Source organism: Corynebacterium sp. HMSC05C01 (assembly GCF_001807155.1).
Taxonomy (GTDB): Bacteria; Actinomycetota; Actinomycetes; order Mycobacteriales; family Mycobacteriaceae; genus Corynebacterium; species Corynebacterium coyleae.
This window is the reverse complement of the sequence record NZ_KV787971.1, coordinates 171,186-218,354: the sequence shown is the minus strand read 5'-3', so window position 1 is coordinate 218,354 and position 47,169 is coordinate 171,186. Positions and strand designations below refer to the sequence as shown.

Here is a 47,169-nt window from a genome sequence, read left to right as displayed (position 1 = left end):
CGACCCAACAACTTCACACACAAACACCCAAAGTACAACACCCACGTTGCACTTTGGGTGTTTTCACGTATACCCACATGATTGTTGTCGCCGACAACAGCAACATTGGTGCACACCCACCAGACCGCAATACAGAGTCAGAAACATTGCGTGCCTGACTATGCCACTGCATAGTTGGCGTACACCCATTAGTCCGCAATGCGGAGCACGGAGTCGATGCCAGCGGCGGCGCTCTTGGAAAAGTAGCCCAGCCGATACAAGGAAATAGTTGGTGTCTACCCACTTGTCCGCAATGCGGAGCGAAGCGACTTCACGCCACCGAAGACTCGACTAAAGCCACCAGCACACAGTCGTAAATGCAAAATGAAGCTTCACGGCCGCAGCGTTTTACACTCTGCCCAAGTCAGCGAAAGATATGACGTCGGGTTTTGCATACAGCACAGCCAGGAGAGGGACGTAACCGCAATGCGGAGAACGAATCCTTGATAGCCCATTACGGAGTCGAATGCTCGCCAAGTCCGCTCGGCTGAGGGGGATCAGCATAACTGTGTTGAGCATCCCTATAATGGCTTGGATACGAATTGGAGGGATTCCATGGCAGAGGCCGGCAACGGAGATAACCAGGGACGTCAACGTTCTTATGGTGGTGGCGGAGACCGTCGCGGTAGGAATAACCGCGGGCAGTCTCGTGGTCGTCGTGAATTTGGGGACGGAGAGCGCGGACGTCGCGAGGATCGCTACGGTGGAGCACGCGGCGACAATAAACGCGGCGGTCACGGTGGTGGCCGCGGCCGTGGCAAGCCCCACGGTAAGGGCGGCCGCCCGGGCCACGGCGGGCAGGACAACCGTGTCCGCCACGATCGCTCGAACCCATATCGTGAGGGATACCGCGAGGAACGGATGGCGCAGAAGGAGCGCGAACCTGACTTGCCGTCGGGCCTGGATATTAACGACCTTGACCCGTCTGTGCTGCAGGACCTCAAGGTGCTTTCCAAGGACAATGCGGAACGCGTTGCACAGCACATGCTGATGGCTACTGATCTCCTGGAAGACGATCCGAAGCTCGCACTTGAGCACGCCCGCGCCGCGAAGAACCGTGCTGGTCGTGTCGGCGTTGTCCGTGAGACTGCTGGCGTAGTTGCGTATCGCGCAGGTGAGTGGAAGGAAGCGCTTTCTGAACTTCGTGCGGCGCGGCGGATGTCTGGTGGCCCGGGGCTGCTAGCTGTGATGGCTGATGCGGAGCGTGGTTTGGGCCGACCTCAGAAGGCGCTTGAACTCGGTCGTAGCCCTGAAGCTAATGAATTGGACGAAGCGGGGAAGATCGAATTGGCGATTGTGCTTGCCGGCGCACGCCATGATCTCGGTCAGCACGATTCTGCACTTGCGACGCTGCAGCGCATGAATCCTTCTTTGGATTCGCAGGGATTTGAGCAAGTGCGTCTTTCCTACGCATATGCTGATGCCCTTCTTGCGACTGGCCAGCGTGGTGAGGCCAAGACGTGGTTTGAACACGCTGCGAAGATTGATACGGATGGTTTCACGGATGCGGCGGAGCGCGCCGCAGAATTGGACTAGACAATGGCGCTGAAGGATAACTACGACGCTCTCCTGCTTGACCTCGACGGCACTGTGTGGAATGGCGGAGTGGCGATTCCAAACGCTGTAGAGGCCATTACGGCGTCGGGGATTCCGGCTATGTATGTGACGAACAATGCGTCGCGTAGCGCAGCGGATGTGGCTGCGATGCTGGGCAAGATTGGCCTCGATACGAAGACCGAAGACGTGATCACTTCAGCACAGGCTGCGTTGTCGATGGCTGAGGCGCACCTCGTCCCCGGAGATCCTGTTCTTGTGGTTGGCGCGCCGTCGTTTAAGCAGCTTGTCGACGATGCGGGTTACGTCGTCGTCGATAGTGCAGATGCGAATCCGAAGGCGGTGCTGCACGGCCACAACCCGGGGACCGGTTGGGTGCAGTTGTCGGAAGCTGCGTTGGCAATTCAGCGGGGCGCAATCTATCTTGCGTCAAACCTGGATACGTCTTTGCCAATGGAGCGTGGGTTGATGATCGGCAATGGTTCGATGGTTGCTGCGGTGACATCGGCGACAGGTGTGACTCCGGAAAGCGCGGGCAAGCCGGGGCCGGCGATGTTCATTCAGGCCGCTGAACGCATGAATGCGAAGCGTCCGCTTGCCGTGGGAGACAGGCTAGATACTGATATTGCAGGTGGCGTTGCGGCGGGGATTCCGTCGCTGCACGTGCTTACCGGTGTTTCTGGCCCGTTGGCGCTCATGGAGGCGCCCAAGGAGCAGCGACCGACGTTTATCGCGGAGGATATGCGCGGACTCAACGAGGACCCAGAGGTTTTGCGTCCGGGACCGCAGGGCGGTTTCGCTGCACGTATCGACGGCAACGACATCATTTTGAGCTACGGCAAGGATGGTGCGACACCGATTCAGGCCCTGCGCACGGTTTTGGAGGTCGCGTGGCATATGGAGACTCCACCGGAGTTTGTGCGGCCCAACTCAGAGGCTGCTGAAGCTGCTACAGCTCAGTGGTGGTGACATGAAGCCACCCATGCCCAGGGATCCGCGGGCGCCGCATACGACGCCTGAGGAGGTCACGTCACAGTTTGAAGCGATTCTCGCGGAAGATACTGAATCGCTTGCGGATGAGGTTGACGCACTGACGCGCGCGCATGCGGTACTGGGGCATGCGTTGCAAGAAAGGAACAGCTAATGCCGCCCAAACGGAGGCGTTTGGATGCAGAGCTTGTGCGCCGCAAGATTGCACGTTCGCGCGAGCAGGCTCAAACGTGGATCAAGGAGGGCCGTGTCGAGGTCGGTGGGTTTGTGGCGTCGAAGCCTGCGACGGTGGTAGAGCCAGAGGCGTCGATACGCGTCAATGTCGAGGACATTGATGACTGGGCGTCTCGTGGCGCGCACAAGTTACTTGGAGCGTTGGAAGCCTTCGGGCCACGTGGCCTGAGCGTCGAAGGGCGTAGGGCGCTGGATGCTGGCGCGTCGACAGGTGGGTTTACAGACGTGTTGCTCAGAAACGGCGCACGTGAGGTTGTTGCCGTGGACGTTGGCTACGGTCAGCTCGTGTGGCGCTTGCAGAACGATCCGCGGGTGCGGGTGCTCGATCGGACGAATATCCGAAACCTGACGCCGGACATGATGGGTGGACTCGCGGACCTGATGGTCGGCGACCTGTCTTTCATCTCGTTGAAGCTGGTGTTGCCGGCACTGGTGGAATGTCTTGAGGATGGCGCTGACTTGTTGCCGATGGTCAAGCCTCAATTTGAGGTTGGCAAGGACCGTTTAGGCTCTGGTGGCGTTGTCCGTTCACAGGAGTTGCGCGAAGAAGTCACTGTGGATGTCGCCCAGTTCGCACAGGGGCTGGGGCTCAGCGTGCGTGGGGTGGCTGCGTCGCCTCTGCCAGGGCCGAGCGGTAACGTGGAGTACTTCCTGTGGCTTGTAAAGGATGGAGGCGAGGCAATGCTTGACGACGATTCCCTCGCCGCCGCAGTCCAAAAGGCCGTGAAGGAGGGGCCGCAATGACGGCTGAGCGTGAGATCTTGTTGGTTCCGCACTTGTTCCGCGAGTCGAATATCGCGTCCGCAGCGAGGGCTGCGGAGATGCTCCAGGAAGCCGGCATTACGGTGCGGTTGCTTGAACAGGAACAGATGGATGCGATTGAGACGCATCCGGTGCTCAGTGGGCTGACACGTGTCGCTGCTGACGACAATGCGGCGCTTGACTGCGAGCTGGTGCTGGTGCTCGGCGGAGATGGAACATTTCTGCGCGCCGCAGAGCATGCCCGGGCGCAGGATATTCCGGTGTTGGGAGTCAACCTCGGACATGTCGGGTTCCTCGCAGAAGGTGACGCGGAGAGTCTTGAGGAGTCGGTGAGGCAGGTCGTCGATAAGACGTACCGCGTTGTCGACAGAATGACCATCGACGTGGCAGTCATCGACCAAGAAGGACAGGTCGTCGGGACGGATTGGGCGCTGAATGAATGCAGCGTGGAGAATCTGGATCGTACACGGGTGCTTGATGCCACGTTGGAGGTTGATTTTCGGCCTGTGTCGTCGTTTGGCTGCGATGGCGTACTGGTGGCCACGCCGACCGGATCCACAGCCTATGCGTTTTCTGCTGGCGGTCCGGTGATGTGGCCAGAACTCGATGCGTTGCTGGTGGTGCCGAATAACGCACATGCGTTGTTTGCAAAGCCACTTGTTGTCTCGCCGCGCTCGACGGTTGCTGTGGAGTCAGAACACACGACGTCGAGTGCCATGGCGGTAATGGATGGGTTCCGTCGCATCCCGGTGCCTCCTGGTTCGAGGGTTGAAGTAAGTAGGGGGTCGCGTCCGGTGCGGTGGGTACGCTTGGACGACAAACCGTTCACCGACAGGCTGGTGGATAAGTTCCGGCTGCCGGTGTCCGGCTGGCGCGGCCCGCGGACGGGTCGTGGTGTACGCGGCGTTGATGCGTAGGGAGGCAGAGTGCTCGCAGAGATCGCGATTTCGAACCTGGGCGTGATCCGTCATGCCTCGGCGGAGCTTGCTCCTGGGTTGACGGTGCTCACCGGTGAAACCGGTGCAGGTAAGACCATGGTTGTAACTGGCTTGCGGCTGCTGACAGGAGGCCGCGCTGATGCCTCCCGAGTTCGAACCGGGGCGCAGGAAGCTGTGGTGGAAGGCGCGCTCAGCATCGCAGATCTGCCGGAATCGACATTGTCCGCCGTGCATGCGATTGCAGAGGGCGCTGGTGCAGGGCCTGATGAAAACGGCGAATACGTCGTCTCACGTGCTGTGAAAGCGACGGGGCGATCGAGCGCTCACCTAGGAGGCCGAAAGGTTCCGGCCGCGACACTGGGTGATCTTGCTGGGCATCTGCTCACGATTCATGGCCAGAACGACCAGTTGAGGCTTCTCGCGCCGGAACAGCAGCTGGCGGCGTTGGACCGGTTCGACCCGGCGATCGCTGCGAAGCTTTCCGCCTATCGCGATGTTTATGTCCAGTGGCGGGAGGCATCGAAAGATCTGAAGGACCGCACCGAGAAACGCCTTGAGTTGGCACAGGAGATGGACCGGCTGCGGTTTGCAATTGAGGAAATCGACGCAGTTGCACCCGTAGACGGCGAAGATGCCGATCTCGTTGCAACCATTAACCGTCTTCAGGATGTTGATGCGCTGCGTGAGGCCGCCCAGACCGCGCTGGTGGCAATTGATGGTGCTGAAGCCGTCGGCGGCTACAGCACAGAGGCTGAAGAAGCTGCATCAGACCTTGTTGGCAGGGCGCAGGCGGCGTTGGTAGGAGCTAGTGACGAGGAGTTACGGGAGCTTGGTGTGCGCCTCAGGGAGGTCGCCGGTGTGCTTGCGGATGTGTCTGCGGAACTCGGTAGTTTCACCGCAGATCTTCCGACCGACCCGGATGAGCTAGAGCGCCTTCTGCAGCGCCAACAGGAACTCAAGGGGCTCACACGAAAATATGCTCCGGACATCGCGGGTGTGTTGGCGTGGCGAGAGAAGGCCGGGAAACGGCTGAGCAAGATTGATACGTCAGAAGAAGCTATCGACGAGCTGAAGCGCCGCGTTGCTGATCTTGAAGCCGAACTAAAAAAGCGAGCGGCAGCGTTGACCAAGGCACGCAACAAGGCTGCCAAAAACCTCGGGGAGGCGGTGACGGAAGAGCTTCACGGGCTTGCCATGCCGAAGGCGCAGCTGCGCGTCGAGCTGGCGGAGGCCAAGTTTGGCCGCGATGGTGCGGACGCTGTGGAGATCACGCTCGCACCGAACAGCGCGTTGGAGCCAAAGCCGTTGGCCACGAGCGCATCTGGTGGTGAGCTCTCACGAGTCATGCTGGCACTTGAGGTGATCCTTTCGGAGTCGTCGGCGGGCGGCACGCTGGTCTTTGATGAGGTGGACGCTGGTGTCGGTGGACGTGCTGCGGTGGAGATTGGGCGCCGTTTGGCGAGGTTGGCGTTGAGGCATCAGGTCATCGTCGTTACGCACTTGCCCCAGGTTGCGGCGTATGCGAACACGCACCTGCATGTGTCAAAGGACGTGGGCGACGAGGCGGTGACGTCGGGTGTGGGCAATCTGACTGACGAGCAGCGGATTGAGGAGCTCGCGCGCATGATGGCGGGCCTTGATGATTCGGATACAGGGCGTGCCCACGCGGCAGAATTGTTCAAGCGTGCGCAGCGCGAAGTGGAGGAAATGCGGGCGTAGCCCGCGCGCCTCCACAGTTCTGGCAGGTCAACGTTGCACAATGGTCGCTATGACTGTTGGAACTGGGGAAGCGCCTGCGCAGGAATTGCGCGGTACGCTGCGCGACTGCACACCGCGGGGCAAAGGCCTTGCTCGCCTGCATGAGGGCGATATTGCGATTGTGGATGCGCCGGACATGCAGCGTCGTTTAGCAGAGCAGCTCATTGCCCGCCGTCCTGCTGCGGTGATCAATCTTGCGCCGTACAGCACTGGATCCTTACCGACGTTCGGTCCGCATTTGCTTCTCGACGCCAACGTTCCGATCTTCGAAGTGGCCGACGCAGCAGTTCGCGAGAAGATCCGCGACGGCAAGAAGGTCACGGTCACGCCAGAGGGGACGATCACCGTCGGAAGGAAAGACGTCGGTGTTGCACAGCGTGTCACACGTGAGCAGGTGGACAACTCCTTCGCTGAGGCACAGCAAGGTCTCGTGGAGAACATGGAAGCCTATTTCGGCAACACCATCGAGTTCATCCACTCGGAAGCGCCGTTGCTTATCGACGGTGTCGGCGCACCCGAACTTGGCGACGCGATGGCGGACCGCAAGGTCGTTGTTGTCTCTCCAGGAGATGACACGCGGCGCCGTCTGACAGGCATCCGCAACTTTATGCGGGAGTACACCCCGGTCATCATTGGTGTGGGAAGCGCCGCGAACACGCTGGCAGAGATGGGTTATGCCGCTGATTTCATTGTCGGTGACCCCGCGGATGTCGCGTCGGAGAACTTGCGTTCTGAAGCACGGGTGATTCTGCCGGCTGACCCAGACGGTTATGCGCCTGGCTTGGAGCGTATCCAAGACTTGGGTGTGGGTGCGATGACGTTCCCAACAGCGACTGATTCGCCGACAGACCTCGCGATCTTGCTTGCTGCGTTCCATGATGCGGAGACGATTGTCACCGTAGGCGAGCCGGTGGAGTTGGACGGGATGCTCACGGACCCGGCGAATGCCGATCCGGCTGCGTTGCTTGCTCGCTTGAAGGCCGGCCGCAAGGTTGTTGATTCTACGGTTATTGAGAGTCTTTACGCAGTCGAATCCACCAGCGGTGTCGCATGGGCCTGGGCGTTACTCGGCCTGCTGGTCGCTGCTGCCGCCGTCATTCTCGTCGTTGGGCTTGGCGGAAATGGGACGTTCGCCGACAACCTGGTCAATACCTGGGACACAGTTGCCAACACGGTGCGCGGCTGGATTCCGGCAGGGGAAGGGGAGTAAACCGTGGGAAAGCAAAAAGGGACGGGTGGGCTTGTCACTGCTGGTCTGTGTTGGGGGTTAGCTCTCGGCGTGGTGTTGGGGGCCTCGGTACTCGCGCCGGCTATTCCTGGCGGCCCGGATCTGTTCAATGGTGCGTTTCTCAGCGACATCGACCGGAACGCGAATGGTGATGGAGCCGAGGAACCGACAAAGGAGAGCAGCGAAGCGCAGCAGCGGCTTGATGCTGCCGATGCTCTTCTGGGCAGTGAGTCGGTGTCCATCGTCTCTGGAGCGCTCAAAGAGGTGCCGGTCGCTATCGTGCGTACGCATACGGCCGCCGATATCGATGTTGATTCCGTGCGGTGGCTGCTCAACGCGGCGGGCGCTTCCGATGCTGGTGAGTTGAAACTGACAGAGAAGTTTACGTCGCAAAACTCTGCCGACGAGTTGTCCACGGTGATTGCGTCGACGTTGCCGTCCGGTGCGCAGTTGAGCGTGGAGAACCGTTCACCGGGCACCCATGCGGGTGAGTCGTTGGCGTCGATTATGTTGATCGACCCTGAGACGAAGGAAGCGCCAGCACAGGCTTCGGATCGCAAAATCGTAATTGACACGCTGCAACAATCCGGTTTCGTCGAGACGAAAGGTGAGATCGTGCCCGCGGAGGCTGTCGTGATTGTGGATGGCGCCTCCGGTGACGCCGGCGGAGACTTTGGTGCGAAGCTGGTGCAGGACCTTGCGGAAGCACTTGGCCATGCAGGCAAAACCGTGCTGACTAGTCAAGACATCGCGCCAAAGGAACTGCGCGGCGTGACAACGGTAGGCAACGTGAGCTACGAGTCCGGCAGGATTTCTTCAGTGCTGGCGGTGGCAGAGTGAGCCACGAATTTACCGTCGAGTCCTCCGAGGTACTGATCGACGCCCCAATCATCGCTGTGCGCCGCGACAGTGTGGTCATGCCGGGTGGCAAGCCAGCTAACCGTGAGATCGTCGAGCATTTCGGCGCAGTGGCAGTAGTTGCACTTGACGACGACGGGCGCGTCGCGCTCGTCGAGCAGTACCGGCACAGCGTAGGCAAGCGGCTGCTTGAACTGCCTGCGGGGCTTCTGGACATGTACGAAGAAGACGAGTTGGTATGTGCGAAGCGCGAACTGGTTGAGGAAGCCGGTCTCGAGGCTGAGCAGTGGGGCGTGCTGGTGGATTTGGTGACGTCTCCGGGATTTGCGGAAGAGGCGGTGCGGGTATTCGTCGCAAAGCAACTGCGCGAGGTGGAACGCCCGGACGCCGAGGACGAAGAAGCCGACATGGACTTTCGGTGGGTGCCACTGAGCGAGGCCGCACAAATGGTGCTTCGAGGCGAGATTGTGAACTCAATCGCCGTGGGCGGCATTTTGGCTGCTTGCCGCGTCGCAGAGGGTAAAGCGCAGTCACGTGATGTGTCGGAGCCATTCGAGTTGCGCCCGCAATCGCTGCCGAAGCGGCGAGCCGAGCGTGGCATCGTGCCGGATATGAAGCGCATCTAGATGGCGGTAAAAGCCGACGAACTAGCTGCGCGCTGGTTGCAGCATCTCGCTGTTGAGCGGGGAGTCTCCCCTCACACGTTGAGTAACTACACCCGCGACGTCAACCGGTACACACGATGGTTGGCAGCCGCTGGGAAAAGCGACTTGGCAACAGTCAGTGCCACCGATGTAGAGGCGTACGTTGCTGACTTGCGCCGCGGGGTGGACGGCGCTCGCCCCCTCGCGGCATCTTCGGCTGCGCGTGCGCTGACTGTCGCCCGAGGCTTGCACCGCTTTGGCGTAGAAGAAGGCGTATTGCCGGCAGATACCGCTGCCGAAGTTTCCCCACCGTCAGCTGGCGAGAAGCTACCCGACACTTTGAGCATTGGGGAGGTGGCGACGCTTCTCGATGCCTGCCCGACCGAACAGCCCCTCGGCCTACGCGACAAGGCGCTGTTGGAAACGCTATACGCCACAGGTGCGCGAGTTTCTGAGGTGCTTGATCTGAGCGTCGATGATGCGACAGCCGCAATAGATACTGAAGGCATTCTGACCGTGACTGGCAAGGGAAGTAAGCAGCGCCTCGTCCCGCTCGGCCGGCATGCACAAGATGCGATCGAGGCGTACCTCGTGCGAGGCAGACCCGTATTCGCCACCGGGAAGTCACACGCGTTGTTCTTGAATAGGCGCGGTGGAGCCTTAACTCGCCAGAGCGCCTGGACTGTAATCAAGCAGGCTGCGGAGCGTGCGGGGATAGACAAAGAGATCTCCCCGCACACGCTCCGGCACTCGTTTGCCACGCATCTGCTGGAAGGTGGCGCAGATGTGCGCTCCGTGCAGGAATTGTTGGGGCACGCTTCAGTGACGACTACGCAGATTTACACACATGTCACAGCAGATAGCCTGCGCGAGGTTTGGCGTAGTTCGCATCCACGTGCGTAAGCTTTTGCGCTTATGAGTGAGTACACATTTGCACGAGCACGTCGCGCAACACTTGCGGTGCCGGCAGCCCTGCTGCTTGCCGTGGGGCTTGGCGGAGGTGTGGGAGCACACCCTGCCTCGGCGCAGATCCCGGGCGGGTTAAGCCCGGATGCAGTGGCGAACATGATTCCCTCGGAGATCACCGTGCCTGCGGGGCAGACGACGACGGTTGATGTGGGCGTGCCGGTGGATGTGAATTACTCCGCAGGCGGCTGGGTGGTCACATCCAATGGCACGTCGGTGTCGGTGACCGCTCCAGCGGAAGAGGGCGCGACCGCAGCAGTGCCTGCGAGCGCCGGCGGTTACACGGCGACAGTTAACCTCGTCGCTGTGGGCGGCGGACAGGCAACTGATGCAGACGAAATTGCGGGCGGTGGCGCTGGAGAAAACACCGAGCACCACGGTGGTGGAGGCCACGCCGAAGACAACGGTGGTGGCGCAAACGGCGGTGGCGACGCAAACGGTGAAGCCTCGAACGGCGGATCCGGTGCGGGTGCAGGCAGTGGCAGCGGCGCCGTCAATCGCCCTGAGCGTAAGCCAGCGGAAAAGGCGGACACCGCGGATGCGAAGCGGCTCGATTTCGAGGGAGAGATCCACGGCAACGAGATCGTGGTCAAGGTGCCGTTGAGTAAGGCGCGCGATTTGATGAAGTATGCCAACTACGACTCGTCGAATGCGAAGCTGCGTTACCTCGATGTCAACGGCAACATCATCGAAGGGGTCAAGCGTGACGTGAACGTCGCAGGGCGCACGTTGACGCTGACGTACCCGGAAGGCGAGACGCCTGACAACCCGTTCATTATGGAGGTCGTGGAGAACGGCGCGGCGACGTTTGTCGCGGTGATTACGTCGACGAATGCTCCGGTTGAGCAGGCTGCCGAAACGGATGAAGAAAACCCGTATGCGGGAGCAGACAACAAAGGTCAAGGCGATAGCGTTGACTCGGGTTCGTCGGTAGGTGATCTTGTCCCGCTCATCATTGGTGGTGGTGCGCTTATCGCGGCACTTGCGCTGCTGATTATCTTCCTTCGGAAGCGAAGCCGTGGGCAGGTCTAATCACAGCGTTGTAAGATGACTGCAGTCAAGGGTTTAGACGTGATCGAGGGAAGGATCGGCCATGGCGGACGAGGCGCTGTTTGACGCGGCTGACCAGAAGACGTTTTTGACGGGTCGGCCGTGGCGTGAGTTTGCCAAGCCGAAGGAGCTTGAGCGGCACGGTCCCGCAACCATCATCTCGATGGTGAACCAAAAGGGCGGCGTGGGTAAGACCACGTCCACTATCAATCTCGGTGCATGCTTGGCAGAGCAAGGGCGCAAGGTGCTACTGGTAGACCTCGACCCGCAGGGTGCACTCTCCGCTGGCCTTGGTGTGTCCTATGAGGAGGATCAGGTCACGGTCTACGACTTGCTGTTTGACAACACTGCCAGCATTCACGCGGCGATCAAGCGCTCAAACGTGTCCGGGCTTGATCTGGTACCCGCGAATATTGACCTGTCTGCGGCTGAAATCCAACTGGTCAACGAAGTCGGCCGCGAGCACACGCTAGCTCGTGCGCTGCGCCCGGTGCGCGGGGAGTACGACTTCATCATCCTGGACTGTGGCCCGTCGCTCGGTTTGCTCACTGTGAATGCGTTGGCGTGCTCGCAGGGCGTGATCATCCCCATGGAGTGTGAGTACTTCTCGCTCCGAGGTCTCGCGCTGCTCACCGATACCGTGGAAAAGGTGCGCGACCGCATCAACTTCGACCTGGACATCGTGGGCATCCTTGTCACTATGTTTGATCGTCGCACGACCCACGCCCGTGAGGTCATGGATCGTGTAGTTGAGGTGTTCGGCGACCGCGTCTTCGACACCGTGATTACCCGTACCGTGCGTTTCCCGGAGACATCGGTCGCGGGTGAGCCGATTATTACGTGGGCTCCCAACTCGCAAGGTGCGGAACAGTACCGCAATCTGGCCCTTGAGGTGTTGGAGCGCACTAGCTAGTGGCCCAGGCACCTGAGCAGTACCCCCAGCCGGAGATCACGGGCTTTACCCTCGCGCTGAATAACTTCGAGGGGCCGTTTGATCTGCTGCTCAGCTTGATTCAGGCGAAGAAACTCGACGTGACCGAGGTTGCGCTCGCCGAGGTGACCGACGAGTTCATTGCGTATACTCGTGCGTTGGGGCAGACGGAGTCGCTTGACGAGGTCACTGAGTTCCTCGTGGTCGCGGCCACCTTGTTGGACATGAAGACTGCGCGGCTGTTGCCACGTGGTGATCATGACCTGGAGGAAGACTACGACCTTCTGGAGGCCCGGGACCTCCTGTTCGCACGTCTTCTGCAGTACCGTGCATATCAGCAGGTTGCTGACCAGTTTGCTACGTGGCAAGCATCTGCTAATCGACGACACCCGCGTGCCGTATCCATGGAGCCCCGGTTCGTGGACCTTTTGCCTCCGGTGGAACTCGGCCATACAGCGGCGAGTTTCGCGGAACTGGCAGCCAGCGTATTTCGCCCGAAACCACCGGAGGAAGTACGCACCGACCACCTGCACGCCGTTGCTGTGTCCGTGCCTGAGCAGGCGGGCAAGATCCTGGACACACTCAAGCTCGCCGGCTCAGGTACCTGGATGACGTTCGCCGCACTGACACGCGATTGCACGAGGTCCATGGAGGTGGTCGGCCGGTTCCTCGCCCTGCTGGAGTTGTACAAGGCCCGAGCGGTGGAAACAGAGCAGCCCGAAGCGCTTGGCCAACTTGACGTGTCCTGGACCGGGCTTGAGGTCGATCCGGCGGTCGTTGCGGCGTCGAACTGGAACTAGGCGCCGATTCAGTACCGGCAGCTACACTTCGGCGGTATGGAAGACATGCCGATGGTTGCGCAGTTGCGTTCGCGGATTGAGTCGGTGCTGTTGGTCGTCGATACGCCGGTGTCTGTGGAGGACCTCGCGGGTGCGCTCGGAGCAACGACTGCGGAAGTGTCGGATCACCTTCGCGCGTGGTCGCGAGAACTCGACACCCGTGGCAGTGGCATTGATTTGCGTGAGACCGCAGAAGGCTGGCGGCTGTATACCCGGCCCGAAAATGCCGATGCGGTCGAGGCGTTCTTGCTCGACGGCACGCAGAAGAAACTCTCGCGCGCGGCAATGGAGACGCTCGCAGTGGTTGCTTACCGCCAGCCGGTGACGCGCTCGCAGGTTGCCGGAGTGCGCGGGGTCAATGTTGATGGCGTCATGCGCACCCTTGCGCTGCGCGGCTTGATTGCGGAGGTTGATCCTGAGCAAGAATCTGGCGCACACCGCTATGTGACGACGGAGCTGTTCCTCGAACTTCTGGGCATTGACTCGCTTGAGCGCCTTCCTGACCTTGCGCCACTGCTTCCGGACATCGATGCAATCGAAGATGCCTGGTAGGATCGGCCCAAAAACCGCATACGACTGAAAAGGAATTGAGGAAACATGACTCCTCCCGCTCGCCGAGACGGCACACCGGACAAGCCCGAGAAGGACGAAACGTTCTACATCTCGTACGCGAAGCCGGCAAAGAAGCAGAATGTCCGTTTGGACAAGCGACGCGCAAATGCCGCGAAGAATGAGCCCCACCCGCTGGATGACAACTGGTGGGACGACAACCCGCAGGATAAGACCCGCAAAACTGAGGGGATCCGCCTGCAGAAGGTGTTGGCGCAGGCAGGTGTGGCGTCTCGTCGTCACGCAGAGGCCATGATCGACCAGGGCCGCATTGAGGTCAACGGCAAGATCGTCAACGTGCAAGGCATGCGTGTTAACCCGAACGTGGACATCATCCGCGTGGACGGGGAGCGCATCAACGTCAACGAGGAGCACGAATACTTCGTGTTTAACAAGCCGCGTGGCGTGCACTCGACGATGAAGGATGAGCTTGACCGCACCTCGGTCGGCTCCTACCTTTCGGAGCGCACCGCCGCGGGTCAGCGTCTGTTCCACGTGGGACGCCTCGACGCCAACACGGAGGGTCTGTTGCTGTTGACCAACGACGGTGAACTGGCGAATCGTCTGATGCACCCGAAGTACGAGGTGTCGAAGACCTACATGGCCACTGTCCTGGGTGAGGCGAACAATGCGCTGGTCAAGCAGCTCAAGGAGGGCATTGAGCTTGACGACGGCCCCGCGAAGGCCGACTACGCTCAGATCGTGGATGTCCACAATGGGCAGTCGATCATCCGAGTGGAGCTCCACGAAGGCCGTAAGCACATTGTGCGCCGCATGCTGAAGGAAGCTGGCTTCCCGGTGCAACGACTGGTTCGCACCAAGTTCCACACGGTCCAGCTCGGCGAGATGAAGCCAGGCATGATGCGTGCGCTCAATTCCTCCGAGCTTGCGTCGCTGTACAAGGCGGTGGGGATGTAATGGCAGACCAGAAGATTTCCAACATGGCTGACGGCGGGCTGATTCTCGCAGTGGACGGCCCGTCCGGCACCGGTAAATCCACGATGTGCCGCGCGTTAGCGAAGAAGCTCGACGCGAAGTATGTGGATACGGGTGCGATGTACCGCGTTGCCACCCTGGCCGTCTTGCGCGCTGGTGTCGACCCGGCTGATACGGATGCGGTGATCGAAGCGACCGCTGATCTGCCGCTTGAGGTATCCGACGATCCGGATTCCACCGCAGTGTTGTTTGCAGGTGAGGATGTTGCCCGCGAGATCCGAGGACCGGAAGTCACCCAGCACGTTTCTGCGGTCTCTGCGATCCCGCAGGTCCGCGTGAACCTTGTGGAACTGCAGCGCAAGTTGGCCCGCGAGGCCGGCCGCGCGATCGTGGAGGGCCGCGATATCGGCACTGTCGTGTTGCCGGATGCTCCGGCAAAGGTCTACATGACGGCAAGCGCTGAAGTACGTGCGAAGCGTCGCTTCGATCAGGATGTAGCCGCTGGCCGTGACGTGGACTTTGATGCAGTGTTGGCGGATGTGAAGCGGCGCGACGAGGCGGACTCGTCACGCAAGACCAGCCCGCTGCGTCCCGCTGACGACGCCGAGATCGTGGATACGTCTGAAATGACCCCGGATGAGGTGCTCGCTGCGCTGACTGCCGTGGTGGAAAGGAGCGCACGATGAGCGACAAGAAGAACATTGAAGACGGTCTCGAGCCGGAGACTCAATTCATCCAACCCGGCATCGATGCCTCTGGCTACGACGACCTTGAAGCCTATGAGGTCGATGCGGACGACGCTGAGTACTACGACGACCTCGAGGACTTCGATGAGTCGGAGTTCAGCGAGGCCGACTTCGGCGACGATACCGATGCTGGCGACGAGACCGACGACTACACCGACGAAGAATGGGCCGAAATCGAAGCCGAATACGGCATCATCCGCCCGGACGTGGTAAAGGAAGCGTTGCCGACGGTGTCTATCGTGGGCCGCCCGAATGTGGGTAAGTCTTCGCTGGTAAACCGGTTCTTGGGTCGTCGTGAAGCAGTTGTGGAGGACCATCCCGGCGTGACCCGCGACCGTGTGAGCTACATGGCGGAGTGGAACGGACGTCGTTTCTGGGTGCAGGACACCGGTGGCTGGGACCCGGACGCAAAGGGCATCCACGCCTCGATCGCGCGCCAGTCCGAGGCAGCCATGGAGACCTCGGACGTCATCGTCATGGTTGTCGACGCAAAGACCACCGTGACCGAGACAGACATGGTGATGGCCCGCAACCTGCAGCGCGCTGAGGTGCCTGTCATCCTCGTTGCAAACAAGTTTGAGTCCAACAGTCAGTGGGGCGAGGTCGCCGAGTTCTATTCGCTGGGTCTTGGCGACCCGTGGCCGGTATCCGCACTGCACGGACGCGGTGGGGCCGACGTGCTCGATGAGATCCTGCGCAACTTCCCCGAGGTTCCGCGTGCTGCCGCGTCGGTCACTCAGGGCCCGCGACGTGTTGCACTTGTGGGCCGCCCGAACGTGGGCAAGTCCAGCCTGCTGAACAAGCTGACCAAGTCCAATCGCTCTGTCGTGGACAACGTCGCCGGCACCACCGTCGATCCGGTCGACGAGTTGGTGCAGTTGGACGAGGACCTTTGGACGTTCATCGATACCGCCGGCCTGCGGAAGAAAGTTAAGAACGCCCAGGGCCACGAGTACTACGCATCACTGCGCACTCGCGGCACGATTGAGGCCGCCGAGGTCTGTGTCGTGCTCATCGACGCTTCCCAGGAGATTTCCGAGCAGGACCAGCGCGTGATCTCGATGGTGCTCGAAGCCGGTAAGGCCATGGTGATCTGCTTTAACAAGTGGGACCTCATGGACGAGGACCGCCGCTACGACTTCGACCGCGAATTCGACCAGACCATGGGCCAATTGAAGTGGGTGACCAAGCTCAATATCTCCGCCGACACCGGCCGCGGTCTGCACCGTCTCGAGCCCGCGATGAAGCAGGCGCTGGAGAACTGGGACAGGCGCATCTCTACCGGCCAGCTCAACAACTGGCTGCGTGAGGCGATTGCCGCGAACCCGCCTCCGATGAAGAACAACCGTCTGCCCAAGCTGCTCTTTGCCACCATGGCGACGACGCGCCCGCCGACAATCATTCTGTTCACCACGGGCTTCCTCGATGGCGGTTACCGCCGCTACCTTGAGCGCAAGTTCCGCGAGCAGTTCGGCTACCACGGCACTCCGGTGCGCATCGCGGTGCGTGTGCGTGAGCGTCGCGGAAAGAAGTAGGCAGGACTATGGACTCGACGGTCTACTCCGCGCCCTCCGATTCGAAAGGGCCGTTGCCCCTGATTGTTGCGCTGCACGGCCGTGGCGATAATGGGCGGAACTTCCTCGGCGGTACCGGCCTCGTGCAGGCCAACGCAGTGGTCGTTGCGCCGACGGGTGCCGGTCTGGCGTGGGCTCCTGCGCCGTATGCGCTGAACACGATTGAGCAGGACAAGGCGCGTATCGACGACATCATCGCCCAAACCAGCGAACACTTCGACATCGACCCCGAACGCATTTATGCTGTCGGTTTCTCCAATGGTGGCGGTCTCGCGGTCTACTTGTCTACGCTCAGCGATACCTTCGCGGGTGTTGCCTCTGTGTCTGCGGCTGTGCGCTGCACCGAGGCGCAGATCGAGGCAGCCGAGCCGGTGGACTACCTCAACATCCACGGCACCCACGACGACGTAGTGCCATATAACGGCGAGGTCCGGCCGGGATACGGCAGCCCCGCTGAGGACGGCATTCTCGGCGCTCCCGAAGTGGTTGCCGCGTTTGAGCGTCGCAACAGCGACAAGGCTCGTACCCTGCACCACCGAGTGGAGGGCATGGGCCACGAGTGGCCTACCGGACCGTGGGCTGCGCATCGTGGCATCGACGTGACCGAGGAGATCTTCGACTTCTTCGGGATTAAGAAGCGGACCGATTTGTTTTAGCAGCCCGCCCTATCGCCGGTACACAAACGCGTCCGTGCGGTAGGGCAGCGGGATGATTTGTCCCTCATCGAACCCGAGGCGCTCGTAGAGGTACCACGTCAGATTCGCCTCCATCTTTGCCCGGGTGCGCTCGGAGGCTTTCAGCCAGTACGAGCGTGTGGCCATGAGCTCGAAGCAGTGTTCGACTGGGATCTGATCGACCCACTCCGTGCGGACCTCCCGTTCGAGGTGCCACGGGGCGTGCACGGTGGGGTAGAAGCCTTCGCGCTGCACATCACCCGAGTGCATGATGCGGCTGAGCCGCAGCACCCAAGGGTGATGTACCGCGAGCGTATTCCAACACAAAACGAGAGATCCGCCATCGCGAATGACGCGGTCTGCCTCAGCACTGGCCTCTGCCGGGTCTACCCAGTGCCAGGTCTGTGCGCACGCGAACGCATCGACGGCATTGTCCGCGAGCCCCGTCGCTTCCGCCGTCGCCCGCCACACAGGCACCTCCGGCAACTGGTGATGGAGTACCCGCGTCATGTCGGGGGAGGGGTCGCATGCATAGACGGTGCGGTGGTCGTCGATAAGCAACTGCGTTAATTTCCCAGTGCCGGCGCCGACGTCGCACACGACATCGGCGCCGTCGAACAACTCGGCAACCTCAGGTGGATACGACGGACGCGCGTCGTGGTAGCGATCCGCATCGCGCACAAACGCACTCGCCGCGGTGTGTTGGTGAGCGCGGTCACGAAAGGTCGGCTGCGACTTCTTGCTCGGACCTGGCTGTGTTCCGCTTATTGGCATGATGCACTAATCTACCTGTCGTGTTTTATCCGGAGCAGCAGACGTAATGGGCAAAGTTTCAACCGTCACCGCGGCGGCGTTGTCCACAGTCCTGCTCGTACTCACCGGCTGCTCCGGAGGGGACGGAGGGGTCAAGGAACCCGGGGTAACAACCAAAGCACTGCCCGCTGCGGACGACGTGCGCGAGGTCGAACCATGGGGGCCGCCAGGCAGCGAACATCGCAACATCACCGCAGGTGGGATGAAACGCGACTACATCGTCTCTACCCCTGCGGGAGCGCGTCAGCGTGACCGTCTGCCAGTGATCTTCGTGTTCCACGGCTATAAGGAAGACGCCGAAAAGATCCGAAAAAACTCCGGGCTCGATGCCGCAGACGCCATTGTGGCGTACCTCGACGGCAAAGATTCTGCCTGGGCGCCTGCACCGTACGCCTCGACTTCTGGGGAGCAAGGCCTGGCGTTCGTCGACGCCGTCCTGGCTGAGATTGAAGGTGAGTTTTCAGTTGACCGCTCTCGTGTTTTTGCCGCAGGTTTCTCTAACGGCGGAGGTTTCGCCGCATTTGTGGGTTGCCAACGGCCGCAGGCATTCACTGGTATCGCGACAGTTGCGGGCGCCTATTATCAACGCGTTTCTGCAGGCTGTTCCCAGATCCCGATGATGCACGTCGATTTCCACGGCACGGGCGACAATGTCATCGCCTACAACGGCGGGCAACGCCACGCCACGGCATACAACTCGGTGGAGGAAATGCTTCACGAGTCCGCATCACGCAACCACTGTGCAGCACGCGACGAAGATATTGAGGTGGCCCCGGGCGTCATCCGAGAGCGTTGGTCGAGGTGCGACGCCGAACTTGCCCACTACCGCATCGAAAATGGCCCCCACGTGTGGCCAGGCGGCGCCGGCGACTCATCTGGGACGGTGCCGAAAGGCTTCGCCACCGACGCCATGCTGAAGTTCTTCCGGCTCGGCCGGGCGACGCAGCAGTAGCGCACTGCTTGACGACGACCACCCGTACAGACGCGGTTACGCACGTTTCAGCGCCACGCGTTGGGCAATTCCGGCACACTGGAACGCATGATTTATAGCTTCGAGGGCAAAACCCCCAAGATTCACCCATCGGCGTACATCTCTGACGAGGCGACGATTATCGGCGATGTAGAGATCGGCGAGGACGCCAACATCTGGCCCGGCGTGGTCATCCGTGGCGATGTGGGCGCAATCCGTATCGGTGCGCGTGTGAACGTGCAGGACGGCTCAGTCCTGCACGTGGACACGGATGGGGAGACAGTGCTCGAGGAGGACGTGACGATTGGCCACCTTGCAATGATCCACGGTTGTTATATCGAGCCAGGCTGTCTGATCGGGATGAATGCGACGGTGCTGTCGCGGTCGCGCATCGGCAAGGGCAGCATCATTGCCGGCGGGGCAGTGGTACTGGAGGGGCAGCAGTTGCCGGAGTTCTCTCTTGCAGCAGGTGTGCCGGCAAAGGTCAAGCGCGCACTCGAGTCGGACACCTTTGAGGCGCGGTTGAGGCACGCGGCGTATTACGTGGAGCTGGGCCGGCGGGCAGCGACAGGTCTCATGGCGGTGGACCGGGCGTCGCTTGCGTAAAACTTCACACTAGAACTGCTGTGAAAGTCACATAAACAGGAGTAACGTGACGGGCATGACATTCAATAACGTAACAGTACTTGGTGCAGGTGTCCTGGGCGCGCAGATCGCTTTTTGCTCTGCGTTCGCGGGAAAGAAGGTACTGTCCTACGACATTAACGACGAAGCCCTTGCGGCCGGCAAACAGCGTTTCGATGCCATCGGTGAACAGATGAAGGCGGAGCTCGAGTCCGCGAACGACGAAACCATCGCGGCGGCGCACGAAAACCTCACCCAGACCTCGGACCTTAAGGAAGCGCTAGCGAACGCGGACCTGGTCATCGAGGCGATCCCAGAGAACCTCGAGCTCAAGCGCAAGGTCTGGGCCGAAGTGGGGCAGTACGCCCCGGAGACCACCGTTTTTGCCACCAACACGTCGACGCTCATGCCGAGCAAGTTCGCGGACGCGACGGGTGCGCCGGAGCGCTTCTTGGCACTGCACTTTGCCAACCACATCTGGATTCAGAACACCGCCGAGATCATGCCTCACGAGGGCACTGACCCGAAGTATGTGGACCAACTCGTGGAGTTTGCGGAGCAGATCAACATGGTACCGGTCCCGCTCAAGCGCGAGCAGCCCGGCTACGTGCTGAACACCCTGCTGGTGCCGCTGCTCAGTGCCGGCATGTACCTGCTGCACCACGACATCGCTGACCCCGTCGACATCGACCGCGACTGGTGCAACTCCACCGGCTCCCCGCGCGGGCCGATTGAGATCATGGACCTCGTCGGCGTGCGCACCTTGGTCGCCGTGATCGAGTCCAACGAGAATGCCCCGCAGTGGCAGAAGGATTTCGTTGAGACGACACTGAAGCCGATGGTCGCAGAAGGTAGGACCGGCCTGGAGGCTGGGCAGGGCTTCTACACCTACGACGCGAACGGCAAGATCGTGTCTTAACCTACAGTCGCAAATACCCCTGGGGCCTAGCGTTTATCGCCGCAGCCCCAGGGGTGTTTTGTCGGACTGACAGGATTTGAACCTGCGACCCCCACACCCCCAGTGTGGTGCGCTACCAAACTGCGCCACAGCCCGATCCGTTACTGCTCAGCGCGAGGCTGAAACCGTAACTCGCCCGATATTACAACACTGTCATACGCGCCCAAAACTGGCTGGTCACCGAACTACGCCGTCGACGTAAACCCAGGCGCCGTCGCGCCGTTCGAAGGTGGAGCGCTCGCGGAGGGAACCGCCGGGGTAGTGGGCTTCGAAGGTCACGACACCCTCGGCGTCGAAGGGGCCGCCGCCTTCAGTTTCCAGGACGATCAGGCGGGTAAACGGCTCGCCTTCAGGATTCACGTCGAGGCCGGCGGGCAACTTTTCCGGTGCCCAGGTGCGGGCGATGTAGTCACCGTCGCCGATGACAAAGGCGGTGTAGCGCGACCGCATGAGGGTCTCAGCGGTCGGGGCTTTCGCAGTACCGGAAATGTAGCGGCCGCAGCAGGCTTCATATGGCATGCCAAGCCCACATCGGCAAAGCCCGCGTACTTCGCTCCACAAGTCACCGGTGCCAGCAGCGCCCCCAGAGCCCTTAACGTCAGCCATTACTTGCCCAACCGTTCTGCGCGGTGCAGTTGGTTCTGGCGACGACGGCGCTCAAGCGAGGCGGTCTCCGCAGTTGTTTCGATCTCGCTCTTGGCCACGTAGCCGTCGACAGTGGACGCGGCACCGGCGGCGCGCAGGGTTTCTACCTGGTCATCGGTCAGGTCGCCGTAGAGGGTGATCAGGCGGGTGAAGGTGCCGTCGCCGTTGTGGTTGACTTCCACGCGGACGTCGTCAAGCGACATGCCCTTGGCTGCCTCGCGCACTGCCTGGGAGCAGGACACGGCGAGTGCGGACATGTACAGGCCTGTGGAGGTGACACCCTGGCCCTTGCCTCCGGTGTTCTTCGAGCGGTCCGTGGTGATGGCGCGGTTAGAGGTGCGCACCACGTCGCCGTACTTCGTGCCGCGGGCAGAGTAGGACACCGCGTTGTCGTCGGTGGTCTTCGCTGGCACAAACAGTGGCTGGAGGTATTGCACGGCCCAGGACCCGATGATGTCTGCAGCGCGTTGTGCAGTGCCTTCGCGGGTGAGTAGGTGGTCTGCCTTGTCCAGCGTCATAAGTGACTTGGGGTAGCGGGCCTTGGTGAAAATATTCTGCGCGTTGTCGATACCGACGGTGACGTCGATAGGCGAGTGCACGATGAGCAACGGCTTGCGCAACTTCGGCAGGTATTCCTCTGGGTTGGTCTCTGCGAGGTCTTCGAGGAATTCGCGCGAGATGATCAGTTCGCGCCCGCCGAGGGTGACAGGGACGGAGCCGTGCATGTCGGCGTCGCCGATGGAATGTGCGTAGTGCAGCACCGAGTGGGCGGGGTCGAACGGCGCGCCCACAGTGGCCACCGCCTTGAGCATCTTCTTCAGCTCAGGGCGGGTTGCTGCCTTCAGCGCAGCCGCGCCGCCGAGGGAGTGGCCCATCAGCAGCTGCGGGGCCTTGTAGTTCTCCTCCAGCCACTGCGCTGCGGCGACGATGTCGTCGACGTTCTGCGAAAACGACGTGTCTTTGAATTCGCCTTCAGACTGGCCGAGGCCCGGAAAGTCGAACCGAAGCGTGGCAATGCCGTGCTCGGTCAGGCGCTTGGAAATGCGCGATGCGCCCGGCGTGTGGCGGGACCCGGCGAAGCAGTGCGCGAAGATCGCGTATGCCTGGGCCGGCCCGTCCGGTCGGTCGATGGTGCCTGCCATCATTTTCCCCGTTGACGAGGGGACTTTCACGTTCATAGACAGCATGGTTTGGCTTCCCTCCTTAATTTTGACCATCAGCGTAATCGTGTCACCATCAATTTCGCACGTTGGCGCACCCCTTCAGCGGAACGTTGCGTCAAACCGCATTATCCTTGAGCCTTATGGGCAAATTCGACTGGTTCTGGAAAGCCATGGGCTCCACGGCGGAGCGCAACAACAAGAAGTCCAAGGCTGTCGTCGCTGACGCACATGGGCTCATTGAGGAGCTTTCGCTTCTCGACGACACCGCGCTCGCCGAAACCGTCCGCGCCGCCGTCACAGATGGGGAGGTCAAGGACAAGTCTCGTTTCCTCGCCGGGTTGTCCGTTGCGTCGCAACGCACGCTCGGCATGACCCCGTTTAACGTGCAGAACCAGGCGGTGCTTCGCCTGCTGGAGGGCGACGTGATCCAGATGGCTACCGGCGAGGGCAAGACCCTGGTCGGTGCGATGGCTGCCACGGGTTTCGCACTGCAGGGCAAGCGCGTCCACCTGATTACCGTGAACAACTACCTTGCCGCCCGTGACGCGGAGTGGATGCGCCCGCTCGTGGAGTTTTTCGGGTTGTCGGTGGCTGCGGTGACGGAGTCGTCGACACGCGAAGAGCGCATCGCTGCCTACCGTTGCGACGTCATCTATGCCCCGGTGACGGAGATTGGCTTCGACCACCTGCGCGACAACCAGATCACCTCCCGCGACCAGACGGTGCAGGCGCCGGCAGATGTTGCCCTCGTCGATGAGGCGGACAGTGTGCTTGTCGACGAAGCCCTGGTCCCACTCGTCCTCGCCGGCTCCGAAGGCGCCCAACAGGCCACCGGGCAGATCACTGAGGCCGTCTCGCACCTGGTGGAGGACAAGGACTACACCATCGATTCGGATGGGCGCAACGCGTTTCTTACCGACGAAGGTGCACAGAAGATCGAGCAGTTGCTGGGCATCGACTCGCTGTACTCCGACGAAAACATCGGCACCACACTAGTTCGCGTGAACCTGGCGCTGCATGCGAAGGCGCTGCTGATCCGCGATGTCCACTACATCGTCGAAGACGGCAAGGTCGCACTTGTCGACGCCTCACGTGGCCGCGTCGCTGAGCTCCAGCGCTGGCCAGATGGTTTGCAGGCTGCGGTCGAGGCGAAGGAAGGCCTCGACGTGTCCGAGGGCGGGCGCATCCTAGACTCGATCACCCTGCAGGCGCTCATGCGCCGCTACCCGCTCGTGTGCGGCATGACCGGCACCGCCGTCGAGGCGACCGACCAGCTGCGCAGTTTCTACGGCCTGCACGTCTCCGTTATCGACCGAGCGAACGAGCTCAAGCGTTTCGACGAGGCAGACCGGATCTACGCCACCATGGCAGATAAGAACGCGGCGATTGTCGACGAGATTGAGCACATCCACCACACTGGCCAGCCGGTGCTCGTGGGTACGCATGATGTGGCCGAATCTGAAGCGCTCGCGGAGGCGCTTCAGGCGCGTGGCATCGACGTCAACGTGCTCAACGCGAAAAACGATGCAGAAGAGGCACGCATCATCGCAGAAGCCGGCGACATCGGACGTGTCACCGTCTCGACCCAGATGGCCGGTCGCGGCACCGACATCCGTCTCGGCGGCGCGAACGAGAACGATCATGCCGAAGTCGCCGCCCTCGGCGGTCTTGCGGTCATTGGCACCGCGCGGCACCGCACCGCGCGTTTGGACAACCAGCTTCGCGGCCGTGCAGGGCGCCAGGGCGATCCAGGCTTGAGCTTGTTCTTCGTCTCCCTTGACGACGACATCATCACCACCGGAGGGGCCGACGAATCCTTCTCCGCGCAGCCTGAACCGGATGGGCGCCTCACCGGCAATCGAGCCCAGCAGTTCGTTGAGCACTGCCAGCGCGTCACCGAAGGCCAACTGTTGGAGATCCACTCCCAGACGTGGAAGTACAACAAGCTTCTCGCAGACCACCGCGACATTCTCGACGAGCGTCGCGCCACCATTTTGGATACTGACACAGCGTGGCGAGAACTCTCTGAGCGCTCCCCGCAGCGCGCCGCCGAACTATCGCACCTACCGCAGCCGGCTCTCGACCAAGCAGCGCGCGAAATCATGCTGTTCCATCTCGACGCAGAGTGGTCCGAACACCTCGCGCTGATGGACGATGTCCGTGAATCTATTCACCTTCGCGCTATCGCACGCGAGACCCCGATCGATGAGTACCACCGCATTGCTGTGCGCGAGTTCAAAGACCTCGCCAACCGTGCGGTTGACCAAGCGGTAGAAACCTTTAACACCGTGGATATCGATGAATCCGGGGCGCATCTTGCTGATGCAGGATGGAAGCGACCAAGCGCCACATGGACCTACATGGTTTCGGATAATCCGCTTGCCGGGTCAGGCAATTCGGTCATTAGTGGCATCGGCAATATTTTCCGTTAAGTCACTAAACACCACCCAATCCCGACTTGGGCGGTACTATTGCAGAAGTTCTCAATCTCGACTCGATAGTCAAGGAGTTAGTCATGAGCGACAACACGCCGCAGAACCAGGTCGAAACCACCTCGGTATTCCGAGCAGACCTGCTCAAGGAGATGGAATCTGGTGCCGCGGCATCTGTGGATTCCGCAGCAGGAACCGAAAACCTCCCCGAAGGTGCGGCGCTGCTCGTCGTCAAGCGTGGCCCGAACGCTGGTGCACGCTTCCTGCTCGACCAGGAGTCGACCACGGCAGGCCGCCACCCAGAGGCGGATATCTTCCTCGATGACGTGACCGTGTCTCGTCGTCACGCCGAGTTCCGCGCCAACGAGGATGGCTACGAGGTTGTCGACGTCGGATCGCTCAACGGCACCTACGTCAACCGCGAGCCGCGAAACACGCAGCAGCTGACCAATGGCGATGAAATCCAGATCGGCAAGTTCCGACTCGTATTCATCACCGCGGAAGCCTAAACTTCCGTTCATCCTTAGACCGACGTCCCACGAGAAGAAGAGCACGATCACGTGAGCGCAATCCGCAAAACCGCACCGCAGCAGACGGCCGCGAAGCAAGCCAAGCCCAACAAACCGGCAAAGACCATGTCGATTGGTGTTGTGCTTGAGCGTTTGCGGACTGAGTTTCCGGACGTGACCGTCTCCAAGATCCGTTTCCTCGAATCCGAGGGACTGATCACACCGCAGCGCACGGCGTCGGGCTACCGCCGTTTTACTGATCAGGACGTGGAGCGCCTGCGCTACATTCTGGTCACCCAACGTGACAACTACCTCCCGCTGAAGGTGATCCGCGAACAGCTCGAGGCCATGGATTCCGGCCAGGTCACCGCGATCCTGACTGCAAACGATGCTGAGCCGATGATCTCTCCAGAGAACTTCCGGGCCCCAGCACCGACGCGCCTGACCGACGTGGATGTTGCGGAACAGGCTCAGGCTTCGCAGTCCACGGTTGAGGAATACATCAAGGTAGGCCTCATCACCCCAGACGCGGCAGGCCTGTTCAATGTCGACGATGTCCGCACTGTCACTACCGCAATGTCCCTGGCTGAGTTCGGCTTGGACTCGCGTCATCTGAAGACGCTGCGTACCGCTGCTGCTCGTCAGGCTGACATGATCGGTCAGGTCACCGAACCGGTTGCAAAGTCCGGCAAGGTCAATGCACAGCAGCAAGCAGAAGAGATTGGCCAGCAGATGTCCGCTCTGGTGGTCTCGCTGCACGCTTCGCTGGTGAAGAACGAACTGCGCAAGCAGTCCGGCAACTAGTCGTCATGGAAGCAGTCGAGCTGGTCGGGGTGTACCCCGTCGGTCCCGAGCAATACCTTTGCGCATTGCTGCAGCGATCCTCTAACGGCCGCTGCATTCCTGTCTGGGTACCAACGCATGAGGGTGGGGAATTGGCTGCCCGGCTTTCAGGTTGGTCGCCAATCCGCCCCCGCACCATAGATGCCGTTGTGGATCTGATTCGCAACACCGGAAAAACAGTAGAAACCATTGAGCTGTCTTCGTACTTAGAGGGCATGTTTATGGCAACCGTGTCGTTTGCGGACGGCTCTGAACTGGACCTGCGGGCGAGTGACGCGCTTCTGCTTGCGCTTGAATTAGACCACGAACTCAGCGTTGATGACCTCGTAGCAAGCCAGGCATCGATCTACCTTTCGCCGGAAGACGCGCAGCGTTTTCTTGGTGCTGAACTCAAGGTCATTGATCCTCAGGAATCTGTTTCAGCAAGCGGCGACGCCCAGGCTGACGCTGATTTTGAAGAGCTCATGCGCAATCTTGGTGTGGATGACCTCGACACCGGTGATACTCCTGATACTGATGGGGACGATGGGGCAGACGAGGCGAAATAAAGTCTCAGTGTAAAGTTGAGGTTGAGAGTTCGGCGTGTTGCGCGTGAAACTCTTGACCCAGGTCCTATGCTTGGCATTTAATAGTCAGCAGGCCCTCATATAACTTTCATGGGAGTAATTACGTGAGTATCAACGATCTCAACCAGGTAGGCGAGCAGGAGACCACCTCGGCTGCGGTGCAGGAATCGCTTTTCGACGTCGGCCCGTCCGACGAAGTGGGCTACCGCGTACCGATCGCATGCCAGGTCGCAGGCATCACCTACCGTCAGCTGGATTACTGGGCACGCACTGGGCTCGTTCGCCCGTCGATCCGTGGCGCAAAGGGTTCTGGTTCCCAGCGTCTGTACTCCTTCAAGGACATCTTGGTACTCAAGATCGTCAAGGGTCTTTTGGACACCGGCATTTCCCTGCAGAACATTCGCCTCGCGGTGGACAAGCTGCGTGACCGCGGTGTCTCCGACATTGCGGAAATCACCCTGGTCTCCGACGGTGTAACCGTCTACGAGTGCCGCTCCAACGAAGAGATCATCGACCTCCTTGGCGGCGGCCAGGGCGTGTTCGGCATCGCGGTGCCGCAGATTATGAAGGAACTCACCGGCACTATCTCCGCGTTCCCTTCCGAGCGCGTCGAGGAAGAGATCGACGCTCCAAACGTCATTGGTTTCGACGAACTGGCTGATCGCCGTCGTCGCAAGACTTCCTAAACAGGCCACACAACAACGGCCCGGGCTGGGTACTCCCTCCAGTCCGGGCCTTTGTTGCTCGCCGATGTTAGTCGTCAGAACCCTGCGGCCTGCTTCACCGCATCCGCGATGTTCTCTGCAGTCTTGGCATCGACCTGTTTTTTGGCGATCTGCTCGAGTGCCGCATCCGGATCGCCTTCTCCGACGCGCACCACAGTCAGGTCCAGGTTGTTGCCCGCTGCCTGCCGGAAGCCGTCAATAAATGCTGCGTCATCTCCGGCATCAGCGGTGCCGGTGGTAACGAGCACAATTCGCATTGGCGCATTTGCGTTGCCGTATGTAGCAGCCGCAGCCTGGAGTGCTTCGCGGGTCTGGGGGACTCCGCCGACAAGGAAGCGACGCACTGCCACGTTGACCGACTCCGCGTCAGGGGAGACGGAGATGTTTTGGCGGAAACCATTCACCACGCCAGGGGTCAGCGGTGAGGAGTAGTTCCACAGACCTACTTCCTTCCCTGCACCGGCAAGTTCAAGCGCGGTGTTGCCAATCGCGTCCTTGGCTGGCTCGATAAACGGCGCCATTGCCTCAGAAGTGTCAAGCAGGAACAACGTGTTGACCGGCTCGATCACCTTTGCAGCCTCAGCTTGATCGCCGAGCTTCTCTCCACCAGAAGGCAGGGCAGCAGCCCAGACCAGATCCGAAATCACCGGCTGATCTTTCTCGGAGCCATCGAACTTCTCGGCTGCGGCACGTGCGAAGTCCTGGCCAGCGCGCGCTTGATCCTCGTTTACTGTGTCGTTCTGGTTCAATGGGATCGCCGCGTAAACAATGTCTGCGCCGACTGAGGTAAATGTAAGACCTTCCGGAACACTGTCCTTCGCAGTCGCCACAAGCTTGCCGTCTGCTCCTGCGAAGTCCGCCAGCTTACCTAGACGCTGATCGGTGAGGGCCTTCACAGCATCATTGTCGTTGCCGGCGACCTTTGCCGCCACCAACGCGGAAGCCTCAGGCTCTTCCTCAACAGGGAATAGCACAGACTCGGTCTTCACGTCCTCCAACTTCACCTGTTCGGTGCCAGCGACTCCTACAGGTTCACTATGGACGGCTTGGGGGTCAGCAACCGCTGCAGTGCGCTCAGCCGACTTCAACGCAGTATGCGTAATCGAGGTATTCGGAGCGATATAGACTGCTGCTTCCTTGATCGAGTCAACATACTGCGGCTTGATGCAGTAGTCCCGGACAACGGGGTTGGCGGCTGCGTAGTCGTCGATAAGTGCACGGCCCACTTTCTCATCGGAAGCGGCGACCGGCAGAACCAGATCACCGGATACGCAATCAGGAGCTGCAGCGCTCGAGTCGGTGCCGTCGCGCTGCCACAAAACCACTGCAAGCACTGCAGCTACAGCGAGAGCGACAAGCAGGGCGATAAGCCAACCCGCTAGCCTGAAATTGTTTTTACCGCTTGCGTGCCTAGCCATTGTGGTCGTAGCCCCTTCAACGTCGAACGATTGAGAAAACCTGCTCCGAGCTTAGCTGTCCAACGCAGCTTCTACGGTCGCGACAAGCCTGGCGCGCAGTGGAGCAGCGGCTTGAGCCAATGCCCGTTGACGCGCAACGTATTCCGCTTTACCTTCAGCGGTTTCTACCGCGACAACATCAAAGCCCAACTCTCGGCAGTCGTATGGCGACGCTTCCATATCCAAGCGCCGAGCCCGTGCCGCAAGTTCAAAGCAATCCAGGAAAAGCTCGCCAGGTACCAGCGGTCCTAACTTCAACGCCCACTTGTACAGATCCATGCTGACATGTACACAGCCAGCCTGGTCGTGATCAGGCTGAGACTCGCGAGTAAGAACAGTCAGATTCAGCGGACGCGCTGCAGGGGTGAAGAAACGAAACGCGTCATAATGTGAGCACTTGATGTGGTGAGACTCAACCACGTCGTTGGTGCCCTCTGCTCCAAGGCGAAGTGGCAAATCGTGACGTGGGTGGTCGGTCTTATACACCATCGCCCACTCGTGCATGCCGAAGCAATCAAAGTGGGCAGGACGCGTATCGACGGCACGCAGCAGCCTTCCAACCATCTCCACATCGTTGCGTCGATGCTGGAGGAAAAGGTCCACGTCCAAGGCCACGGTTCCGTCAGGTGTGGTGACGTAGTCGCGCCAAGACGCTTGCGGTGTATCCGCAGCCTGCGCGAGAGCGACCCCAACCCCTGGATGCCAGCGCTTCAAATGCGATGGGCGAACGGGGTAGTACTCAAAGAGGAAGTCCCATACTGGGTGGTACTCGCCATGCGCACGCCGAGCCGCACGGGCGTCCGCCCAAGGAGCCGCACGCTGCTCGTGCTCGTGTATGCGTGCGAGATATTCCTCAGGTTGCAGGGTTGTGGTCATACGCACGCTAACTATTCGTTTTCGTGTGTCCAGTCCGACACCGTACCCACGTATTCCTCGATGAGGTCTTCGAGGGCGACGATCCCGACGAGGCGGCCGTTCTCATGCACTGCCGCCATGTGCGCTGAACGTCGGTGCAGCAAAGTAAGAGCGTCGTCCATTGACTCGTGGCCGTCGACTGTGATGAGCGGTCGAATGCGTGAAAGCGGCACGCGTGGATCCTTCTCATCTGTCTCCATCAAGTCCAGAATGTCCTTCACATGCAGGTAGCCCGCCAGGGATCCAGTGCTGATCAGTACCGGGAAGCGTGAAAAACCGGTGTCTTGCACTGCCTGCTCGATGATCGAAAGACGGATGCCGCGCGGGTCGTAGGGGATCGTCTTTACCTCTACAAGCGGGATGAGCACCTCGTTGAGGCTGCGGGAATCCTGACGCAACGCCTTTGCCAAACGGACAGTTTCCTCGGCATCCAGGAGCCCCTCTTTGCGAGACTCCTGAATCATTGTGGCTAACTGCTCCTGGTCGACAGTGGAATCCAACTCGTCGCGCTGTTGGATACCGAACGCAGCTAATGTCTTACGAGCCACCCAGTTAAGTGCTTCCAGCACGGGGCGGGTTAGCTTCATCCACAACGTCATCGGTCTGGTCAGCCACATTGCGGATTGCTCAGGCCCCGCGATGGCAATATTCTTCGGCACCATCTCGCCGAACAAAATGTGCAGGAAAGAAATGAATGCAAGCGCAATAACGAACGAAATTGGATGCAGAATATCTGCCGGTACACCCAGCGCGAGGAACGGCTCCTCCAGATATTTTGCAATCGCCGGCTCGGCAACCTTGCCCAATATCAGCGAGGCCACAGTAATGCCGAACTGCGCACCAGCCAAGTAGATGGAAAGGTGCTCGGTTGCGTACATCACGTCCTGGGCTTTGGTTTTGCCTTGGGCCTGGAGTGACTCGAGACGGTCGCGGCGCGAGGATACGAGAGCGAACTCGGCTCCAACAAAGAATGCGTTAGCAGCGAGGAGGGCGACAATCAGGACAACAGCGAGCCAGATACTCATCGGTCGGCCTCCTCAGGGGTAATCGGGCGCAGCATCGCTTTATCCACACGGCGGCCGTCCATTGCGGTGACCTGGGCAAGCCATGATCCGGCGCCTGCCGATTGGAACTCCTCCTGCAGCGAACCGAACGTTTCGCGCAGGACGACCTCGTCGCCAACCTTCGGGATGCGACCGAGTGTTGCCATGATCAGACCGCCCAACGTCTCGTAGGGGCCGTCGGGTGCTGTGTAGGCGAGGCGCTCTTCGAGCTCGTCGAGACGCACGAGCCCGGAAACCTCCCATGAGGTGCCGTAACGGACAAAGTCCTTTTCGCTTTCGCGGTCATCGTATTCGTCGTACACCTCGCCAAGAATCTCCTCAACGAGGTCTTCGATGGTAACCAGGCCCATGGTGCCACCGTATTCATCGGCAACAAGCACGACCTGCGAACCAGCAGAGCGCACCCGGTTCAGCACGGAATCGCCGTCCAGCGTGCCCGGGACGATTGGGACACGCCGGGCAAGCGTGGCAAGTTGTGTGGTCGCACGCTCGTCGGGTGGCACGGAGAATGCGTCCTTGATGTGGACGACTCCGAGGGTGTCGTCGAGATCGCCACGCCGCACTGGGAAACGCGAACGCCCAGTTTCGCGAGCAAGTGCGATCAGGTCGACAACAGTATCCTCCGCGTCGAGGGAGTCGATGGTGGAACGGGGCGTCATCACCTCTTCAGCTGTGGTCTCGCCGAAGCGCAGTGATCGGTCGATCACTGCAGCGGTCTCAGCATCCAAACCACCAGCCTCTGCCGACGAGCGCACCATGGCGCCAAGCTCCTGAGAAGAGCGGGCCGAGGCAAGCTCGTCGGCAGGCTCGATACCCATCTTGCGCACAATCCAGTTAGCGGAGGTATTGAGAAGGTTGATAAACGGCTTCATCGCCGTGTTAAACCAGTGCACCGGTGGCACGACCACGCGAGCTGTCGCCAGCGGGTCCGTAATAGCCATGTTTTTCGGTACAAGCTCGCCGAAAACCATCGACAAAAACGTTGCGATGACAAGGGCCAAAATAAGTGCGACAGTGGTTGAGGCCGACGCACTAAGTCCGACGGCCTCCAACGCAGGGGTGAAGAACTTACCGAGTACAGGCTCGGCAAGGAAACCTGCCGCCAGCGTCGTCACCGTAATGCCGAGCTGGGCGCCTGAGAGGACGAACGAAAGATTCGCGTGATCACGCGCGATAGCGCGGGCTGTAGCATCCCCGCGTTGTTTAACGTGGGCATCGATTGTGGAGCGCTCGAGCCCCGTCATGGCGAACTCGATTGCAACGAACAACCCGGTAGAGGCTGTCAGCAATACGAACGCCAGAAGAGAAAGTATGGATATGAATATGTCCATGTGTGTTGATCTGCGCCTTAGCGGCCGTTACTCCTTCGTTTGTTCTCTCCACGACGACCCTGCGAGTTGCCGCGTTGCCCACGTGTAGAACGGGAACGTCCAGCGCGGCTCGATCGTTGCGACGACCGACGCCCAGCGCGGGAACCTTGCCCGCCACCACCACGGGGAGCCTGCTTCGGAGCCCCCGGCGGAGGCAATGGCTTTCCATCTGCGACACGTGCTCCTGTAATCGTAACCAACGACTCCGACATTGGAGCCACTCTGACCTCCGGAGCCTTCACGCCTGCCTTGCGCATCAGTTGCGCGACTTCCTTAGCTTGCTCGTCCATGACGAGCGTGACCACTGTGCCGGACGTGCCAGCACGGGCGGTGCGCCCTGCGCGGTGCAAATACGCCTTGTGCTCGGCTGGCGGATCGACGTGGACGACAAGCGAGACGTCGTCGACATCGATACCGCGTGCAGCAATATCAGTAGCGACGAGCACCGGGGTGGTGCCGTCGCTGAAGCCGTCTAAGGCACGCGTACGCGCCCCTTGGGTTTTATCGCCGTGCAACCCCTGGGCATTGATGCCGACACGTCGCAGCTTCTTCACCTGACGGTCAACACCGTGTTTCGTGCGCATAAACATGATGGTCTTGCCGTCACGTGCGGCGATCTGCATCGCGATCTCATTGCGTTGCTCACGGCCACCGACCAAAAGTCGGAAATGCTCCATGGTGTCCACAGCGGCCTCCACCGGCGCAGTGGAGTGCGTCACTGGGTTGTGCATGTAGCGGTCGATGAGCTTTTGCACGTCGCCATCCAGTGTGGCGGAAAACAGCAAACGCTGGCCGTTTTTGGGAGTGCGGTCGAGCAGCTTGCGAACTTGTGGCAAAAAACCCATGTCGGCCATCTGATCGGCCTCGTCCAGAGCAGTGACCTCCACCTGATCCAGGAAGAGTTTCTTCTGGTTGATGAGATCCTCGGCGCGGCCTGGGGTGGCCACAAGGAGATCGACTGGGGAGGCCAACGCACGAATGTGGTTATTGATGTTCACGCCACCGACAACATCGAGGACGCGTAGGCCGAGGGCGGCAGCGGAGTCGTCGAGACGCTCGCGAATCTGCGTTGCAAGTTCACGCGTCGGCGCAAGCACGAGCGCTCGCGGGTGACCCGGGCGTGATGGGGCTCCAACGAGACGGGCAAGCATAGGCAAACCGAACGTAAACGTTTTGCCCGAGCCTGTTGGACCCCGCCCGAGAACATCACGGCCCGCAAGGGCATCGGGGATAGCCGCCTCTTGGATAGGGAAGGGCTCCGTGATGCCCTGCTTTTTCAGCGTGGCGACGATTTCACGGGGTAGGCCGAGGTCGGCGAATGTAGTCATTCAGATCAGTGTACGCGCGTCGTTGTTTTAGTAGCTCAACTCTTCCCGCTCGCCGGACCAGGTGGTGTGGAAGGTGCCTTCCATGTCCACGCGGCGGTAGGTGTGTGCACCGAAGAAGTCGCGCTGTCCCTGGATCAGTGCTGCTGGCAGCCGCTTGGCACGCAGCGAGTCGTAGTAGGACAACGAGGAAGCGAACACCGGCACTGGGAGTCCAAGCTGCGTAGCGACGACAACCACACGGCGCCATGCGTCTACCAGGCCCTTTTGCAGTTCTCCGGTGAAGTACGGATCGAGCAACAACGACGGGAGATTCGGATCGTTTTCGTAGGCCTCGGTAATGCGGTCGAGGAACTTCGCACGAATGATGCAGCCACCGCGCCAAATACGTGCGAGATCGCCCGGTTTGATATCCCAGTTGTGCTCGGCGGACCCAGCGTTAATCTCGTCGAAGCCTTGCGCGTAGGCGACCAACTTGGAGGCGTACAGGGCTCGGCGGACATCGTCGATAAACGCAGTCTTCTCCACGCCAAGTGCTTCGAGGGTACTCAACTCGCCCGCCGGAAGTTCGGCTTCCGTCGCAGCCTCGCGCTGGGCAAGTGCCGACGACAGCGCGCGGGCAAACACTGCCTCGCCGATAGCTGTGGTCGGTACACCGAGATCCAGTGCCTCCTTGACGGTCCACCGTCCGGTGCCTTTTTGGCCGGCAGCGTCCACGATGACGTCGATAAACGGTTTTCCGGTGCGGGCGTCGACCTGGCGAAGCACCTCCGCGGTGATTTCGATGAGGTAGGAATCCAGATCGCCCTTGTTCCATTCAGTGAAAATGTCGGCGATCTCCGCAGGGGCCAGGCCTGCTGCGTAACGTAGCAGGTGGTACGCCTCGCCGATCACTTGCATGTCGGCGTACTCGATGCCGTTGTGCACCATCTTGACAAAGTGGCCAGCGCCGTCCGGGCCAATGTGGGTCACGCACGGGGTGCCATCGACCTTTGCAGCAATGTCTTCGAGGAGTGGTCCAAGTGTCTCCCAGGATTCGACTGGGCCACCCGGCATAATCGACGGGCCACGCAATGCACCTTCTTCACCGCCGGAAATACCCGCGCCGACAAAATGGCGATTGCGCTTGGCCATCTCACGTTCACGGCGAATCGTGTCGGTGAACAGGGCATTGCCACCGTCGATGATGATGTCACCGTCTTCCATCGCATCAGCGAGCTGTTCGATGACCGCATCAGTTGCTGCACCGGCCTGCACCATGATCACTGCCTTGCGGGGGCGCTGCAGAGATGCGACAAAGTCCTCGATGGTCTCGGCGGCGATGAAGTTTCCCTCATGGCCATACTCGTTGATAACCGCCCGCGTCTTCTCTGGTGAGCGGTTGTAAATAGCGATGGTATGGCCTTTCGACGCAAAATTACGGGCAAGGTTTGAGCCCATTACTGCCATACCGACGACACCGATTTGAGCAAGAGGTTCTGAAGCATCTGCAGTCATAGTGCGAATTCTACGTGGCTGAGGACAGATCATCCGTATCATCGACGAGCATGAACCTAGAATTCGATTTTCGCCTGTACAACGAAGTGCTTGACACGCCGTTGAGCGAAGAAGAACTCGCCGTGATCAACAACCTCAACGTTGACTTCGCCCAGCGACTCGGTTTGGTGCTGGATTATTGCTCAAAAGAACGGATGGATGCACACCTCGTTGCAACTGCGGAGCATCTGCAGCCAACCGGTATCGTCAACGGCGGTGTCTACTGCGCAATCGGTGAAACCATGGGGTCAATTGCGGCGGTGGCAGCTAGCGCACAGCCTGCAGTGGGGATGAGCAACTCCACCGACCTTCTGGGCAGCGTGCGCGCGGGGCAGCGTATCGACGCCACCGCGGAGCCGGTCCACATCGGTGCCCGCACCCACCTGTGGCGCGTGAACATGTACTGCGAGGAGAAGTTGGTCGCTGTGACCAACCTCAAACTGATGATCCTGAGCAAATAGTGGCTGATTAAAGCCAGTGGTTCTTGCGGAACCACCACCACATCACCGAGATAGCAATGAACATTGCGAGAAGTGCAGCGGGGTAGCCGTAACGCCAGCCAAGCTCTGGCATGACTTCGAAGTTCATGCCGTAGATTCCGGCAACCAACGTCGGCACCGCCGCCATGCCCACAACGGCCGAAATCGTACGCATGTCAGAGTTCTGCTGCATCGTAATCTTCGCTACCGACGCGTCCAGCAGGGACGTGAGACGTTCGTCGAAGCCTGAAAGACGGTCGCTGACGATCGTGGAGTTATCTTGGACGTCGCGGAAGTAGGTACGCAGAGCCTTACGCATAAAGTCCTTGTTGTTCGTCAACCCGTTGCGAAGCGCTGGCGACAGTGGGTCGATCGCGTGACGCATCTCCAAAATCTCACGCTTGTAGGTGTAGATCTTGTCAATGTTGATCGTGCGACGTGGCGTAAACACTTCGTTTTCCAGCTCGTCGACGTCGCTTTCGAGGAAATCCGCGACCTTCAGGTAGTTGTCTACCAGATAGTCAGATACCGCCCACGCCACAGCAGAAGGCCCGAGCAGCGCTAGCTCTTCTTCGTCCTCGAGCTTGTTGGTGAGGTCAGGGAGACGGACATTATGGCGAATCGTGATGGCAAACTTCTCGCCGATAATCATCTGTACTTCGCCGGTGGAAATGATTTCACGGGCGTCCGACACCTCTTCGTCGTCACGATACGACACTGAACGCACAACCAGGAACAACTGCTCGTCGTGGCGTTCAACCTTCGGTCGCTGATGTGCTGCGACAACATCGTCCACAACCAGGTCCTCAATATCGAAGACCTCGGCGATGCGTTCCATTTGCTCCGTTGTGGGCTCTTTCAGAGACAGCCATACGAAAGCGTTGTCGTAGCGTTCTGCCACCTCAAGTGCGTGAGTCATGCGCACATTTCCCGGCTGGCGTTTGCCGTCGACAAAAACGCGGCAAAAGTCGATCTGACGCTCGACAGGCACCGGGATTTGGTTCACAGACGGGGGCTGCACCTTCTTAGGACGCTGTCCTGGAATTGAAATACGTGGCGGCATAGCTTTAGCCCCCTTTCACGCTTGTGGGGCTTGCCGTATGAGAGGTCGCCCTGTAATGAATAGGCACGCAAAAGGCGCGCACGAATACCGAAAGTGATATTACGCGTGCGCGCCTTAATGTCTAACGGGGGTGATACCCCGGGTTAAAACACCGTCAAACCACGCGAGCGGAAGATTGATCGCACATGCTCAACGGACTCTGCGGACGGGGGAGTGACGTCCTGCAACTCGTAGTCGAGGCCGATTTTGTCCCACTTGTCCGCGCCCATGTTGTGGAAGGGGAGTACTTCCACACGCTCTACGGTGCCCTTCCAACGCGCGACGATATCGGCGACTCGCTGCACGTTTTCCTCAGCGTCGGTCAGACCTGGGACTACAACGAACCGGATCCAGACCGGTTTGCCCTTCTCGTGCAGTCGATCACCAAAATCGATGGTTGGCTGCAATTGGCGCGCGGTGACATTTTCGTATGTGTCAGGATCACCGGACTTGACGTCGAGGAGGAACAAATCAATATTGTCCAGGTCCTCGTCGGTCAAGCGTGCACCAAGGTAACCAGAAGTGTCGATTGTGGTGTGCACACCAGCGTCATGCACTGCCTTGAGCAGTCGTCGTGTAAACGCGATCTGAAACAGCGGTTCGCCGCCTGAAAGGGTCAGCCCGCCACCGGAAGCGTTAAAGACAGGCTTGTATCGCAGTACGCGGCACACGACGTCGTCGATACGCTCGAGTGTGCCTTCCTTCATTTCCATCGTGTCCGGATTGTGGCAGTACTTGCACCGCAGTGGGCAGCCCGACAAGAAAATCGTCATACGGGTGCCCGGTCCGTCGACGGCAGTGACCAGTTCCCAAGAGTGGATGAGGCCGATCTCGCCAGTGCGGCGAGCCTCAAACAACTCTGGGCGAGTGATCTCAAGGTCGTCGGTGGAAAGTCCGCCTAAACCGGCAGCGACGCCGCGCACGCGCTCGCCTGCTTCAGGCGATAGCGTGACGACGCCGCTCGTTCCGTCTTGGGCCATAAACTACGCGCCCTGGTGGAAGGTACGAGAGATGACGTCGCGCTGCTGCTCCTTGGTCAGCTTCACGAAGTTCACGGCGTAGCCAGAGACACGAACAGTGAGGTTCGGGTAGTTCTCTGGGTGCTCCATTGCATCCTCAAGCGTGGACTCGTCAAGCACGTTGATGTTGGCGTGGTACAGGCCAGAGTCCATGTTGTTCGCGGAACGGGAAGCCTTCATGGAAGCGAGGCGCTCGTCGAAAGTAGGGGTGGTCATGATGTCGTCTCCTTCGGAGTGAATAGGTGAGTGGGAAAGTCTGATTAGGCGGGGTTAACTACCGCATCGGCGTTGTCCATGATGAAGCCGGCGTCGAGAACACCAACCAGGTTGGTGATCTGCTCTTCCTTGTTACGGCCCAGGCCCGACGGGGTGATCGTGTTGGTCAGCGAAATGCCGTCCAATGCGTCGTTGTAGTCGAGCTTGCCCACGGACAGCATCGAAGCGACCATGCCGTGATTGTCTGCGCCGTTCTCCGGGTTCGCACCTGGGGCGAACGGAGTGCCGGCCTTGTGCCCGGACGGGAACGAACCAGTTGCCTTGCCGTAGACCACGTTAGAGGTAATGGTCAGTACCGACTGGGTCGGAATAGCGTCGCGGTACATCGGGATCGCTTTGATCTTCTGCATCACGGTGTGGACCACGGTTGCGGCAATGTCGTCCGCGCGGTCATCGTCGTTGCCGTAGAACGGGAAGTCGCCCTCGGTGATGTAGTCGACGATCAAGCCTGTCTCGTCGCGCACCGGTGTGACCTTCGCGTACTTAATCGCGGACAGAGAGTCAGCAACGATTGAAAGGCCAGCGATGCCACAGCCCATGGTGCGGACGATGTCGGAGTCGTGCAGTGCCATCTCGATGGATTCGTAGGCGTAGCGGTCGTGGCAGTAGTGGATGATGTTCAGAGCCTCGACGTAGGTACCGATAACCCAGTCGAGCATCTCCTCGTACTTCTGCCAGACCTCGTCGAAGTCGAGTGGGCCATCGCCCTCGATCGGCTTGTGGTCACCGTCAGTTATCTGCTTGCCGGTAACTTCGTCACGACCACCGTTCATGGCGTAGAGCAGTGCCTTCGCAGCGTTAACGCGTGCGCCGAAGAACTGCATCTGCTTGCCAACCTTCATCGGAGAGACACAGCACGCAATAGCGGCGTCGTCGCCCCACTGGTCACGGATCTGCTTGTCAGACTCGTATTGCAACGAAGAGGTCTCGATGGAGATCGCGGCGCAGAACTCCTTGTAGCCCTCCGGCAGCGCCGGATCCCAGAAGATGGTGATGTTCGGCTCCGGAGCAGGACCCAGGTTGCGCAGCGTCTGCAGCAGACGGAATGCGGTCTTGGTGACCTGGTGGCGGCCGTCCTCAGAGAAACCAGCGTCGGTCCAGGTTGCCCAGTACGGGTCACCAGAGAAGATCTGGTCGTAGTCCTCTGTACGGAGGAAGCGCACGATGCGCAGCTTGATGACGAGCGCGTCGATGATCTCCTGCGCCTCAACCTCGGTCAAGGTGCCGTTGGCTAGGTCACGCTCGAAGTATGCGTCCAAGAACGGGGAGAGGCGACCAATGGACATTGCGGCGCCGTCCTGGCTCTTTACGGAGGCAAGGTAGCCGAAGTAGGTCCACTGCACGGCTTCCTTGGCGTTGGTTGCCGGGCCGGAGATGTCGAAGCCGTAGTCTTCAGCCATCTTCTTGAGCTTCTTGAGCGCCTTGATCTGCTCGGCGTGTTCCTCGCGGTAGCGGGCCCAGTGCTCGGAGAAGCCCTTCTCCAAAGACGCATCCTTGGCCAGCTGCTTTTGCTCGATGAGGTAGTCAACGCCGTATAGCGCCACACGACGGTAATCACCGATGATGCGTCCACGGCCGTAGGCGTCCGGCAGGCCCGTGACGATGTGGGACGAGCGTGCTGCGCGGATACGAGGGGTGTAGATGTCGAAGACGGCATCGTTGTGGGTCTTGCGGTAGTGGGTGAAGATCTTCTTCACCTCCGGGTTGACCTCTTTGCCGGCCTCCTTGATGGCCTGCTCAACCATGCGCCAGCCACCGTTAGGCATCATGGCACGCTTGGTCGGGGTATCAGTCTGCAGACCGACGATCACGTCATCATCCTCGGAGATGTATCCGGGCTTGAAGGCGTCGATATCGGCCGGAGTGTCAGTGTCAACGTCATAGACGCGACGCTCGCGCTCAACGGCGAGGTAATTCTTATCCAGGTAGTCCCAGAGGCGCAGTGTCTTGTCGGTTGCGCCTTCAAGGAAGGATGCGTCCCCGTCGTACGGGGTGTAATTGCGCTGAACAAAGTCGCGGACGTCGATGTGCTCGGTCCACGGTCCTGGCGTGAAACCTTCCCACGCCTTGTTCTGGATTTGCGGCTCTGTAGAAACAGTCACAGTTGCACGATCTTTCACATAGATAACTAGTGGTCTTCATGCGGCTGCGCTTACCCATTCCCAAACACAGTCTCTTTAAAGCGCTTGCCGCTTACCTATGAGTATAAAGAAGTTCTCCGACTATAGGTAATACGTTTGGCGTGGTGTTGGTCACACAAAGTCTTCGGGGGTGGAGAGTAGCAAAAACCCCGGTCCTGCGCTCGTTGAGAGCGAAGAACCGGGGAAGTTGGAGCGCTATGAACGCTTACTTTTCGCCGTTTTCCAGGTGGATGTTCTCCAGCTGGCCTTCGGTGACAGCCAGGTTGTGGCGGGTGCGGGAGAACGCGTTAATCGTCCACTCGTTGGCAGCCACAATGCGGTTACGACGGCCGGTGAGGAAGGACATGTGGACGCCAAGCCACATCAGCCAGCCGATGAAGCCGGTGATCTCGACCTTGCCCATCTTCACCACAGCATTGAAGCGGTTGATGATCGCCATGGAGCCCTTGTCGAAGTACTCGAACGGAGCGCGATCCTCCGGAGCGATATCGTGCTCGACCTGGTTCTTGATGACCTTGCCCACATAAGCGCCGGACTGGATTGCAACCTGGGCCACACCTGGCAGACGGTCGCGATTCATCATGTCGCCAACGATGAAGACGTTGGACTCGTCGCCGACGGAAAGATCCGCGTTAACAGCAACCTTGCCGGCACGGTCCGCTTCAACACCGATCTGGTCTGCGACCTGCTTGCCCAGCGGGGAAGCCGCAACACCAGCGGACCAGATCTTGGTCGGAGTCTGGATCGTGGTTTCCTGTTCGGTCTTCATGTCCTTGTAGGTGACAGAGTCCGCATCAACGTTGGTCACCATGGCGTTGAGGATCACGGTGACGCCGGCCTTTTCAAGCTCACGCTGTGCCTTCTTGCCCAGGCGCTTGCCAAATGGAGGCAGCACCTGCGGTGCGCCATCAAGCAGGTAAATCTTCGACTGCTCGGTGCTGAACGAGTATCGGCCCGAGGTGAAGGCACGGTGCGCCATCTCCGCAACCTGGCCTGCAAGCTCGACGCCGGTCGGGCCAGCACCAACGATGACGAAGGTCAGAGCGCGATCGCGCTCTTCTGCGGTTTCCGCCAGTTCTGCACGCTCGAATGCTGCAATGAGGCGTGCGCGGATCTCAAACGCGTGATCCAAGGTCTTCAGGCCCGGCGCGAACTCGGCGAAGTGGTCGTTGCCAAAGTAGGACTGGCCAGCACCAGCGGCGACGATGAGGGAGTCGTAGCCGAAGGTGTATTCCTTGCCACTTTCAACAGAGGTGACGGTCTTGCCCTTGACGTCGATGGTCTCAACAGTGCCACGAACGACGCGGACGTTCTGCTGGTTAGCAAACATCTGACGGATGTCACCGGTGATCTCGCCCGAGGACATCAGGCCGGTTGCCACCTGGTAGAGCAGTGGCGGGAAAAGGTGGTGGTTGGTGCTGTTGATCAGGGTCACATCGACATCAGCATCCGCAAGTTCCTTGGCTGCGTTGACGCCACCGAAGCCAGCGCCGATGATGACAACATGATGGCGGTTTCCGTCTGGGCGAATGACCGTAGAGGCCATAAATATCTCTCCTCGGTTGAGTTTTTATATGTGCAACGCCTATATAGTACGCGCCGCATTTTATCTGAGCCGTGGCGTACCGCAGAAGCAGGTTCTTGGCCACTAGCATTTGTGAAATGGCCGATATCTCCCGCGCACGCAAAAGTTCCATCGACGCCGCGGCCTGGCCGGCTGTTGCTGCGGTACCCAGGGCCCGTGGAGGAGCGCTGCGCACGAAGATCGCTGAGGCGACATTTGCTCGTGCCTGTGCGAAAGCAGAACTTGCTCTAGAAGGAGACGATGCAGCGCTCACCGTGGAATCCGCGGACATGTTTGAGCGTATCGCTGCGCGCGGGTGGACTGGCCTTGCTGAAAGTTATATGGCAGGCGAGTGGGTGACCTCGACGTCCGAAGGGCTTGTAGATGCACTCCAGGCGCTGATCGGTGCGGGGTACAGGCCGGGGCCAGCACGCGTGTCTGCTCCGAAGCACGGTCGCACACCCCTTGGGGTGATCGGGGAGCTACCTCCGGATCTGGTGCAGCATTTTGCTGGTGGCACCGCAACGCATGCGCAGGGACACTTTGGCACGGGTGTGCCGACGACTCAGCGCACGCGGATGAAGTCCCACACTCCGGGGGCAGGGCGAGGAAACGAGCCAGGGCACCACTTCGTCGACGTCACCGAAATCGGCGCTCCACTTGACGCTCATCGTGATGACCTAGCTGATGCGCAACGCAGGAGCATTTCGATGCTTCTCGACGCCGCCGCTGCCGGCCCCAGCACACATTTGCTTGAGATGCCGTGCAGTGGAGGAGCGGTGGCTGCGGAAGCACTTGATCGACGCTGCACCCTGGATGTGGTTACCTTTGACGCCCGCGTGAGAAAAAGTCTTGAAGAACAGTTGATCCTCAGTGGCGCTGAAGGTGCTGCACGCATTGACGTGTTGGATTCCCCAGCCGAAATCGAAGCGTTGGCACGGCAGCGTCGCGGGGCGTACGACGCAGTAGTGAGCATGCAGGCGTTTGAGAACATGCCGCACCCGGAGCAGATCGCGTATCTCGTATCCGCGGAACAGATGCTCGCACAGGGCGGCAAGGTAGTGCTGCAAACAATTGTCCGCACGAACAACTATTCCCGGAGTGCAGCGGCAGCGTTGGCCTCAACCACCGGTTATGCGTGGCCACGGATGAACGTTGTGAGTTGCGATGACGTTGCCCGGATCGTCGATAAGCACACTGCATTGCGCGTGACTGCGGTGACAACCGCACCTGAACACCTCGCAGCATCGCTGAGGCTGCAGCGAATGGCCTTCGACGCCCACTTACGCGACGCCGCAGCGGATGGCTACGACGTTGTATTTCGCAGGATGTGGACTTGGCAGCTAGCCCTGCGCGAAGCCCTTGCACGATTGGAAATGCTGGACCTCGCGCAGGTCACGATGGTGCAGCGCCACCGCGGAGGCCGTCGCTAGGCTAACGTGACCTCCGGTCGGGATGCACGCTCGACCAGTACTGCAATCGACTCAAATGGCTTTCCGGCCACCATCTGTAGGCCCATCTCGCAGGTGCGGTTTGCTGACACGAAGCGTGCATAATTGCCACGATTGAGCCCCTCGCGTTCCTCGCGAGTCGCCGACTCAACCAGCTCAGGGTGCAACATCACACGATCGCCAGCTGTGCCACAGCAGGCCGCCCCAGCGGGCACTTCCGCATCGCCACACGCAGCTGCGACACGCATGAGCGCTTCCGTGGTACCAAGGTGCTGACCGGAGCATGGCGGGTGGACAGCAATACGCCCCTGGTCCTGAGTGATGGGCAGGTGCTCCATGATCTCTTCGTCGAGCCACTGCACCAGGTCAAGAACGCGAATCGCCTCGAAACGTTCAAGATCAGCAGGGGAGAGTACCTCCGGCATGGAATCCACCACGGTATGGGTGCACGAGGCCGCATCGATGATCACAGGCAGTGCGCCTTGCTCTGACCACTGCCACATGCGCTCCAGCAGGTCGAGTGCCTTCGCACGGTATGCATCGTCGAATCCCTTCGAAGAAAACGGCATGCCACAGCAACCGCCGTCAACGTTTTCCGGGATCCACACAGGTGCTCCGCTTCGTCGGCCGAGTTCAACAACCGCCTGCGGCACAGCAATCTGATCAGCAGAACCAGCAGGTTGGCCGAAGATACGGTTTACACAGGCAGGGAAGTAGACAGCTGCGGCACCGCTGCGCGAGGTTTCCGGCATCTGTGGTGCCTTGTGCGGCATGGGCCCTGGCACAGAGGGGAAGCGCTCGGGCGAGATGAGTGCACGTCCAACCTGGGTGACAGCATTGGCTAGCGCAGGCCCGAGAATATTGACGCCAGATACCGCAGTACGGCCCAACGCCTCGACCGCGCCGTATCCCTTCGCGATCCCAGTTGCGACACGCTTCTCTGCAGGTGTTGCCTGAGCTGCGCGCAGTTGCTTCATTACCTTGCCGGTATCAATGCCAACAGGGCAGGGGATAGCGCAGGTTCCGTCGGCAGCGCACATGTCGATCGCGTTGTACTGGTATTGCTCGCGCAGCGCCCCCAAGACCTCCGAGCCTTCCGGCTGACGCGCCATCTCACGGCGCAGCACAATACGTTGACGTGGAGTCACAGTGACGTGGCGTGACGGGCATACCGGCTCGCAGAAGCCGCACTCGACGCACATATTGATCTCCTGCTCGACCTTGGGAAAGGACTTGAAGCGCTGCAGGTGGATGTCCGACTGGCGAGTCAACTTCACGTCCGGCGCGAGGATGGTGTCCGGGTCAAGCATCTCCTTGACCTCCCAGAACAGGTTCCAGATTTCGTCGCCCCATTCATGGCGCACGAACGGCGCCATGTTGATACCGGTACCGTGCTCAGCCTTCATCGAGCCGTCGTGCTTGTCGACGACCAACTCAACCAGCTCGTCAAGGAAGCGCGAGTACTTCTCGAGCTCCTCAGGGTTGGAGAAGTCCGGGGTGATAAAGAAGTGCAGGTTCCCGTAGGGTGCGTGTCCCATCACGCCTTCGGGGTAGCCGTAGCGCCGGAGCAACTCCATGAGTTCAGCAGCGCCTTCGCCGACCTGCGCAGGTGGGAAGCATACGTCCTCAGTAATCAGCGCGGCGCCTTGCGGGCGGTTTTGCCCGATCAGGCCAAACAGGCCGTTACGCAGCTGCCACATGGCGTTTTGCTTCTTTGGGTCGGTCTCAAAGTGCAGCGGTGCCAGCAGCTCCGCGCCCTCGAGCACGGCCTCGGCGGCGGCAATGGCCTGCTGAAGCTCGTCTTCGGTGGTGCCACCGACCTCGAGGAGCAGGGCAGCGGTGGACTGGTCAATATCTGCCCATTCAGCAGGAGCAGCACTAAATTGGCCAACTGAACCGCGCATGACATCGGAGACGAGCAGTTCGCAGGCTTCAGCCCCGGCGTCGACAAGCTGTGCAACATAGTTGGCAGCATCAGTGATGTCGGGGACAACCACCCAGGTCACAGCCTTTTTCTTTGGCAACTCGATGGTGCGAATTTCAGCCTCGGTAAACACGCCGAGGATGCCTTCGGAGCCGACGAGCAAGCGCATGAGGATACGGACCGGCTCGTCCTCGTCCAAGAATGCATCGATGCGCAAGCCGTTGGTGTTGCGGATGGAGAACTTTGCGCGTAGGCGAGCGACTAGCGTCTCGTTAGCACGCAATCGATCACGGAAATCAGAGAGTTGTTTGTGCAGTTCAGGGCACTGTTTGCGGAAGGCGTCGTCGCCTTTGCGCGTATCGACGATCTCGCCAGACGTCAATACAAACTCAGCCTGATCGATGGTGTGGAAGGAATCACGCTCAATCTTGCAGCGCATGCCGCCGGCATTGTCAGCGAGGACGCCACCGATACAAGCAGATGCGGTCGAGCCGGGATCAGGTCCGAGCATGTAGCCGTGGCGTCGCAGGACCGCTTGAGCGTCGCCAAGCACAACGCCCGGCAACGTACGAAGGCGTTTGCCGCCGTCGAGGACCTCCATGCCGGCGAAGTGGGTCTTCACATCGACGAGGATGTCGTTCGTCATCGCCTGGCCGTTAAGCGACGTCCCGGCGGCGCGGAACGTCAGCGTCCGGCCTGCGCGACGGGCATAGCGCATCAGAGCGGAAAGGTCTTGCGCGTTACGTGGCTGAACGACCACGGACGGGATGTCGCGGTACGGAGAGGCGTCTGAGGCGTAACGCACGAGATCTGAGACGAGTGATTGAACATTGTCCGCGCCGACGATTGCTGCGAGCGCCGCGACGAGTTCCGGGTCGGAGCCGCCAGTGAATTGCTCACTGACAGCGTCCGGGTAAGAATCGTCGTAAACCGGCTTGGGGATCCTGCGGGGATCGGGAGAGAGGAGCTTTGCCATGGGGACAGATTACGCCGTGGTGCCACCAAATGTTACTTGACATAATGTACATTATCGGACAAATATCCTTTATATAACGTCAGGTGACGTTATATAGGGCTACTTCCGCATATCCAGGCGGACGTTAATTTCGCCGTCCTCGGCGATCTTTGCGGCCACCAGCTCCGGAGTCTTCACTCCGTAGTCCTCGCGGTTGATCGGAATGTCTGCTGCGACGAGCAGCTGATCGCCCGAGCGCGCGACATTGAATGTCTGCGTGATCGTATTCGTCTCGCCGTGGATCGTCATATCGCCCGTCAGGTTTACGGTGCCCATCGTCCCGTCCTCTGGCACACTGCTGAGGTCCACTGGCTCGGTGACAACGAACTTTGCCTCCGGGAAATCGTCCGTATGGAAAATCTTGCGGCGGACGCTTTCATCGCGGACATCAGAGTCGGTACGAATGTTTGTCATATCGACGATAATCTCGCCAGCCTTCAGCGTGCCCGCCTCGATGGTCACGCTACCGCGAACGCCTTGTGTCGAGCCTGACGTAGTCCGGCGATCACCTGGCAGCACCTCGGCGAACGTGAAGCCTGCAGACGTTTGGTTGGGTCCAGGCTTATTGGTTACCTCCCAGACGCCGTCAATTTCCGTTGTGGCGGATTTCAGGCTGGACTCGTCGATACCCTCAGTTTTGACACCGTGACTAAAAAACAGCGTCCTTCCCAACGGGATGAACGCCACTGCAAGCGCCAGAATGGCAAAGGCCAAAACTGCGATCATAAGCAGTTTCGTATTACGGGAGCTGGTCTTCACGTACCTCACCTCAGCTTTTCGAGTTTCTGGACCAAGCCTACTAATTCGTCACACAACGAATGCAACTCGTCCGCCGTCGCGCCTTCGGCCGCTGCAGTTTGGATATCCTCAGCGGCACAGCGCAACTCGTAAAGTCGATCGCGGATCTCTGCGACGCGCTGACGGCTCAGAATCACAGCGTCAGGGTCCACAGT

General features: G+C 60.1%; 45 protein-coding genes and 1 tRNA gene (1 of these 46 cut by a window edge). 28 read left to right on the top strand and 18 right to left on the bottom strand.

Features of this window, described 5'->3' with window-relative positions:
• Positions 1-594: 594 nt before the first annotated feature.
• From HMPREF3145_RS10835 to HMPREF3145_RS10755, 18 genes are all read left to right on the top strand, one after another.
• On the top strand, positions 595-1,575 hold the full coding sequence (locus HMPREF3145_RS10835; RefSeq protein WP_083279532.1) for a hypothetical protein: 981 nt from the start codon (positions 595-597) through the stop codon (positions 1,573-1,575).
• 3 nt (positions 1,576-1,578) lie between these two features.
• The gene (locus tag HMPREF3145_RS10830; RefSeq protein WP_070423229.1) at positions 1,579-2,562 is read left to right on the top strand and encodes an HAD-IIA family hydrolase; all 984 of its coding nucleotides are present in this window, start codon (positions 1,579-1,581) and stop codon (positions 2,560-2,562) included.
• Between the two features lies 1 nt (position 2,563).
• On the top strand, positions 2,564-2,737 hold the full coding sequence (locus HMPREF3145_RS11890; protein WP_167594521.1) for a hypothetical protein: 174 nt from the start codon (positions 2,564-2,566) through the stop codon (positions 2,735-2,737).
• Complete coding sequence (locus tag HMPREF3145_RS10825; RefSeq protein ID WP_070423228.1) at positions 2,737-3,561, top strand: TlyA family RNA methyltransferase; 825 nt, start codon at positions 2,737-2,739, stop codon at positions 3,559-3,561. The genes HMPREF3145_RS11890 and HMPREF3145_RS10825 overlap by 1 nt, the downstream gene beginning before the upstream one ends.
• The gene (locus HMPREF3145_RS10820; RefSeq protein WP_070423227.1) at positions 3,558-4,496 is read left to right on the top strand and encodes an NAD kinase; all 939 of its coding nucleotides are present in this window, start codon (positions 3,558-3,560) and stop codon (positions 4,494-4,496) included. The genes HMPREF3145_RS10825 and HMPREF3145_RS10820 overlap by 4 nt, the downstream gene beginning before the upstream one ends.
• 9 nt (positions 4,497-4,505) lie before the next feature.
• Positions 4,506-6,236, top strand: coding sequence for a DNA repair protein RecN (gene recN / locus HMPREF3145_RS10815; protein WP_070423226.1), 1,731 nt, complete (start codon positions 4,506-4,508; stop codon positions 6,234-6,236).
• Positions 6,237-6,276: 40 nt separating this feature from the next.
• Positions 6,277-7,485 carry a putative cytokinetic ring protein SteA gene (gene steA, locus HMPREF3145_RS10810; RefSeq protein WP_141740868.1) on the top strand — a complete coding sequence of 403 codons (1,209 nt, stop codon included), beginning with the start codon at positions 6,277-6,279 and terminating at the stop codon, positions 7,483-7,485.
• A gap of 3 nt (positions 7,486-7,488) precedes the next feature.
• Positions 7,489-8,343, top strand: coding sequence for a copper transporter (locus tag HMPREF3145_RS10805; RefSeq protein WP_083279531.1), 855 nt, complete (start codon positions 7,489-7,491; stop codon positions 8,341-8,343).
• On the top strand, positions 8,340-8,987 hold the full coding sequence (locus tag HMPREF3145_RS10800; protein ID WP_070423224.1) for an NUDIX domain-containing protein: 648 nt from the start codon (positions 8,340-8,342) through the stop codon (positions 8,985-8,987). Before HMPREF3145_RS10805 ends, HMPREF3145_RS10800 begins: the two co-directional genes overlap by 4 nt.
• Positions 8,988-9,908, top strand: coding sequence for a site-specific tyrosine recombinase XerD (gene xerD / locus HMPREF3145_RS10795; RefSeq protein ID WP_070423223.1), 921 nt, complete (start codon positions 8,988-8,990; stop codon positions 9,906-9,908).
• 12 nt (positions 9,909-9,920) lie between these two features.
• Entirely contained in the window at positions 9,921-11,003 is a 1,083-nt protein-coding gene (locus HMPREF3145_RS10790; RefSeq protein WP_246817587.1) for a hypothetical protein, read from the top strand.
• A 61-nt stretch (positions 11,004-11,064) separates the two neighbouring features.
• Positions 11,065-11,934, top strand: a complete 870-nt coding sequence (locus tag HMPREF3145_RS10785) for a ParA family protein (RefSeq protein WP_070423222.1) — start codon at positions 11,065-11,067, stop codon at positions 11,932-11,934.
• Positions 11,934-12,752 carry a segregation and condensation protein A gene (locus HMPREF3145_RS10780; protein ID WP_070423221.1) on the top strand — a complete coding sequence of 273 codons (819 nt, stop codon included), beginning with the start codon at positions 11,934-11,936 and terminating at the stop codon, positions 12,750-12,752. The genes HMPREF3145_RS10785 and HMPREF3145_RS10780 overlap by 1 nt, the downstream gene beginning before the upstream one ends.
• A 36-nt stretch (positions 12,753-12,788) precedes the next feature.
• The gene (scpB, locus tag HMPREF3145_RS10775; protein ID WP_070423220.1) at positions 12,789-13,343 is read left to right on the top strand and encodes an SMC-Scp complex subunit ScpB; all 555 of its coding nucleotides are present in this window, start codon (positions 12,789-12,791) and stop codon (positions 13,341-13,343) included.
• 45 nt (positions 13,344-13,388) lie between these two features.
• Positions 13,389-14,318 carry a pseudouridine synthase gene (locus HMPREF3145_RS10770; RefSeq protein ID WP_070423219.1) on the top strand — a complete coding sequence of 310 codons (930 nt, stop codon included), beginning with the start codon at positions 13,389-13,391 and terminating at the stop codon, positions 14,316-14,318.
• The gene (gene cmk, locus HMPREF3145_RS10765; RefSeq protein WP_070423218.1) at positions 14,318-15,022 is read left to right on the top strand and encodes a (d)CMP kinase; all 705 of its coding nucleotides are present in this window, start codon (positions 14,318-14,320) and stop codon (positions 15,020-15,022) included. The genes HMPREF3145_RS10770 and cmk overlap by 1 nt, the downstream gene beginning before the upstream one ends.
• A complete protein-coding gene (gene der, locus HMPREF3145_RS10760) occupies positions 15,019-16,617 on the top strand; it encodes a ribosome biogenesis GTPase Der (protein ID WP_070423217.1) in 1,599 nt (532 codons plus the stop codon). Before cmk ends, der begins: the two co-directional genes overlap by 4 nt.
• A gap of 8 nt (positions 16,618-16,625) precedes the next feature.
• On the top strand, positions 16,626-17,312 hold the full coding sequence (locus HMPREF3145_RS10755; RefSeq protein WP_070423216.1) for a CE1 family esterase: 687 nt from the start codon (positions 16,626-16,628) through the stop codon (positions 17,310-17,312).
• Between the two features lie 9 nt (positions 17,313-17,321).
• Here HMPREF3145_RS10755 and HMPREF3145_RS10750 read toward each other — a convergent pair whose 3' ends face one another.
• Positions 17,322-18,104 carry a class I SAM-dependent methyltransferase gene (locus tag HMPREF3145_RS10750; RefSeq protein WP_070423215.1) on the bottom strand — a complete coding sequence of 261 codons (783 nt, stop codon included), beginning with the start codon at positions 18,102-18,104 and terminating at the stop codon, positions 17,322-17,324.
• 46 nt (positions 18,105-18,150) lie between these two features.
• On the opposite strand from HMPREF3145_RS10750, the gene HMPREF3145_RS10745 reads away from it, so the two are divergent.
• The 3 genes from HMPREF3145_RS10745 to HMPREF3145_RS10735 all read left to right on the top strand — a co-directional run bounded on the left by HMPREF3145_RS10745 (position 18,151) and on the right by HMPREF3145_RS10735 (position 20,656).
• Positions 18,151-19,095 carry a CE1 family esterase gene (locus HMPREF3145_RS10745; RefSeq protein WP_083279530.1) on the top strand — a complete coding sequence of 315 codons (945 nt, stop codon included), beginning with the start codon at positions 18,151-18,153 and terminating at the stop codon, positions 19,093-19,095.
• 87 nt (positions 19,096-19,182) lie between these two features.
• A complete protein-coding gene (locus HMPREF3145_RS10740; RefSeq protein ID WP_070423214.1) occupies positions 19,183-19,719 on the top strand; it encodes a gamma carbonic anhydrase family protein in 537 nt (178 codons plus the stop codon).
• Between the two features lie 46 nt (positions 19,720-19,765).
• Positions 19,766-20,656, top strand: a complete 891-nt coding sequence (locus HMPREF3145_RS10735) for a 3-hydroxyacyl-CoA dehydrogenase (RefSeq protein ID WP_371325715.1) — start codon at positions 19,766-19,768, stop codon at positions 20,654-20,656.
• 61 nt (positions 20,657-20,717) lie between these two features.
• Here the strand turns inward: HMPREF3145_RS10735 and HMPREF3145_RS10730 are convergent.
• From HMPREF3145_RS10730 to HMPREF3145_RS10720, 3 genes are all read right to left on the bottom strand, one after another.
• Positions 20,718-20,791: transfer RNA gene (locus HMPREF3145_RS10730), tRNA-Pro, on the bottom strand.
• A gap of 81 nt (positions 20,792-20,872) precedes the next feature.
• Positions 20,873-21,214 carry a YchJ family protein gene (locus HMPREF3145_RS10725; RefSeq protein ID WP_070423212.1) on the bottom strand — a complete coding sequence of 114 codons (342 nt, stop codon included), beginning with the start codon at positions 21,212-21,214 and terminating at the stop codon, positions 20,873-20,875.
• A gap of 86 nt (positions 21,215-21,300) precedes the next feature.
• Positions 21,301-22,527 carry a bifunctional alpha/beta hydrolase/OsmC family protein gene (locus HMPREF3145_RS10720; RefSeq protein WP_083279529.1) on the bottom strand — a complete coding sequence of 409 codons (1,227 nt, stop codon included), beginning with the start codon at positions 22,525-22,527 and terminating at the stop codon, positions 21,301-21,303.
• Between the two features lie 116 nt (positions 22,528-22,643).
• Between HMPREF3145_RS10720 and secA2 the strand changes: the two genes are divergently transcribed.
• The 5 genes from secA2 to HMPREF3145_RS10695 all read left to right on the top strand — a co-directional run bounded on the left by secA2 (position 22,644) and on the right by HMPREF3145_RS10695 (position 27,539).
• Positions 22,644-24,935, top strand: coding sequence for an accessory Sec system translocase SecA2 (gene secA2, locus HMPREF3145_RS10715; protein WP_070423211.1), 2,292 nt, complete (start codon positions 22,644-22,646; stop codon positions 24,933-24,935).
• A gap of 83 nt (positions 24,936-25,018) precedes the next feature.
• Positions 25,019-25,444, top strand: a complete 426-nt coding sequence (odhI, locus tag HMPREF3145_RS10710) for an oxoglutarate dehydrogenase inhibitor Odhl (RefSeq protein WP_070423210.1) — start codon at positions 25,019-25,021, stop codon at positions 25,442-25,444.
• Positions 25,445-25,495: 51 nt separating this feature from the next.
• The gene (locus HMPREF3145_RS10705) at positions 25,496-26,248 is read left to right on the top strand and encodes a transcriptional regulator FtsR (protein ID WP_070423209.1); all 753 of its coding nucleotides are present in this window, start codon (positions 25,496-25,498) and stop codon (positions 26,246-26,248) included.
• A 5-nt stretch (positions 26,249-26,253) separates the two neighbouring features.
• Positions 26,254-26,835 carry a bifunctional nuclease domain-containing protein gene (locus HMPREF3145_RS10700; protein ID WP_070423208.1) on the top strand — a complete coding sequence of 194 codons (582 nt, stop codon included), beginning with the start codon at positions 26,254-26,256 and terminating at the stop codon, positions 26,833-26,835.
• 128 nt (positions 26,836-26,963) lie between these two features.
• Positions 26,964-27,539: a MerR family transcriptional regulator gene (locus HMPREF3145_RS10695; protein ID WP_070423253.1), complete on the top strand. Its 576-nt coding sequence runs from the start codon at positions 26,964-26,966 to the stop codon at positions 27,537-27,539.
• Between the two features lie 74 nt (positions 27,540-27,613).
• Here HMPREF3145_RS10695 and HMPREF3145_RS10690 read toward each other — a convergent pair whose 3' ends face one another.
• From HMPREF3145_RS10690 to gndA, 6 genes are read right to left on the bottom strand one after another with little or no spacing between them, the layout of a single operon-like run.
• Entirely contained in the window at positions 27,614-28,996 is a 1,383-nt protein-coding gene (locus HMPREF3145_RS10690) for a vWA domain-containing protein (protein WP_070423207.1), read from the bottom strand.
• Between the two features lie 51 nt (positions 28,997-29,047).
• Positions 29,048-29,911: a 3-methyladenine DNA glycosylase gene (locus HMPREF3145_RS10685; protein WP_070423206.1), complete on the bottom strand. Its 864-nt coding sequence runs from the start codon at positions 29,909-29,911 to the stop codon at positions 29,048-29,050.
• A gap of 11 nt (positions 29,912-29,922) precedes the next feature.
• The gene (locus HMPREF3145_RS10680) at positions 29,923-30,975 is read right to left on the bottom strand and encodes a hemolysin family protein (protein ID WP_070423205.1); all 1,053 of its coding nucleotides are present in this window, start codon (positions 30,973-30,975) and stop codon (positions 29,923-29,925) included.
• The gene (locus HMPREF3145_RS10675) at positions 30,972-32,345 is read right to left on the bottom strand and encodes a hemolysin family protein (protein WP_070423204.1); all 1,374 of its coding nucleotides are present in this window, start codon (positions 32,343-32,345) and stop codon (positions 30,972-30,974) included. The genes HMPREF3145_RS10680 and HMPREF3145_RS10675 overlap by 4 nt, the downstream gene beginning before the upstream one ends.
• Positions 32,346-32,362: 17 nt before the next feature.
• Positions 32,363-33,712, bottom strand: coding sequence for a DEAD/DEAH box helicase (locus HMPREF3145_RS10670; protein WP_070423203.1), 1,350 nt, complete (start codon positions 33,710-33,712; stop codon positions 32,363-32,365).
• A 27-nt stretch (positions 33,713-33,739) separates the two neighbouring features.
• Entirely contained in the window at positions 33,740-35,206 is a 1,467-nt protein-coding gene (gndA, locus tag HMPREF3145_RS10665; protein WP_070423202.1) for an NADP-dependent phosphogluconate dehydrogenase, read from the bottom strand.
• Positions 35,207-35,256: 50 nt separating this feature from the next.
• Here gndA and HMPREF3145_RS10660 point away from each other — a divergent pair, with 50 nt between their 5' ends.
• Positions 35,257-35,706, top strand: a complete 450-nt coding sequence (locus tag HMPREF3145_RS10660) for a PaaI family thioesterase (protein ID WP_070423201.1) — start codon at positions 35,257-35,259, stop codon at positions 35,704-35,706.
• A 7-nt stretch (positions 35,707-35,713) separates the two neighbouring features.
• Here HMPREF3145_RS10660 and HMPREF3145_RS10655 read toward each other — a convergent pair whose 3' ends face one another.
• The 5 genes from HMPREF3145_RS10655 to HMPREF3145_RS10635 form a co-directional block, all read right to left on the bottom strand.
• A complete protein-coding gene (locus tag HMPREF3145_RS10655) occupies positions 35,714-36,787 on the bottom strand; it encodes a magnesium and cobalt transport protein CorA (RefSeq protein WP_070423200.1) in 1,074 nt (357 codons plus the stop codon).
• Positions 36,788-36,930: 143 nt separating this feature from the next.
• The gene (gene pflA / locus HMPREF3145_RS10650) at positions 36,931-37,806 is read right to left on the bottom strand and encodes a pyruvate formate-lyase-activating protein (RefSeq protein ID WP_070423199.1); all 876 of its coding nucleotides are present in this window, start codon (positions 37,804-37,806) and stop codon (positions 36,931-36,933) included.
• 3 nt (positions 37,807-37,809) lie between these two features.
• On the bottom strand, positions 37,810-38,061 hold the full coding sequence (gene grcA2 / locus HMPREF3145_RS12100) for an autonomous glycyl radical cofactor GrcA2 (protein ID WP_034999039.1): 252 nt from the start codon (positions 38,059-38,061) through the stop codon (positions 37,810-37,812).
• A gap of 44 nt (positions 38,062-38,105) precedes the next feature.
• Positions 38,106-40,223, bottom strand: coding sequence for a pyruvate formate lyase family protein (locus HMPREF3145_RS10640; protein ID WP_070423198.1), 2,118 nt, complete (start codon positions 40,221-40,223; stop codon positions 38,106-38,108).
• A gap of 244 nt (positions 40,224-40,467) precedes the next feature.
• Positions 40,468-41,808 carry an NAD(P)/FAD-dependent oxidoreductase gene (locus tag HMPREF3145_RS10635; RefSeq protein ID WP_070423197.1) on the bottom strand — a complete coding sequence of 447 codons (1,341 nt, stop codon included), beginning with the start codon at positions 41,806-41,808 and terminating at the stop codon, positions 40,468-40,470.
• Positions 41,809-41,924: 116 nt separating this feature from the next.
• On the opposite strand from HMPREF3145_RS10635, the gene HMPREF3145_RS10630 reads away from it, so the two are divergent.
• Positions 41,925-43,259: a class I SAM-dependent methyltransferase gene (locus tag HMPREF3145_RS10630; RefSeq protein ID WP_070423196.1), complete on the top strand. Its 1,335-nt coding sequence runs from the start codon at positions 41,925-41,927 to the stop codon at positions 43,257-43,259.
• Here the strand turns inward: HMPREF3145_RS10630 and HMPREF3145_RS10625 are convergent.
• From HMPREF3145_RS10625 to HMPREF3145_RS10615, 3 genes are all read right to left on the bottom strand, one after another.
• Positions 43,256-46,177, bottom strand: a complete 2,922-nt coding sequence (locus tag HMPREF3145_RS10625; protein WP_070423195.1) for an FAD-binding and (Fe-S)-binding domain-containing protein — start codon at positions 46,175-46,177, stop codon at positions 43,256-43,258. The genes HMPREF3145_RS10630 and HMPREF3145_RS10625 overlap by 4 nt on opposite strands.
• A 99-nt stretch (positions 46,178-46,276) precedes the next feature.
• Entirely contained in the window at positions 46,277-46,942 is a 666-nt protein-coding gene (locus HMPREF3145_RS10620; RefSeq protein WP_083279527.1) for a YceI family protein, read from the bottom strand.
• Positions 46,943-46,980: 38 nt separating this feature from the next.
• Positions 46,981-47,169 carry the 3' portion of a hypothetical protein gene (locus HMPREF3145_RS10615; protein ID WP_244268723.1) on the bottom strand. Its footprint extends 159 nt past the window's final position, so the window shows 189 of its 348 coding nt (coding positions 160-348); its start codon lies beyond the right edge, outside the window — the gene reads right to left on this strand; its stop codon occupies positions 46,981-46,983.

What these genes read in the sequence shown, in the direction of transcription:
- HMPREF3145_RS10835 (WP_083279532.1), top strand. Translation starts at nt 595, where the DNA reads ATGGCAGAGGCCGGCAACGGAGATAACCAGGGACGTCAACGTTCTTAT.
- HMPREF3145_RS10830 (WP_070423229.1), top strand. Translation starts at nt 1,579, where the DNA reads ATGGCGCTGAAGGATAACTACGACGCTCTCCTGCTTGACCTCGACGGC.
- HMPREF3145_RS11890 (WP_167594521.1), top strand. Translation starts at nt 2,564, where the DNA reads ATGAAGCCACCCATGCCCAGGGATCCGCGGGCGCCGCATACGACGCCT.
- HMPREF3145_RS10825 (WP_070423228.1), top strand. Translation starts at nt 2,737, where the DNA reads ATGCCGCCCAAACGGAGGCGTTTGGATGCAGAGCTTGTGCGCCGCAAG.
- HMPREF3145_RS10820 (WP_070423227.1), top strand. Translation starts at nt 3,558, where the DNA reads ATGACGGCTGAGCGTGAGATCTTGTTGGTTCCGCACTTGTTCCGCGAG.
- steA (WP_141740868.1), top strand. Translation starts at nt 6,277, where the DNA reads ATGGTCGCTATGACTGTTGGAACTGGGGAAGCGCCTGCGCAGGAATTG.
- xerD (WP_070423223.1), top strand. Translation starts at nt 8,988, where the DNA reads ATGGCGGTAAAAGCCGACGAACTAGCTGCGCGCTGGTTGCAGCATCTC.
- HMPREF3145_RS10790 (WP_246817587.1), top strand. Translation starts at nt 9,921, where the DNA reads ATGAGTGAGTACACATTTGCACGAGCACGTCGCGCAACACTTGCGGTG.
- HMPREF3145_RS10785 (WP_070423222.1), top strand. Translation starts at nt 11,065, where the DNA reads ATGGCGGACGAGGCGCTGTTTGACGCGGCTGACCAGAAGACGTTTTTG.
- scpB (WP_070423220.1), top strand. Translation starts at nt 12,789, where the DNA reads ATGGAAGACATGCCGATGGTTGCGCAGTTGCGTTCGCGGATTGAGTCG.
- HMPREF3145_RS10770 (WP_070423219.1), top strand. Translation starts at nt 13,389, where the DNA reads ATGACTCCTCCCGCTCGCCGAGACGGCACACCGGACAAGCCCGAGAAG.
- cmk (WP_070423218.1), top strand. Translation starts at nt 14,318, where the DNA reads ATGGCAGACCAGAAGATTTCCAACATGGCTGACGGCGGGCTGATTCTC.
- der (WP_070423217.1), top strand. Translation starts at nt 15,019, where the DNA reads ATGAGCGACAAGAAGAACATTGAAGACGGTCTCGAGCCGGAGACTCAA.
- HMPREF3145_RS10755 (WP_070423216.1), top strand. Translation starts at nt 16,626, where the DNA reads ATGGACTCGACGGTCTACTCCGCGCCCTCCGATTCGAAAGGGCCGTTG.
- HMPREF3145_RS10750 (WP_070423215.1), bottom strand. Translation starts at nt 18,104, where the DNA reads ATGCCAATAAGCGGAACACAGCCAGGTCCGAGCAAGAAGTCGCAGCCG.
- HMPREF3145_RS10745 (WP_083279530.1), top strand. Translation starts at nt 18,151, where the DNA reads ATGGGCAAAGTTTCAACCGTCACCGCGGCGGCGTTGTCCACAGTCCTG.
- HMPREF3145_RS10740 (WP_070423214.1), top strand. Translation starts at nt 19,183, where the DNA reads ATGATTTATAGCTTCGAGGGCAAAACCCCCAAGATTCACCCATCGGCG.
- HMPREF3145_RS10725 (WP_070423212.1), bottom strand. Translation starts at nt 21,214, where the DNA reads ATGCCATATGAAGCCTGCTGCGGCCGCTACATTTCCGGTACTGCGAAA.
- HMPREF3145_RS10720 (WP_083279529.1), bottom strand. Translation starts at nt 22,527, where the DNA reads ATGCTGTCTATGAACGTGAAAGTCCCCTCGTCAACGGGGAAAATGATG.
- secA2 (WP_070423211.1), top strand. Translation starts at nt 22,644, where the DNA reads ATGGGCAAATTCGACTGGTTCTGGAAAGCCATGGGCTCCACGGCGGAG.
- odhI (WP_070423210.1), top strand. Translation starts at nt 25,019, where the DNA reads ATGAGCGACAACACGCCGCAGAACCAGGTCGAAACCACCTCGGTATTC.
- HMPREF3145_RS10700 (WP_070423208.1), top strand. Translation starts at nt 26,254, where the DNA reads ATGGAAGCAGTCGAGCTGGTCGGGGTGTACCCCGTCGGTCCCGAGCAA.
- HMPREF3145_RS10690 (WP_070423207.1), bottom strand. Translation starts at nt 28,996, where the DNA reads ATGGCTAGGCACGCAAGCGGTAAAAACAATTTCAGGCTAGCGGGTTGG.
- HMPREF3145_RS10685 (WP_070423206.1), bottom strand. Translation starts at nt 29,911, where the DNA reads ATGACCACAACCCTGCAACCTGAGGAATATCTCGCACGCATACACGAG.
- HMPREF3145_RS10680 (WP_070423205.1), bottom strand. Translation starts at nt 30,975, where the DNA reads ATGAGTATCTGGCTCGCTGTTGTCCTGATTGTCGCCCTCCTCGCTGCT.
- HMPREF3145_RS10675 (WP_070423204.1), bottom strand. Translation starts at nt 32,345, where the DNA reads ATGGACATATTCATATCCATACTTTCTCTTCTGGCGTTCGTATTGCTG.
- HMPREF3145_RS10670 (WP_070423203.1), bottom strand. Translation starts at nt 33,712, where the DNA reads ATGACTACATTCGCCGACCTCGGCCTACCCCGTGAAATCGTCGCCACG.
- gndA (WP_070423202.1), bottom strand. Translation starts at nt 35,206, where the DNA reads ATGACTGCAGATGCTTCAGAACCTCTTGCTCAAATCGGTGTCGTCGGT.
- HMPREF3145_RS10660 (WP_070423201.1), top strand. Translation starts at nt 35,257, where the DNA reads ATGAACCTAGAATTCGATTTTCGCCTGTACAACGAAGTGCTTGACACG.
- HMPREF3145_RS10655 (WP_070423200.1), bottom strand. Translation starts at nt 36,787, where the DNA reads ATGCCGCCACGTATTTCAATTCCAGGACAGCGTCCTAAGAAGGTGCAG.
- pflA (WP_070423199.1), bottom strand. Translation starts at nt 37,806, where the DNA reads ATGGCCCAAGACGGAACGAGCGGCGTCGTCACGCTATCGCCTGAAGCA.
- grcA2 (WP_034999039.1), bottom strand. Translation starts at nt 38,061, where the DNA reads ATGACCACCCCTACTTTCGACGAGCGCCTCGCTTCCATGAAGGCTTCC.
- HMPREF3145_RS10635 (WP_070423197.1), bottom strand. Translation starts at nt 41,808, where the DNA reads ATGGCCTCTACGGTCATTCGCCCAGACGGAAACCGCCATCATGTTGTC.
- HMPREF3145_RS10630 (WP_070423196.1), top strand. Translation starts at nt 41,925, where the DNA reads ATGGCCGATATCTCCCGCGCACGCAAAAGTTCCATCGACGCCGCGGCC.
- HMPREF3145_RS10625 (WP_070423195.1), bottom strand. Translation starts at nt 46,177, where the DNA reads ATGGCAAAGCTCCTCTCTCCCGATCCCCGCAGGATCCCCAAGCCGGTT.
- HMPREF3145_RS10620 (WP_083279527.1), bottom strand. Translation starts at nt 46,942, where the DNA reads ATGATCGCAGTTTTGGCCTTTGCCATTCTGGCGCTTGCAGTGGCGTTC.